Genomic DNA, 51,955 nt, shown 5'->3' with positions numbered 1-51,955 from the left:
GGGCCGGACGCGGGCGCACCTCCAGCACGCTGGCGCCGACGGCCAGCCGCGCGCCGGCGGGCACGGTGCGCCAGCGGCGCCCCAGCCGGCGCGCCGGGCGAAGCCGGCCCGGCGGGCGCCACCGGGTCCCGTTGGCCGAGCCGGCGTCCCGGACCTGCACCCCGCCGCGGCGGGTGCGGGCCTGCAGGTGGCGACGGGACACGGAGGGATCCGTCAGGGTCCCGCCGCCGCGCCCGATGGTCGTCGCGTCCGGTCCCAGCGGCAGGCACCACCCGGTGTCCGGGCCCCCGACGACGGCGAGGTGCCACGCGGCGCGCAGCGTCGCCGTGGCGAGACCCTCCCGGCCCGCCGCGTCACCGTCGCCACCGCGGGCATCGCTGCGCACACCGGCCAGCGTGCCGGACCCGCGCCGGGCCGTGCCGCGGCCCTGTGGACACGCCGGACGCCCGGGCGTGGACGTGTCCGCAGCGCCGGGCGCCCGGGCGTGGGCCTACTCCGCCGCCAGCGCGGCCACCGGCGGGGTGCGGACGGCCGAGCGGGCCGGCAGCACCGAGGCGAGTAGCCCGGCCAGCGCCGCGACGGCGCCGACGCCGAGGAGGGAGAGCCACGGGACCGCCAGGACCACGTCGCCGGTGCCGCCGAGGATCACCGCGGTGCCGGCCCAGCCGTACACCAGCCCGAGCAGGGCGCCGAGCAGCGCCCCGACGCCGGCGATGAGCAACCCCTCGGTGGCCAGCACGCCGCGCAGCTGGCCGCGGGTCAGACCGGTGGCGCGCAGCAGGGCGTGCTCGCGGCGTCGCTCGATCACCGACAGCGACAAGGTGTTGGCCACGCCGATGAGCGCGATGACCACCGCCACGCCGAGCAGCCCGACGACGATCGCCAGGAGCGTGTCGATGATCTGCTCGTACTGCTGGCGCTCGGCGGCGGCGCCCACGACGTGCGGCACCGGGTCGGCCGCTGTCGTCGCGGCGGCCAGGGCGTCCTGGACCGCGACCACCGTGGCCGCCGCGTCGCCGCCGTCCAGCCGCGCCCACACGCCGTTGACCGGCGGGGCCAGCCCCGCGCGGGTCAGCGTCGGGGGCTCCACGACGGCCAGGTAGCCGCCGTCGGCGATCACCCGCGCGGTGAGCGGTTCGCCCGTGGCGGGGCCCCCGGCGCCGGCCAGGTCACCTGCGGCGGGCTCGGTCGCGGCCGGGTCGCCCGCGGCGGGCTCGGTCGCGGCCGGGTCGCCGGCGCCCGCAGGCGGCTCGGCGGACAGGGTGACCGGCTCCCCGTCGGCGACGTCGAGCTGGTCCGCGAGGTGCTCGCCGAGAAGGATCACGCCGTCCCCGAGCGCGGCGAAGGCCGCGGGGTCGCGCACGACGGTCGCGGCGTCGTCCGCCCCCATCGCGACGACGGAGGCGTCGGTGAGCATCGCTCCCGAGGCCAGCCACGCCCTGGCGATGTGCGCGGGGACCGCCTCGGCCACGCCGGACGTGGCCGCGACCGCCTCCAGCTGCACCGCGGAGAGGGTGACGTCGGGGCCCTCGCCGGCCACGACCGCCACGTCCACCGGGAACTGCGCGGTGAGCGCGGCGCCGAGGCTGGCCCGGGCCCCGGCCGCGCCGGTGCTCATCATGGTCACCAGGGCCACGCCGATGAGCAGCGCCGACGCCGTCGCCGAGGTCCGCCGGGGGTTGCGGGTCGCGTTGACGGTGGCGAGGCGCACGGTGGGCCGCCAGGGCCGGGGCGTCAGGGCCGCCAGGGCGTGGCCGAGGGCGCGCAGCGCCCGCGGGACGAGGAACACCGCGCCCACCATGACCCCGGCGAAGGAGAGGATGCCGCCGAGCACGCCGACGAGCAGCGCCGGCCCGATCGTCGACACCTCGTCGAGCCCGGGGAGGTGGGGCACCGCGACGCCGGCGCCGAGCAGGACCGCGCCCACCGTGGTCAGCGCCACGGCCGTCCACAGCCGCCCGCGCCCCCCGCGGCGCACCGTCGGCGCGGCGGCCGGGCGCAGCGCCGCCAGCGGCCGCACCCGGGTGGCCGAACGGGCCGGGGCGAGCGCCGCCAGCACCGTGACCACCGTGCCGGTCAGGAGCGGGACCGCGACGACGGCGGGGGTCACCGTGATCGTGGGGGCGACCTCCAGGCCGAGGTCGGCCCGCTGCAGCACCCACAGGGCCCCCTGCCCCAGCGCCAGCCCGGCCACGAGGCCGACCACGCTGGCCACCACGCCCAGGGCGAGTGCCTCGAGCAGCACGGAGCGGTGCACCTGGCCGGTCGTGGCGCCCACGCAGCGCAGCAGCGCGAGGAAGCGGGTGCGCTGGGCGACGAGGACCTGGAAGGTGTTGGCGATGACCAGGCCCGCGACGAACATCGCCACCGCGGCGAAGCCGAGCACGAGGTAGGTCAGGGTCTGCGTGTCGCCGGTGAGCATGCGGGTCTGCTCCTCGGCCTCCTGCTGGGCGGTGCGCACCACGGGGCCGAGCGCGGCGATCTCCTGCGCCACGGTCTCCGGGTCCGCGTCGGTGGCGACGAGCACCCGGTCGTAGCCCGCCGTGTCGTCGGGGGCCCGCCAGCGCTCGAGGTTCGCCCGGCTCACCACCGCCGCGGACCCGGAGGCGGCGATCGCGGGCGGGTCGGCGAGGACGGCGCTGAGGACGAGGTCGGCGCCGGCGGTGGTCCAGGTCCCGCCGCCCTCGGCGGCCGGGTCGGAGGTGAAGACGTCCCACTCCGCCCGCACCGTGTCGCCCACCGCCACGCCGAGCCGCTCGGCGCTGGCCGCGGTGACCGCGACCTCGGTGTCGGTGGTGGGCATGTGGCCCTCGACGACCGTGAACGGGTCGAGCCGCGCCGTCGACGCCGTCGCGGTGAGCAGCGCGGCGTCCTGCCGGCCCGCCGCCCGCAGCTGCCCGAAAAGCTCGGTGACGCCGTCGGCGGCGGCGACGCCGTCGAGCGCGGCGATCGACGCGACGGTCTCCGGGGTCAGCGGCCCGTCCGCCGGGCGCACCACCACGTCGGCGTCGCCCAAGGAGGCGGTCACCGTGCGGTAGGTCGTGTCGCGGATGAGGGCCCCCGCCAGCAGGGTGGCGGCGACGAACGCCGTGCCGACCACGATGGCGACGCCGGCGGCGGCGAGCCGGCCGGCCGACCGGCGCATCTGCGCCAGGGTCAGGCGGAGCATCAGGCCACCCCGTCCAGGGTGCGCAGGGCGTCGAGCCCGGTGAGGACCGCCTCGGGGGTGGGGTCGGAGATCTCCCCGGCGATGCGCCCGTCGGCGATGAGCACCACCCGGTCGGCGTAGGCGGCGGCGCCGGCGTCGTGGGTGACCATGACGACCGTCTGGCCGAGCTCACGGACGCTGGTGCGCAGCAGGGAGAGCACCTCCGTCCCGGCCCGGGAGTCCAGGTTGCCCGTCGGCTCGTCGGCGAAGACCACGTCGGGGCGGGTGATGAGGGCGCGGGCGATGGCCACGCGCTGCTGCTGGCCGCCGGAGAGCTCGGCGGGCCGGTGGCCCAGCCGCTCGCCCAGGCCCAGCGTGGTCACCAGCGTCTCCAGCCAGGTCCGGTCGGGCTCGGTGCCCGCCAGCTCGCAGGGCAGGGTGATGTTCTGCTCGGCCGTGTACATCGGCAGCAGGTTGAAGGACTGGAAGACGAAGCCGACGCGCTCGCGGCGCAGCAGCGTCAGGGCCCGGTCGTCCAGGGCGGTCAGCTCGGTCGCGCCGAGGAAGACCTGCCCGGCGCTGGCCTCGTCCAGCCCGGCGAGCAGGTGCATGAGGGTGGACTTGCCCGAGCCGGAGGGGCCCATGATCGCGGTGAACCGGCCGGCCGCGAAGGCGACGTCGACGCCGTCGAGGGCGTGGACGGCGACGTCACCGGTGCCGTAGGTCTTGCGCAGCCCGACGGCGCGCACGGCGGCGCGGCCCTCGGCGGGGGCGGGTGGGGTCGGGGTCGTCATGGGGAAGCTCCTGGGTGGTGCGGGACGGCGCGGCCGGGGCGCGCGCCGTCGCCGGAGACGTGCCGGCCCACCCGACGTTACGGACGCCGGGTGGTGGCGTCGTCGGCCCAGGGACGGCCCCGGGGTCATCCCGTGGGGGGACACCGCCGCACGGCGGGCCGGGGAGGGGCACCGGGGTGCGGCTCTCACCCGACCGGGATGAGTTTCCCGGCGAGGGGCGGGGCGCAGCATGTGAGGACCCGGCAGAGGGGATCGCCAGCATGAGGGTGCGACCGGCCGCGCTCAACCGGGCCATCGCCTGGCTGTTCATCGTCGGAGCGGCGTGCTTCGCGCTGGGGGCGATGCCGGCCTACGCCGGCGCCGTGGGCACGGCGGCCGACTCCGTGACCTTCTTCGTCGGCTCGATCTTCTTCACCTCCGCCTCGTTCGCCCAGCTGCTCCAGGCGCAGACGCCGGCGATGACCGACGTCGACCTCACCAGCGAGCACGTGGCGCGGCCGCTGCGGTTCCGGGCCTGGCGGCCGCACGACCCGGGCTGGCTCGGCGCTGTCACCCAGTTCCTGGGGACCCTCTACTTCAACGTCAGCACCTTCGCCTCCCTCGCGCACAACGCCACCGTCGCCGAGGAGGACCGGCGCGTCTGGCGCCCGGACTTCGTGGGGTCGACGCTCTTCCTCGTGGCGAGCGGCTTCGCCATCTACGCCGTCAGCGCCCGGTTCCTGGGCGCCCGACCCGCTCTCGCGCCGCGGGGCATCGCGTGGCTGAACATGATCGGGTCCGTCTTCTTCATGGCGTCGGCGATCGCGAGCTACGTGCTGCCCAGCACGGCCGAGGACCTCGGCCCGAAGGTCTCCGGCGTCGGGACCCTGCTGGGAGCGCTGTGCTTCCTGGCCGGCGCGAGCCTCATGTTCACCGCCTGGCGGTCCGCCGTGCAGTCGCGGCAGCGCGCTGATTTCGCCGGCCCGCGGACCGACCCCGGGTGACACGTCACGGGATGGGGCATCACGCCGCCTCGCCCTCAACCGAAGGAGATGTCCATGAGCGTCCTGCCCCGCGCCGCCGACGCGGCCCTGTTCGGCAACCGCTTCGCCATCGAGGAGGTGCCCACCAAGGAGTTTCCCGTCGACGGCATGACCGCCGTGGACGCCATGCGGCTCGTCTCCGAGGACCTGGCGCTGGAGGGCGACCCGGCGCGCAACCTCGCGACCTTCGTGACCACGTGGATGGAGCCGGAGGCGCAGCGCGTCATCGCCGAGAACCTGCACCGGAACTTCATCGACCACGCCGAGTACCCGCGGACGGCGGAGATCGAGCAGCGCTGCATCCGCATGCTCGCCGACCTGTTCCACGCGCCCGGGGACACGACCGGCGCGCGCACCCAGGGCTCGTCCGAGGCGATCATGCTCGGCGCGCTGTCGCTGAAGTGGCGGTGGCGGAAGGCCCGCGAGGCCGCCGGGGGCTCGACGTCGAGCCCGAACCTGGTGTTCGGCGGCGACGTCCACGTCGTGTGGGAGAAGTTCTGCCGCTACTTCGACGTCGAGCCGCGGATCGTGCCGCTGCGGCCGGGGAAATACACGATCGGTCCCGAGGACGTCGCCCCGCACGTCGACGAGAACACGATCGGCGTGGCGGCCGTCCTCGGCACGACCTTCACCGGGCACAAGGACGACATCGTGGGCATCAACGACCTGCTCGTGCGCCTCAAGGGCGAGCGCGGCCTCGACGTCCCCCTGCACGTCGACGCCGCGAGCGGTGGCTTCGTCTGGCCGTTCCTCTACCCCGACACCCCCTGGGACTTCCGCCTCGAGCAGGTGCACTCCATCAACGTCTCCGGTCACAAGTTCGGGCTCGTCTATCCCGGCATCGGGTGGCTGATCTTCCGCGACCGGGCCGCCCTGGCGCCCGAGCTCGTGTTCGAGGAGAACTACCTCGGCAAGACCGACGCGACGTTCACGCTGAACTTCTCCACGGGTTCGGCGATGGTCCTGGCCCAGTACTACAACTTCGTGCGCTACGGCCGGGCCGGCTACGCCTACATCATGCGCAACATGCAGACCAACGCGCGGGTCCTGGCGGAGAAGCTGCAGGCCATGGGCCGCTTCGAGCTCATCGGCGCCGACGAGGAGCAGCTGCCGCTGGTGGCGTTCCGGCTCACGGGGGACCAGCCCTACGACGAGTTCGACATCGCCTGGCAGCTCGCGGCCGAGCGGGGCTGGATGGTCCCGGCCTACACCCTCCCGCCGGACGCGCAGGACGTGACGATCATGCGGGCGCTGGTCAAGCAGACCCTGAGCCGTGAGCACGTCGACACCCTGGCGCGTGACCTCGAGGAGGCGTGCGCGACCCTGGCCAAGAAGGGCGGCGCCCACGAGTCCGAGCGCCGGAAGATCGTCACCGGCAGCGGCCACTGAGCGCCGGCCCGGACCCTACGAGCCGGGGGTGACCAGGCCGGTCTCGTAGGCGAGCACCACCGCCTGGACCCGGTCGCGCGCGCCGAGCTTGGCCAGCACCCGCCCCACGTGGGTCTTCACCGTCGCCTCCGCCACGTACAGCTCGCCGGCGATCTCGGTGTTGGACCGCCCCCGCGCCATGAGCACGAGCACCTCGCGCTCGCGGTCGGTCAGGGCGTCGAGCACCGCCGGCGGGGCCTTCTCCGTCTCCGGCAGCACCTGGGCGAGGTGGCCGATGAGGCGCTTCGTCGACGACGGCGCGATGACGGCGTCGCCGGCGTGGACGGTCCGGATGGCCGCGAGCATCTCCTCGGGCGGGGCGTCCTTGAGGAGGAACCCGCTCGCCCCCGCCTTGATGGCCTTGAGCACGTACTCGTCGACGTCGAAGGTGGTCAGGATGATCACCCGCGGGCCCTCGCCGTCGCCGCCGCCCGTGACCTCGGCGGTCGCCGCGAGCCCGTCCATGGTGGGCATGCGCACGTCCATGAGGACGACGTCGGCGCGGTGGCTGCCGAGCAGGCGCACCGCCTGGGCGCCGTCGCCGGCCTCGAGGACCACCTCCATGTCGGGCTGGGAGCCGATGACCATGGCGAAGCCCGCGCGCACGAGCTGCTGGTCGTCGACCAGCGCCACGCGGATGGCGGCCGGGTCGGTGGTCGGGGCGGTCATCGGGCTCCTTGGGTCGGGGGTGAGAGCGGCGCGGGGACGGCGCTCGCGGCGCCGAGCTCGGGCAGGGGCAGCTGGACGCGCACGCGGTAGCCGCCGCCGGGGCGCGGGCCGGCCTGGACCGTGCCGCCGAACAGCGCAGCGCGCTCGCGCATGCCGACCAGGCCCTGCCCCTTGCCGTCGCTCGGGGCGGCGGCGCCGCGGCCGTCGTCGTCGACCTGGAGCGTCAGCGCGCCGGGCAGCCACTGCAGCAGCACGGTGATGCGCGCCCCGGGGCCGGCGTGCTTGAGGGCGTTGGTCAGCGCCTCCTGGCAGACGCGGTAGATCGTCAGGCCGGCGCCGGGCGGCAGCGGGCGCGCCTCGCCCATCCGCACCAGGGACACGGCGACGCCGGAGGTGCGGATCTGCCCGACCAGGGCGTCGAGGTCGGCGTCCACCGGCTGGGGGAGCAGGGCGGTGCCCGCCTGGGCGTCGCCGTCGCGCAGCACGCCGAGGATGCGGCGGATGTCGGCGAGGGCGTCGCGGCCCATCTCGGCGATCGTCGTCAGCGCCCGCTCGGCGGCCACCGGGTCCGTGCGCGCGGCGTAGCGCCCGCCGTCGGCCTGGGCGATGACGACGGAGAGGGTGTGCGCGACGACGTCGTGCATCTCCCGCGCGATGCGCGCCCGCTCGGCGGCGGTGGCGAGCTGGGCCTGCTGGTCGCGTTCGATCTCCAGGCGGCGCGCGCGCTCGAGCAGGCTCTCCAGCCGCTCGATGCGCCCGCGGCGGAACTGGGCGTACCCCCAGGTCGCCAGGACCATCCCGGCCACGCCGAGGAGCGTGGCCAGGAAGTTCCAGAGGCTCGCGCCGCCGAACCAGGTGGCCGTGACGACCGCGAGCAGCAAGGCGCCGAGGAGCGCGCCGGCCAGGGCGGCCCGGCGGGCCCAGGGTGGGCCGTAGACGGTGACCGAGTACAGCGCGACCAGGACGAGGACGTCGGTGGGGACGATGACCATCTGGTCCGACGAGAAGGCCACGACGCCGAGCACCAGGTGCAGCAGCGCGCACAGGTAGACGGTCACCGCCGAGGCGACCGGGTGGGTGCGGCGCCACGCGAGCGCGGCCGGCATGGCGATCACCACGGCCGCCACGACGACGGCCGAGGGGCCCGCCGCGGCCTGCAGCGCCACGCCGGCGGACATCAGCCCGACCACGAGGACGAGGCCGAGGGCGATCAGGGAATCGACGGTGGCCCGGCGCAGCGCGGGGTCGCGCAGGCGTGCGCGCAGCCCTGTCCGTCCCATATGGCTCAGCCTACGAGCGTGACGGCACCGTCCGGATCCACCGGGAGGGGGACGGCGCGGGTGGGCGGGTCAGCCCGGAGGACGACGGCGGGCGGGTCAGCCCGGGGGACGACGGCGGGCGGGTCGGCCCGGAGGACGACGGCGGGCGGCTCAGGCGGCGAGCGGGGCGACGAGCTCGGGGGAGTTGTTGCGCACCGCACCGACGGCCGGCGACACCTCGTGCCAGGTGAGCGCGGGCGGGGCGGCGAGCGCGGCGAGCGCGCCCGGGGGCGTGGTGACGCTCTTGGCGAGCCAGCGCCCGACGGCCGCGCGGTCGAGCACGACCGGCACGCGGTCGTGCAGCTCGGTCATCCGGCCCTGCGCGGCGGCGGTGAGCACGGTGCAGCTGAGCAGCCAGGGCCCGCGGGTGCCGTCCGGCGCCGGGGCGCGCCACCAGGAGTACAGGCCGGCGAGGGCGAGCGGGGCGGAGTCGGCCGGGTGGATGTAGAACGGCGTCTTCTTCGTCTCGCCGGGCCCGGGCTTGCGCCACTCGTAGTACCCGTCGGCGACGACGACGCAGCGCCGGGTGCGCAGGGAGGCGGCGAACGCGGGCTTGGTCGCGACCGACTCGACGCGGGCGTTGAACATCCGCGCGCCGCTGGCCGGGTCGGTGGCCCACTCCGGCACCAGGCCCCAGCGGGCCACGTGCATCTCCCGGCGCACCCGCGGCGCCGGCTCGTCCAGCGCGACGGCGAGGTCGGCACCCGCGCCCTGACCTGCCGGCTCCCGACCGGTCGGCTGCTCGGCGGGCAGCACCCGCTCGACGATCACCCAGGCGCCGTCGGTGGGCGCGACGTTCCACGACGGCGCCAGCTCGGCGGCGTCGTCGTCCACGAGCGCGACGTCGAAGTAGTCCGCCAGGTCCTGGGCCTGGCGGAAGGAGGCGTACCGGCCGCACATGCCCCCAGGGTGCCACCGCCCGGTGACACGGCGGGGAAGGCGTGCCCGGCGGCGCGCCCGCCGCGGTGCCGGCGCGTGCCGGCGTGCGTGCCGTCCCGCGGCCGGCGGTGGCGCGGCCGGTGTGGGTGCCGTGGGCCATGATGTGACGGTGAGCGAGACCAGCACCCCGACCCCCGACGACGCCGGCCCCGTCACCGAAGCCGCCGCGGCGGTGCCGGCCGCGGCCGCCGCGGACGTGCGCCAGCGCTGGGCCGAGCTGGCCGAGCAGGTGGAGGCGGCCCAGTTCGCCTACTACGTGCGCGACGCCCCGACCCTCTCGGACGCCGAGTACGACCGGCTGTTCCGCGCGCTCGAGGAGCTCGAGGCGGCGCACCCGGACCTGCGCGTGCCGGAGTCGCCGACCCAGCGCGTCGGCGGCACCTTCTCCACCGAGTTCGCCACGGTGACCCATCACGAGCCGATGATGAGCCTGGACGACGTCTTCTCCCTCGAGGAGCTGCGGGACTGGGCCGCGCGCGTCGACGCCGCCGCCGGGCGCGGCGACGTGGAGATGACCTGCGAGCTGAAGATCGACGGGCTCGCCGTCAACCTCCTGTACGAGGACGGCCGGCTCGTGCGCGCCGCCACCCGCGGCGACGGCCGCACCGGCGAGGACGTCACGCTCAACGTGCGCACCATCGCCGCGGTGCCCCACCAGCTCGACGGCGACGGCCACCCGGCCAGCATCGAGATCCGCGGCGAGGTCTTCTTCCCGGTCGAGAAGTTCGAGGAGCTCAACGCCTCGCTGGTCGCGGCCGGCAAGGCGCCGTTCGCCAACCCGCGCAACTCCGCGGCGGGGTCGCTGCGCCAGAAGGACCCGCGGGTGACGGCGGCGCGGCCGCTGGACATGATCGCCCACGGCGTCGGGGCCGTGGACTGGGGCCGCGTCACGGCGCCGGAGACGCGCACGCAGTGGGGCCTGTACGAGCAGCTGCGCGAGTGGGGCGTGCCGGTCTCCACCCACACCCGCCTGGTGCGCTCGCGCGCGGAGGCCGAGGAGATGATCGCCTACTACGGCGAGCACCGGCACACCGTCGAGCACGAGATCGACGGCATCGTCATCAAGGTCAACGACTTCGCGCTGCAGCGGCAGATGGGTGCCACCTCGCGGGCGCCGCGCTGGGCGGCGGCGTACAAGTACCCGCCCGAGGAGGTCAACACCAAGCTGCTGGACATCCGCGTCCACGTCGGTCGGACCGGGCGGGTCACCCCCTACGGCGTCATGGAGCCGGTGCTCGTGGCCGGGTCCACGGTGGGGATGGCCACCCTGCACAACGCCAACGAGGTCAAGCGCAAGGGTGTCCTCATCGGCGACACGGTGGTGCTGCGCAAGGCCGGGGACGTCATCCCGGAGATCGTCGCCCCCGTGGTGGACCTGCGCGACGGGCACGAGCGGGAGTTCGTCATGCCCGAGCGGTGCCCCTCCTGCGGCACCCCGCTCGCCCCGGCCAAGGAGGGCGACGTCGACCTGCGCTGCCCCAACTCCCGCTCCTGCCCCGCCCAGCTCACCGAGCGCGTGGCCCACATCGCCTCCCGCGGCGCCCTGGACATCGAGGCGCTCGGCGGCGAGGCCGCGCTCGCCCTGACCGATCCCGAGGCCAACCGTGAGCTGGCCGCCGCCGCCCTGGCGGTCCAGGCCGGGCACGGCCCCGTGCCCACCCCCGAGCAGCTCGCCGCGGCCGAGGCCGAGCTCCCGCCGCGCCAGCGCCCCGTCCTCACCACCGAGGCCGGGCTGTTCGACCTGACCGCCGAGGACCTGCGCGACGTGCGGGTGTGGCGCGAGATCAAGAAGGACGGCGCGGGCACCGGCCGGTGGGAGCAGCGCCTGTTCTTCTGGACCACCCCCACCTTCAAGCGCGACGGCACGGTGTCGAGGCCGTCCAAGCCCACCGCCACGACCGAGCTGATGATCGCCGAGCTGGACAAGGCGAAGGCCCAGCCGCTGTGGCGGGTGCTCGTGGCGCTGTCCATCCGGCACGTCGGCCCGACCGCGGCCCGGGCCCTGGCCACCCACTACGGCTCGCTCGACGACATCCGCGCGGCCAGCCTCGAGGAGCTCAGCGCCGTCGACGGCGTCGGCCCGGTCATCGCGGCGGCGCTGCAGGCGTGGTTCGAGGAGGACTGGCACCGCGAGATCGTCGAGAGCTGGGCGGCCGCGGGCGTGCGGACGGCCGACGAGCGCGACGAGTCCATCGAGCGCACCCTCGAGGGCCTGACCGTCGTGGTCACCGGATCGCTGGAGAACTTCAGCCGCGACTCCGCCAAGGAGGCGATCATCGTCCGCGGCGGGAAGGCCGCCGGGTCGGTGTCGAAGAAGACCGACTTCGTCGTCGTCGGCGCCAACGCCGGCTCGAAGGAGGACAAGGCCCGCGAGCTCGGCCGGCCCATCCTCGACGAGGCGGGCTTCGTCGCGCTGCTCGAGGGCGGTCCGGCGGCCGTGGCCGACCGGGTGGAGGCCGGCGCCGCCACCTGACGCCGGGCGGCGTCAGGTCGGTGGCGTCAGGCCGGTGGCGTCAGGCGGGCGGCGCCGCCGCGTGGCGCCGGGTCTCCGGCACGGCCGCCGCCGGCGCCCCCTCGAGGTCCTGCAGCAGGCGGGCGGCGACGCTGACGGCGATGACGGCCGGGTCCTTCCCGCCGAGGCCCGGCAGCCCGATGGGGCACACGATGCGGTCGACCGCGGCGTCGGCGTGCCCCTCGCCGCGCAGCCGGTGGCGGAACCGGGTCCACTTCGCCCGCGAGCCGATGAGACCCACCTCGAGGTCGCCGCGGCGCAGCGCGGCGTCGCACAGGAGGAAGTCCTCGGCGTGGTCGTGGCTCATGATGAGCACGTGCGCGCCGGTGGGCAGGGTGCGCAGCACCGCCTCGGGGGCGGGCGCGGGATGGACGTGCACCCGGGCCCGGCCGCCGCGGACGTCGGCCAGCGCGTCGTCGGTGAGCCGAGCGGGCCGGCTGTCGACGAGGTGGAGGTCGAGCGGGAGCCGGGACAGGATCCGGGCGAGCTCGCGGCCGACGTGCCCGACCCCGAAGACGGCCACCGTGGGCCGCGCCCGCAGCGGCTCGAGCAGGACGGTCACCTCCCCGCCGCAGCACTGCTGCCCGTGCCGGTTGGCCACGTGCTCGTTCAGCGCCAGCAGCAGCGTCTCGGGCGCGTCGTCGCCGTCGCGGAGCATCGCCCGCGCCCGGTCGATCGCCGTGGCCTCGAGGTTGCCGCCGCCGATGCTGTCCCACGTGGCGTCGGCGGCGACCACCATCTTCGCGCCGGCCTCCCGCGGGGCGTGCCCGCGCACGGTGGTGACGGTCACGAGCACGCCGGAGCGGCCCTGCTCGCGCAGGTGCTCCAGGGCCGCGAGCCAGTCCACCTCAGCTCCTCGACAGCGCCGGCGGGGTGGGCTCCGCGGCGCCGGGGGTGCCGTCGCCAATGGCGCCGTCACCGGCTGCGGGCACGGGCGCGGCGCCGGCCCGCCGGTCGTCGCCGGTCGTCGCCCGCACGCCGTCCCCCTCGGTCGCCTGCCGGGCGGCCTGGACCGCCCAGAAGACTGCCTCGGGCGTGGCCGGGCTCGCCAGCTCCACCGACCGGCCGGCGGGGCCGAAGGCGGCCGCCGCCTCGCGCAGGGCCTCGCGGACGCAGAAGGCGAGCATGAGCGGCGGCTCACCGACCGCCTTCGACCCGTACACCACCCCGCGCTCGGTGGCCTCCTCGAAGAGGTGGACGCGGAACTCCTCGGGCATCTCCGAGAAGCTGGGCAGCTTGTAGGTGCTCGCCGCCTGGGTGAGCAGCCGGCCGCGGCCCGGACCGTCGGAGACGTCCCAGCGCAGCTCCTCCAGCGTCAGCCAGCCCGCGCCCTGGACGAACCCGCCCTCGATCTGCCCGACGTCGATGAGCGGGGAGAGGGAGTCGCCGACGTCGTGGACGATGTCGGTGCGCAGGAACCGGTAGGCGCCGGTGAACCCGTCCACCTCGACCTCGGTGGCGGCGGCGCCGTAGGCGAAGTACTTGAACGGCTCGCCCTGCATGCGCGCCCCGTCCCAGTGCAGCCCCTCGGTGCGGTAGTAGCCGGCGGCGAAGAGCTGCACGCGCTGGAAGTAGGCGTCGTGCACGACGTCGGCCCAGGCGAGGTCGCGGTCGTGGAAGCCGATGCCGGTGACCTTGCCGTCGGCGAAGCGCACGTCGTCGGGGTGGATGCCCAGGCGCCGGGCCGCGACCTCGGCGAGACGCTCTCGGATCTGCTCGCAGGCGTTCTTCACCGCCCCGCCGTTGAGGTCCGCGCCCGAGCTGGCCGCGGTGGCGGAGGTGTTGGGCACCTTGTCGGTGCGGGTAGGAGCGAGCCGGACGTACGCCAGCGGCACCCCCAGCGCGGTGGCGGCCACCTGACGCATCTTCGTGTGCAGGCCCTGGCCCATCTCGGTGCCGCCGTGGTTGATGAGGACCGAGCCGTCCTTGTACACGTGCACGAGGGCGCCGGCCTGGTTGAAGGCGGTGAGGTTGAAGGAGATGCCGAACTTCACCGGGGTCAGCGCCAGGGCCCGCTTGGTGTGCGGGTGGGCGGCGTTGAACGCGGCGATCTCGGCGCGGCGCCGCTCCACCTCGGCGCGCTCGGTGAGCTGGGCCCAGATGGCGTGCAGCCGCTCCGGGTGGCGCACCGGCTGGCCGTACGGGGTGGCCTGGCCGGCCTCGTAGAAGTTGCGCCGGCGCAGGTCGGACGGGTCGAGGCCGAGCAGCGGGGCGCACCGGCCGAGGATGTCCTCGATGACGTGCATGCCCTGCGGGCCGCCGAAGCCGCGGAACGCGGTCTGGGAGGTCTTGTTGGTCTTGGCGATGCGGCCGTGGACCTCGATGTGCGGGACGAAGTAGGCGTTGTCGACGTGGCACAGCGCCCGGGCGAGCACCGGCTCGGACAGGTCCAGGCTCCAGCCGCCGTCGCTGGTCAGCGTGGCGCGCAGGGCGACCAGGCGGCCCTCGCCGTCGAAGCCGGCCTCCCAGCTGGCGTGGAAGGGGTGCCGCTTGCCGGTCATCGTCATGTCCTGGGTGCGGGTCAGCCGCAGCCGGACGGGCCGCCCGGTCAGCGTCGCGCCGAGCGCGGCGACGGCGGCCAGGCCGTGCGGCTGCATCTCCTTGCCGCCGAACCCGCCGCCCATGCGCAGGCACTGGACGGTGACCTCGTGGCTGTGCAGGCCCAGGACGTGGGCGACGATCTCCTGGGTCTCGGAGGGGTGCTGCGTGCTGGACTGGACGAAGACCTGCCCGGCCTCGTCCACCTGGGCCAGCGCCGCGTGGGTCTCGAGGTAGAAGTGCTCCTGCCCGCCGATGGTGGTCTCGCCCGTGAACCGGTGGACGGCGGCGTCCAGCCCGGCCTCGACGTCGCCGCGGCTGACGGTGGGCTGGTTGCCCTGGAAGCTCTCGGCGGCGATGGCCTCGGCGAGCGTGAGCAGCGAGGGCAGCGGCTCGTAGTCGACCTCGACCGCCGCGGCGCCGCGCCGGGCGGCCTCGAGGGTCTCGCCGAGCACCCAGCACACGGCGTGGCCGTAGTACATGACCTCGTCGGGGAAGAGCGGCTCGTCGTGCTTGATGCCGGCGTCGTTGACGCCCGGGACGTCGGCGGCGGTGAGCACCCGGACGACGCCGGGCACCTCGAGGGCCGGCGCGGTGCGCAGGGCGGTGACGCGGGCGTGGGCGTGCGGGGCCTGCACCGGCCAGGCGTGCAGGACGTCGCGGGTGCGCTCGACGAGGTCGTCGGTGTACAGGGCGGTGCCGGTGACGTGCAGGTCCGCGCTCTCGTGGGCGACGGGCAGCCCCACGACGGGGCTCTCGGGGCGGTCGGCCAGGGACCTCATCGGGACACCTCCATGGCGGGCTGGGTCTGGTCGAGGAAGCGCAGCAGGGACTGCTCGAGCATGGCGGTGCGGTACCGCGCGCTGGCGCGGTGGTCGTCCAGCGGGGTGCCCTCGCCGGCGAGGACGGCGGCGGCCGCGGTGGCCGTGTCCGCGTCCCACGGGCGGCCGGTCAGCGCGGCCTCGGTGGCGTGGGCGCGGACGGGGGTGGCGGCCACGCCGCCCAGGCCGATCCGCACCGAGGCGACCGTCCCGCCGTCGAGCTCCATGGCGATGGCCACGGCGACGGAGGAGATGTCGTCGAAGCGGCGCTTGGCGATCTTGTAGAACGCCGCGTGCGGCGCCACCGGCAGCGGCAGGCGCACCGCGCGGATGATCTCCTGGGCGGTGCGGACCGTGCGGCGGTAGCCGGTGAAGTACTCCGCCAGCGGGACCTCCCGCTCGCCGTCGACCGAGGCCAGCACGAGGGCGGCGTCGAGGGCGAGCAGCACGGGCGCGGCGTCGCCGATGGGGGAGGCCGTGCCGAGGTTGCCGCCGAGGGTGGCGCTGTTGCGGATCAGCCGGGAGGCGAACTGCGGGAAGAGCTCGGCCAGCAGCGGCACCCGCCCGGCCAGGCGGTGCTCGATCTCGGAGAGGGTGAGGGCCGCGCCGATCTCCACCCGCTCCGCGGTCACGTCGAGGGTGCGCAGCTCCTCGAGCCGGTCGATCGCCAGGACGAGCGGCGGGCGGGCCTGGCCGATGTTGACCTCCACGCCGACATCGGTCGCGCCGGCGACCAGGCGCGCCTCCGGCCGCTCCGCCACCAGGGCGAGCAGCTCCGCGAGCGTGGCGGGCCGGACGAGCTCGGCCCCGTCCGCGGCGAGGTGGGTGGCGCAGGCGGCGGGCGCGGGGCGCTCCTGCCGCACGGCGAGGGGGTCGGCCGGCTCGGGGGCGCCCAGGGCGTACGCGGCGTCGCGGATGGGCCGGTAGCCGGTGCAGCGGCACAGGTTGCCGCTCAGCGCGTGCAGGTCGAAGCCGTTGGGCCCGGTGGTGTGGTCGACGGCGTGCTCCGGGCCGGTGACGGCGGTGCCCGCGGCGTCGTCGGCGTCGGCGGGGGAGCGGTCGGGCCGGTAGTACTCGGCGGCCATGGCGCAGACGAAGCCTGGGGTGCAGTACCCGCACTGGGACCCGCCGCGCTCCGCCATCTCCCGCTGGACGGGGTGCAGCGCGGCGTCGGTGCCGACGCCCGGCGCGGTGCCGAGCCCCTCGGCGGTGACGATCTCCTGGCCGTCGAAGGTCGCCGCGGCGGGCAGGCAGGCGTTCACCGCCGTCCACCGGGTGCGCCCCCCGCCGTCGGGGCGGGCGACGAGCACCGCGCACGCGCCGCACTCTCCCTCGGCGCACCCCTCCTTGGCGCCGGTCAGTCCCTCGCCGCGCAGCCAGTCGAGCAGCCGCGTGTGGGGCGAGACGGACGTGGCCGAGCGGGTCTCGCCGTTGACCGTGACTCGGATGCCGCTCATGGCACTCACTCCTCATCTACTGTCCTCGCCTCGCCACGGCGGCGCCATTGCGCGCGGGCGTGCGGGGGCATGGTTGGGAGCCGGCCCGAACCCCTGGTTATCCATGCCGAACAGCGGCTCGGTGTGACACGGACCATACATGCCGAGCGCCCTCCAGCTCCACAACTTCGGAAGAGGTTTTCCGCGTGCCGGAGTTCGGGCGCCCCTCGGCCGGTATCGGCGCGGTCCGTCGTGCGGGTGTCGGCGTGGTCTCCGCAGCCGGTGTCGGTGCGGCCCCCGGGGCGCCGCCCGGTTCCCCAGCGGCGTCCGGGACGCGGCGTCCGCCGCGCGATAATGACGCCGTGCCGCAGACCGCCTCGATCACCGTCTCCACCGTCCGCCCCGAGGAGCTCGACCGCGTCGGGGAGCTGTGCGTGGCCGCCTACCGCGCGGGCGGCATGGCCGAGGAGGACGACGGGTACGCCGTCGCCCTGCGCGACGTGGCCCGCCGGGCGGCCGAGGCCATCGTCCTGGTCGCCCGCGCCGGGCGGGAGGTGCTCGGCACCCTCACGCTCGCCGCGGCCGGCACGGCCTACGCCGACCTGGCCCGCGACGACGAGCTGGAGGTGCGGATGCTCGCCGTCGACCCCGCCGCCCAGCGCCGCGGCGTCGCCGAGGTCCTGCTGCGCGCCGCCCAGGAGTGGGCGGCGGAGCAGGGCTACCCGCGGCTGGTGCTGTCGGTGCTCTCGGTGGACGGCCCGGCCGTCCCGCACCGCCTCTACGAGCGCGTGGGGTACCGGCGCGACCCGGGCCGCGACTACGTCGGCTCCTGGGACCCCTCGGCGGTCATGTGGTTCTACGCGCTGGAGGTCTGAGCCGGGCCGCTACAGCAGCGGGCCGAGCCGGCGCAGGATCCGCTCGCCGAGCTTCGACAGCAGCCCGCGCGACTCCCACTCGCGCAGGGTGAGCTGGCGGGAGTTGGTGAGGTCGGTGGCGAAGATCTTCTCCATCTGCTCGGCCAGGTCGTCGTCGTAGATCTCGAGGTTGACCTCGAAGTTCCCCGTCATCGACATGCGGTCGATGTTGGTCGTGCCCACCGTGGTCCAGCGCCCGTCGACCGTCATCGTCTTGGCGTGCACCATCGCGTCCTGGAACAGCCACAGCTGCACCCCGGACTCGAGCAGCTGGGTGTAGTAGGCGCGGGCGGCCCAGTCGGCCAGGACGTGGTTGGAGACCTCCGGGATGAGCACCTTGACCTCGACCCCGCGGTGGGCGGCGCTGACGAGGCCGCGCAGGATGTCCCGGTCGGGGATGAAGTACCCCTGGGTGATGTAGATGTGGTGCTCGGCCCGGTCGATCGCCTCGAGGTAGAGCCCGCGCACGGGGAAGCTCAGCCGGTTCGGGGCGTTCTGCGCGGCGCGGATGCGCGCCTCCCACGCCCGCGCGCCGCGGTCGGGGATCTCGGGGTGGCGGCGCCTGCGGTGGTCGTTCCAGAAGTCGACGAAGGCGTTCTCCAGCTCCCAGGCGCTGGGGCCCTCCACCCGCACGTGGGTGTCGCGCCACTGCGTGGCGTACAGCGAGCCGATGTTGTACCCGCCGACGAAGCCCACCTCGCCGTCGACGACGAGGATCTTGCGGTGGTCGCGGCCGGTCTTGCGCACGTTGAGGGTGAGCAGGCCCGGGCGGAACAGAGGGAAGCGCAGCACGTGCAGCGTCGGCAGGTTCGGGAAGGACTTGAACCCCGGGGGCACCACCAGGTTCGCCCAGCTGTCGAAGACGACGTACACCTCCACGCCCCGGCGTGCGGCGGCCAGGAGCGCGTTCTTGAACTGCTTGCCGACCTCGTCGGACTTCCAGATGAAGGTCTCGAAGTAGACGGTGCGGCGGGCGCCGCGGATGGCCGCGAGCATGTCGGCGTAGAGGTCCGCGCCGAAGGTGTAGGTCGTCACCTTCGAGTGGGCCACCGGCAGCGTCGCCGGCTCGGTGCGCGGGAACTCTCCGGTGGGCGGCTGGCGCCGCTTGCGCACCCGGTCCACGAGCACGACGGCGGAGGCCGCCGCGGCCTGGACCGCGACCGTCCCCGTCACGTACCACCGCATGGCGCGCCAGACGTCGCGGCCCTGGATGCGCTGCGCCCGGAGGAGGGCGTACCCCAGGCGTGATCTGATCGGCATGGCGCCAACCTAACGGCTGCGGAGCCGCCGGACCCGGCAGCCCGATCCCGTGCCGCCGGGCGGGCGGGCCCGTGATACTGGCCGGGTGATCTCCCTCGAGCTCGCCCGCGCGTTGCGTGGCGCCGGGCTGCGGTGGCGCCCCGCACCCGGCGACCGGTTCACCATCGACCAGCCCGAGCTGGTCGGGGAGGTGTTCACGGTGGCCGAGATGAGCATCGAGACCCACCGCTTCCCGACCGGCACCGTGCTGGGGTTCAACGGCACCGTCGAGTGGGCGCTGGACGCGGTCACCCTCGACCAGACGGTCTGGCTGCCGCGCGAGGACCAGCTGCGCGAGCTGCTCGGCGGCACGTTCCGCTCGCTGCGCCGCGAGGACGACGCCTTCCTCGTGACCACCACGGTGCCCGGCCGGGGCGCCGCCGAGCACCGCGCGCCGGGCGCGGCGGACGCCTACGCCCGGGCGCTGCTCGAGCTCATCGGGCCCGCGACCGGCTGAGGGAGGGGCCGCCGGGCGCCCGGACCGGCCCGCCGCCGCGAGGCGCCGGGCGTTTAGACTCGTGCGCATGTCCACCATCTCTTCCGACGAGGTCGCGCGCGTCGCGGCGCTCGCCCGCATCGAGCTGAAGCCCGAGGAGGTCGAGCGCCTGGCCGGCGAGCTCGACGTCATCGCCTCCGCGGTGGCTCGGGTCAACGAGGTCGCCACGCCCGACGTGCCCGCCACCTCCCACCCCCTGCCGCTGACCAACGTCATGCGCCCGGACGAGGTGGTGGCCACGCTCGACGCCGACGAGGTGCTGGCCGCGGCCCCCGCCGCCATCGAGGGCCGCTTCGCCGTCCCGCAGATCCTCGGGGAGGACGCATGAGCGACCTGACCCGCCGCACCGCCGCTGAGCTCGCCGCGCTGCTCGCCGCCAAGGAGGTCTCCTCGGTCGAGGTGACGCAGGCCCACCTGGACCGCATGGCCGCCGTCGACGGCGACGTCCACGCCTTCCTCCACGTCAACACGGACGAGGCGCTAGCCGCCGCGGCCGCCGTCGACGCCCGCCGCGCCGCCGGCGAGGAGCTCGCCGAGCTGGCCGGCGTGCCGATCGCCGTCAAGGACATCATCGTCACCAAGGGCCAGGTCACCACCGCCGCCTCGAAGATCCTCGAGAACTGGGTCCCGCCCTACGACGCGACCCTCGTGACGAAGCTGCGGGCCGCCGGCATGCCGATCCTCGGCAAGACCAACCTCGACGAGTTCGCCATGGGGTCGAGCACGGAGCACTCCGCGTACGGCGCCACCCGCAACCCGTGGGACCTGGAGCGCATCCCGGGCGGGTCCGGCGGCGGCTCCGCGGCCGCCGTCGCCGCCTTCGAGGCGCCGCTGGCGATCGGCACCGACACCGGCGGCTCGATCCGTCAGCCAGCGGCCGTCACCGGCACGGTCGGCACCAAGCCGACCTACGGCGGCGTCTCGCGCTACGGGCTCATCGCGCTGGCCTCGTCGCTGGACCAGGCCGGCCCCGTCTCGCGCACCGTGCTGGACTCCGCGTTGCTGCACGAGGTCATCGGCGGGCACGACCCGCTGGACTCGACCTCGCTGCCGGACCCGGCCACCGGGTACGTCGCGGCCGCCCGGTCCCGCGACCTCAAGGGCGTGCGGGTGGGCATCGTCAAGGAGCTCGGCGGCGAGGGGTACCAGGAGGGTGTCCGGCGCAGCTTTGAGCAGTCCGTCGCGCTGCTGCAGCAGGCGGGCGCCGAGGTCGTCGAGGTCTCATGCCCCAGCTTCGAGTACGCGCTCGCGGCCTACTACCTGATCCTGCCGGCGGAGGCGTCCTCCAACCTCGCCAAGTTCGACGGCATGCGCTTCGGTCTGCGCGTGGAGCCGACGGACGGCCCCGTCACCGCCGAGCGCGTCATGGCCGCCACCCGCGGCGCCGGGTTCGGCGACGAGGTCAAGCGCCGCATCATCCTGGGCACGTACGCCCTCTCCGCCGGGTACTACGACGCCTACTACGGCTCGGCGCAGAAGGTCCGCACCCTCATCCAGCGCGACTTCGCCGCCGCCTTCGCCCGGGCCGACGTGCTCGTCTCGCCCACGGCGCCGACCACGGCGTTCAAGTTCGGCGAGAAGCTGGACGACCCCATGGCGATGTACCTCAACGACGTCGCGACCATCCCGGCGAACCTGGCCGGGATCCCCGGGCTCTCGCTGCCCTCGGGCCTGAGCGACGACGGCCTGCCGGTCGGCTTCCAGGTCCTCGCGCCCGCTCGCGAGGACGCCCGTCTGTACCGGGTGGGCGGCGTGCTCGAGCGCCTGCTCACCGAGAAGTGGGGCGGCCCGTTGCTGGCCCAGGCCCCCGAGCTGGAGGTGGCCTCCCGATGAGCACGCAGACCGTTGATCTCGTCGACTTCGACGACGCCGTCGCCCGGTACGACCCCGTCCTGGGCATCGAGGTCCACGTCGAGCTGGGCACGAAGTCCAAGATGTTCGACGGCGCCCCGCAGACCTTCGGCGCCGAGCCCAACACGGCCGTCACACCCGTCTCCCTCGGCCTGCCCGGCGCGCTGCCCGTGGTCAACGCCACCGCCGTCGAGTACGCCGTGAAGATCGGCCTGGCGCTGAACTGCTCCATCGCAGAGAGCTGCCGGTTCGCCCGGAAGAACTACTTCTACCCGGACGTGCCGAAGAACTTCCAGACCTCCCAGTACGACGAGCCGATCGCCCACGACGGCCACCTTGACGTCGAGCTCGAGGACGGCACGGTCTTCCGCGTGGAGATCGAGCGCGCCCACATGGAGGAGGACGCCGGGAAGAACACCCACGTCGGCGGCGCCGCGGGCCGCATCCAGGGCGCGGAGTACTCCCTGGTCGACTACAACCGGGCGGGCATCCCGCTGGTGGAGATCGTCACCCGCCCCATCGAGGGTGCCGGTGCCCGGGCGCCGGAGGTCGCCCGCGCCTACGTCAACACCCTGCGCGACATCTTCCGGGCCCTCGGCGTCTCCGAGGCCCGCATGGAGCGCGGCAACGTGCGCGCCGACGTCAACGTCTCCCTGCGCCCCACGCCGACCTCGCCGCTGGGCACCCGCACGGAGACGAAGAACGTCAACTCCTTCCGCTCGGTCGAGCGGGCGGTGCGCTACGAGATCTCCCGCCAGGCCGCCGTGCTCGACGCCGGCGAGCAGGTGGTCCAGGAGACCCGGCACTGGCACGAGGACGACGGCACCACCTCGCCCGGGCGCGTGAAGTCCGACGCGGAGGACTACCGCTACTTCCCCGAGCCGGACCTCGTCCCGCTCGCCCCGCCGCGCGAGTGGGTCGAGGAGCTGCGGGCGACCCTGCCCGAGCTGCCGGCCGTACGGCGCCGCCGCCTCCAGGCCGAGTGGGGCTACTCCGACGCGGAGATGCGCGACCTGGTCAACGCCGGCGCCGGGGACCTCGTCGAGGCCACCGTCGCCGCGGGCGCCAGCCCGGCCGCCGCCCGCAAGTGGTGGATGGGCGAGCTGGCCCGCACCGCCAAGGCCGACGGCGTGGCGCTGGAGGAGCTGGCGATCACGCCCCAGCAGGTCGCCGAGCTCGCCGGGCTCGTCGACGCCGGCCGGATTACCGACAAGCTGGCCCGGCAGGTGCTGGAGGGCGTGCTCGCGGGGGAGGGCTCCCCGGAGCAGGTCGTCGTCGCCCGCGGCCTCGAGGTGGTCTCCGACGACGGCGCGCTCGAGGCGGCCATCGACGAGGCGCTGGCCGCCAACCCCGACGTGGTGGAGAAGATCCGCGGCGGCAAGGTCCAGGCCGCCGGCGCCATCGTCGGCGCGGTCATGAAGGCCACCCGCGGCAAGGCCGACGCGGCCCGCGTGCGCGAGCTGCTCATGCAGCGCATCGGCTGACCCGCCCTCCGCGCCGAGACGCCAGCTTCTCGGCGCGGTGGCCCGGCAGACGGCCCCCTTCCCACCGGAGGGGGCCGTTCGGCGTCCCCGGCCCGGCCTGGACCGGCCTGGTCGGGGCCGGGGTGTGCGGGGGGTTACGATTCATGCCGCTCAACGTGATTCGTCCCACCTTTGAAAGGCCCGCTCCCATGGCCATGCCCAGTCCCAGCTACACCATCACGATGCGCGTGGAGGTCCCGGCCTCCCAGCGCGCCACGAGCATGCTCGTCGCGGCCGTGGCCGAGGCCGGCGGGGCGGTCATGGGCGTCGACATCGCCCACTCGACCACGACGAAGCTCGTCGTGGACGTCACGTGCGACACGGTCGACGCCGAGCACGGCGAGCGCATCGTCGAGGCCCTGAACGCCCTGGAGGGTGTGCGGGTGCTGAAGATGAGCGACTCGACGTTCCTGCTGCACCTGGGCGGGAAGATCGAGGTGAACGCGAAGGTGCCGCTGAAGACGCGGCGGGACCTGTCGCGGGCGTACACGCCGGGGGTGGCGCGGGTGTGCCTGGCGATCGCGGAGAAGCCGGAGGATGCGCGGCGGCTGACGATCAAGCGGAACACGGTGGCGGTGGTCACCGACGGCACGGCGGTGCTGGGGCTGGGGGACATCGGCCCGGCGGCGGCGTTGCCGGTGATGGAGGGCAAGGCGGCGTTGTTCAAGCAGTTCGCCAACGTCGATGCGTGGCCGGTGTGCCTGGACACCAAGGACACCGAGGAGATCATCTCCATCGTCAAGGCGCTGGCGCCGGTGTACGGGGGTGTGAACCTGGAGGACATCTCGGCGCCGCGGTGCTTCGAGATCGAGGCGCGGTTGCGTGAGGAGCTGGACATCCCGGTGTTCCACGACGATCAGCACGGCACGGCGATCGTGGTGCTGGCGGCGTTGCTGAACGCGCTGAAGGTGGTGGACAAGAAGATGGAGGACGTGCGCATCGTCGTCTCGGGCGTGGGGGCGGCGGGGTCGGCGATCATCAAGCTGCTCAAGGCCCAGGGCGCCCGCAACATCATCGGCTTCGACCGGCACGGCGCGCTGCACCGCGGGGTCGGCAACGGCGACCCGCACCGCAGCTGGATCATCGAGCACACCAACCCCGACCAGCTCACCGGCTCCCTCCGCGAGGGCCTGGTGGGGGCGGACGTGTTCATCGGGGTCTCCGCGGGCAACATCCTGACCGGGGCGGACGTGGCGAGGATGGCCGAGGGGGCGATCGTGTTCGCGCTGGCCAACCCCACCCCGGAGGTCGACCCGATCGAGGCGGGGCAGACGGCGGCGGTGGTGGCCACCGGGCGCAGCGACTACCCGAACCAGATCAACAACGTCCTGGCCTTCCCGGGGCTGTTCCGCGGGCTGCTGGACGCCGGGGCCTCGCACATCTCCGACGAGATGCTGCGCGTGGCCGCGGTCGCGATCGCCGAGGTGGTCAGCCCCGAGGAGCTCAACAGCGCCTTCGTCATCCCCGGCGTCTTCGACCACCGCGTCGCCGAGGCCGTCGCCGAGGCGGTGCGCGCGGAGGCCGAGAAGTACCTCGCCGAGCAGGCCGGCGCCGCCGAGGAGGCGGTCACGGCCTGACGCCGGCACCGGCGGCCACCGGCCGCACGCCGTCGACGGGGACGTGCGGACGGCGCACCACCGGCACCACAGAGGCCCTGGTCCGAGTGGACCAGGGCCTCTGTGGTCGTGACGGGCGGCGGGTGCGCCGCGCCCGTCGGTTCGCTCAGCGCAGCCAGGTGTTCTTGCCGATCACGCCGGCCCACCACTTGCCCACGCCCCAGGTGTCACCCGAGAGGGTCACCGCGGAGATGATGAGCAGCATCGCCTCGATCCAGTGGGAGTCGACGATCGGGTTGGTGCCGCCCAGCGCCAGGGGCAGCTCGGCGAGGTACATGAACAGCATGAGCAGCGTGCCGGTCACGGCCGCGATGCGCAGGCCGGCGCCGAGCATCATCGCGACGCCGATGCCGAGCAGGCCGAGCATGAAGAGCGCGTCGCCGAACGGGTTGACGAAGACCTGGAAGACGCTGTGGAACGGGCCCTCGATGCCCTTGATGAAGCCCTGGGCGGGAGTTCCGCCGTTGATCCAGGCCTTGTCGGCCGTGGTCATGAAGCCCAGGCCGAACAGCTTGTCGATGAAGGCCCAGAGGAAGACCCAGCCGATGATGATGCGGCCGGCGGCGAGCACCTTGCGCGCCGCAGGGGTGGTGACCAGCTCTTCCTGGTACCGGGGCGCCGGGCGAGGGGTGGTGCCGGCGGTGCGGTTCTCGAATGACGTGGCCATCATGCTCTCCTTGTGAGCAGTGGTGGAGCTACCTCGCTCCGCTCGAGCTCTGGTTGAGCTCCTTGGGCACCAGCATGGCCGCCCGCAATGTCCGGTTCCTGGGGCTAACGTCCCGACCGTCGAGCCTCTTTTCGGCGGGTTCGCGTCGGTTCGGGGCGGCGCTGGGGCGAAGGTCCCACGCGTGACGTCCGCGGAGCCCCGGCGCCTCCCGGGACCCTTGACGGGGGGCGCGGAGCCGGTTACGTTGACGCCGCTCCCTCGGAAGTTGTGTTCCACATCACGGAAGTCTCCGGCAGAGGTGTCGGGCGTGACGCGGGCCCTCCCGAGGCGGACCAGGCAGCGGGGGCATCGGCCTTCCTGCGGCGCGGCAGTCGCGCATCGATACGGCCACACGGCCGGTTGACGAGGAGGTCAACGGATGGCAAGAGGAACCACCACCACGGCGGCGCGCCCGGAGGACGAGCGGCTGCCCGTGGCCCGCTCCTTCGTGTACGGGCTCCAGCACGTGCTGACCATGTACGGCGGGATCATCGCCGTGCCGCTCATCGTCGGGACGGCGGCCGGCCTCCAGGGCCCCGACATCGCCGTCCTCATCGCCTCGGCGCTGTTCGTGGGCGGTGCCGCGACGATCCTGCAGAGCTGGGGCGTGCCGTTCTTCGGCTCCCAGCTGCCGCTCGTCCAGGGCGTCTCCTTCGCCGGGGTGGCGACCATGCTCGCCATCCTCTCGAGCGGCGGCGGGCTGCCGGCGGTCTTCGGCGCCGTGCTCGTCGCCGGCCTCATCGGCCTCGTGCTCGCCCCCTTCTTCGCCAAGGTCATCCGGTTCTTCCCGCCGGTGGTCACCGGCGTCGTCATCACCACCATCGGCCTGACGCTCATGCCGGTCGCGGCCAACTGGACCCTGGGCGGCAACCCGGAGGCCGAGGGGTACGGCAGCCCCGCGAACATCGGGCTGGCCGCCCTGACGTTCCTCGTCGTCCTCGTGCTGAGCAAGGTCGGCATCGCGGCCGTCTCGCGGCTGTCGATCCTCCTGGCCATCGTCATCGGCACCCTGGTGGCGGCGGCGCTCGGCATGGCCGACTTCTCCGGCGTCGGCGACGGCGCGGTGGTGGCCCTGCCCACGCCCTTCGCCTTCGGCATGCCGCACTTCGAGATCGCCGCGATCATCTCGATGACCATCGTCGTGCTCGTGACGATGACCGAGACGACCGCCGACATCCTCGCCGTCGGCGAGATCGTGCGCAGCAAGGTCGGCTCCCGCCGTATCGCCGACGGCCTGCGGGCGGACATGCTCTCCAGCGCCGTGGCGCCGGTGTTCAACTCCTTCACCCAGACGGCGTTCGCCCAGAACGTCGGCCTGGTCGCCATCACCGGGATCCGCAGCCGCTTCGTCGTCAGCGCCGGCGGCGTGATCATGGTCGTCCTCGGCCTGCTGCCGGTCCTCGGCCGGCTGGTGGCGGCGGTCCCCACGCCGGTGCTCGGCGGCGCCGGGATCGTCCTGTTCGGCACGGTGGCCGCCAGCGGGATCCGGACGCTGGCCAAGGTCGACTACGAGGGCAACATGAACCTCGTCATCGTCGCCAGCTCGCTCGCCTTCGGCATGATCCCGATCGTCGCCCCGAACTTCTACGACGGCTTCCCGGCGTGGTTCGTGACGATCTTCCACTCCGGCATCAGCTCCGCGGCGATCATGGCGGTCCTGCTCAACCTCGTGTTCAACGTGTTCCGCACCGGCAACGCCCCACAGTCCTCGGTCTTCGTCGCGCGCGGGACGCGCTACGTCAGCCCCGAGCTGCTCGAGGCGCTCGAGGACGGGGACCGCGTCGAGGGCGGCCGCCTCGTCGACGCCCAGGGCCGCGAGGTCCCGCTGGCGCCCGCCGGCGGGACGGGCCGGGTGGCCGCGCCCGAGCAGGTCTAACCCCGCCGGCGCGCCGGATCGCGCGGGCGTCGCCCCGGGTCTCGACCCGCGGGCGGCGCCCGTCGCCATGCCTGTGGCCGTGCCGCCGCCGTGCCCGCCGCTTGGGCGGCGGGCGCACCCGCGCCGGCCGCCGCGAATGTCGCCGAAGCGTCTTGACAGCCTCCGCGGCGCAGGGTCTACTTTTCTAGAACGGAAATCCACTTCCACAATATGGAACAGCGACGAAGGAGTCGAGAATGACGCTCACCGGCCTGGCGCGGCTCAACGAAGCCGACGCCCGGGAGGCCCGGGCGCTGCTGCTCGCCTGCGCCGCGGTGCCGCGCTGGGCGGAGCAGATCGTCCAGGGCCGACCCTACGCCGACGTCGAGACCGCCCTGACCGCCGCCCGCGCCGCCGCCCGCCCTTGGAGCGAGGAGGAGGTCGACGCCGCCCTGGCGCGCCACCCCCGCATCGGCGAGCGCCCGCAGGGCGCGGACGCCGACGCCGCGCACTCCCGCCGCGAGCAGGCCGCCGTCGACGGCGTCGACCCGGAGACCGCCCGCCGGCTGCGCGAGGGCAACGCCGCCTACGAGGAGCGGTTCGGCCACGTCTTCCTCATCCGCGCCGCCGGCCGCAGCGCCGCGGAGATCCTCGCCGCGCTCGAGGAGCGCCTCACCCACGACCCCGCGACCGAGCGGCGCATCGCCGCCGAGCAGCTGCGGGAGATCGCCGTCCTCCGCCTGCAGAAGGAGCTCGCATGACCTCGCACATCACCACCCACGTCCTCGACGCCGTCGCCGGGGTCCCGGCCGCCGGCGTGGGGCTGACGCTGTCCCGCCACGCCGGTGACGGGCTGGCGGAGGTGGCCACCGGCCGCACCGACGCCGACGGCCGCAACCGCGAGCTCGGCCCCGCCGTCCTCGAGCCGGGCACCTACCGCCTCGTCTTCGCCACCGGCGAGTACTTCGCGGCCGCCGGCCGCCCGACGTTCTACCCCGAGGTCACCATCGACTTCCGCGTGGAGGAGGGGCAGGGCCACTACCACGTCCCCATCCTGCTCAGCCCGTTCGCCTACTCCACCTATCGGGGCAGCTGACCGGCACCTCACACCCAGCCCACCGACCCCTGCACCGTCGCACGACCTATCGAAGGAGCTAGACAATGAGCGACACCATCGCCACCCCCGCCCACGCCGCCGCGGCGGGCCAGGACGGCACGATCGTCCTGGGCGACAACCAGTACGGCAAGGCCGAGGTCCGGGTCGTCAAGGTCGACCGGGACAAGCCCCGCCACTGCATCACCGACCTGTCGGTGACCTCCCAGCTGCGCGGGGACTTCACCGTCGCCCACACCCAGGGCGACAACTCCCCGGTGGTGGCCACGGACACGCAGAAGAACACGATCTTCGCGTTCGCCAAGGACGGCATCGGCTCCCCGGAGCTGTTCGCGATGCGCCTGGCCGAGCACTTCACCTCCTCCTTCGACTGGGTCACCGGCGGGCGCTGGGAGGTCAAGGAGTACACCTGGGAGCACATCCCGACCTCGCTGGCCAACAACGCCTCCGACGGCGAGCACAACCACGCCTTCGTCAAGGCCGGCACCGAGACCCGCACCGCCGTCGTCCAGCGCGACGGCGACGAGGTCTTCGTCGTCGCCGGGCTCGAGGACCTGTCGGTGCTGAAGTCCACCGGCTCGGAGTTCCACGGCTTCCCGCGCGACCGCTACACCACCCTGGTGGAGACGGACGACCGGATCCTCGCCACCTCCGTCACCGCCCGCTGGCGCTACACCACCACGGACATCGACTTCAACGCCGCCTACGACGACGTGCGCCGGGTGATGCTCGAGACCTTCGCGGACGTGCACTCCCTGGCGCTGCAGCAGACGCTGTACCAGATGGGCAAGCGGGTCCTGGAGACCCACCCGGAGATCGGCGAGATCAAGTTCTCCATGCCGAACCTGCACCACTTCCTCGTCGACTTCACGCCGTTCGGGCTGGAGAACCCGAACGAGGTCTTCTACGCCGCGGACCGGCCGTACGGGCTCATCGAGGCGGAGGTGAAGCGTTCCGACGTCACCCCCGAGCCGCGGGCCTGGGCGACCGTGACGGGCTTCTGCTGACCGGAGCCACCCCACCAAGGAGCACGACATGACCACCATCGCGGCTCCCGTCCTCGCGAAGGGCCACCGGCCCGAGGACGAGAAGTACTCCGTCGGGCGAACGTTCCTCTACGGCCTCCAGCACATCATGACGATGTACGGCGGCGTCATCGCGCCGCCGCTCATCATCGGCCAGGCGGCCGGGCTCCACGGGGCCCAGGTCGGCATCCTCGTCTCCGCCGCCCTCCTGGTCAGCGGCGCGGCCACGCTCCTGCAGACGGTCGGGATCCCCTTCTTCGGCTCCCAGCTGCCGCTCATCCAGGGCACCTCGTTCGCCTCGGTCTCGACGATGGTCGCCATCGTGACGAACAACGGCGGCCTGCCGGCCGTCTTCGGCTCGATCATCGTCGCCGGGGCGATCGGGCTGATCATCAGCCCGTTCTTCGCCCAGATCATCCGGTTCTTCCCGCCGGTGGTCACCGGCACCATCATCACGGTCATCGGCCTGTCGCTGCTGCCGGTGGCGGTGAACTGGATGATGGGCGGCGCCGCCCAGGCGCCCGGCTACGGCTCGGTGGCCAACATCGCCCTCGCGATCGTCACGCTGGTCGTCGTCCTGCTCCTCAGCCGGTTCCTGCAGGGCACGATCTCCCGGCTGTCGATCCTGCTGGGCATCGTGGCCGGGACGGTGCTCGCCGCGGCGCTGGGCATGGCGGACTTCTCCGCCGTGGGCAACGGCCCCGTCGCGGCGCTGCCCACGCCGTTCGCCTTCGGGACCCCGGTGTTCCAGGCCGGCGCGATCATCTCGATGACGATCGTCGTCGTCGTCATCATGACCGAGACGACCGCCGACATCATCGCCGTCGGCGAGATCGTCGGCACCAAGGTCGACCCCCGGCGGGTGGGCGACGGCGTGCGGGCGGACATGGCCGCGACCACCCTCGCGCCGCTGCTCAATTCCTTCCCCGCCTCGGCCTTCGCCCAGAACGTCGGGCTGGTGGCGATCACCGGCATCAAGTCCCGGTGGGCCGTGGCGGCCGGCGGGTCGGTGCTCTTCGTCCTGGGCCTGCTGCCGGTCCTGGGCCGCGTCGTCGCCGCCATCCCGCCGCCGGTCCTGGGTGGGGCGGGGATCGTCCTGTTCGGCTCGGTCGCCGCCTCGGGCATCCGCACCCTGTCGAAGGTCGAGTACGACAACACCCTCAACCTCGTGCTGGTCGCCGTCGCGGTCTCCTTCGGGATCATCCCGATCGTCGCCCCGACGTTCTACGACGGCTTCCCGCAGTGGGTGGGCATGGTCTTCCACTCGGGCATCTCGGCTGCCGCGGTCGTCGCCGTCGTGCTCAACCTGCTGTTCAACGAGCTGCGGTGGGGGCGGAGCAGGCAACCGTCGGTCTTCACCGCCGGCTCCTCCGCCCGCCTGGTCGTGGCCGAGGAGCAGGAGCGCCGGCGCGCGGACTACTTCGCCCGCCTCGACGAGCGGCTGCGGGCGGAGCAGGAGGCCCGCCGCAGCGCCGAGCGGCGCGCCCGCGTCCGCTCCGGGCACGGCCGGCGGTCGGGGTCTCTCGAGGCGCTCGACCTCCACGGCGACGGCGTGGCGGACGTCCTCCCGGTTCGCCCGGGCACCGTGCCCGCTGACGCCCCGGGGGCGCCGGCCACGGGGTCCGACCTCAGCCCCGCGGGCGCGACGGAGAACCGTCCCGGCCGGCGGGCGTCATGAGCCCGGCGGCGCGGGCGGCGGTCCCCGGTGCCCGCGCCGCCTCAGCGGGCGGTGATCAGCTCCTCGGAGATCTTGCCGGCGATCTCGTGCAGCAGCGGCAGGGCCTGCTCGCCGAACTCGAAGGACACCCGGGCCGCCGGCCCGGAGATGGACAGCGCCGACGGCGTCGGGGCGTGGGGGACGGGCACCGCGAAGCACCGCACGCCGATCTCCTGCTCGCCGTCGTCGACGGCGTACCCCTGGTCCCGCACCTTCGCCATCTCCTCCAGGAGCGCGTCGACGCTGGTGATGGACCGGTCGGTGGCCGCCGGCATGCCGGTGCGCCCGACGATCTCGCGCACGGTGGTGTCGGGCAGCTGGGCGAGCACCGCCTTGCCGACGCCCGTGCAGCTGCAGTAGACCCGCCGCCCGACCTCGGTGAACGTGCGCATCGAGTGCTGCGAGGATGCCTGGGCGACGTAGACGGCCATGTCGCGGTCGATCATCGCCAGGTTCGCGGACTCGCCGAGCTCGCGGACCAGGCGCTCGAGGTGGGGGCGGGCCCCGGCGCCGAGCTGGCGGCCGGCGCTCTCGCCCAGCCGGATGAGCCGGGGGCCCAGGGTGTAGCGGCGCGAGGGGAGCTGGCGGGCGTAGCCGCGCATGACCAGCGTCCGCATGAGGCGGTGGATCGTCGGCAGCGGCAGGCCCGAGCTGGTCGCCAGCTCGCTGAGCGCCGCGTCGCCGCCGAGGTCGGTCATGATCTCGAGCAGGTCGATCGCCCGGTCCACGGACTGCACGCCATCCGCCATGCTTCGCCTCCCTCGTGCCGGGTGCGCCCGGCGGGCCTGCACGCCGTTCGAGGCGCGCAGAAATATTCTTCCACATAACGAAAGTCGCTGTCAGCCGAAAGGACGGCCCGTCATGGCCATGCCCAGTCCCAGCTACACCATCACCCTCCGCGTGGAGGTGCCCGCCTCTCAGCGCGCCACGAGCATGCTCGTCGCGGCCGTGGCCGAGGCCGGCGCGGCGGTGACCGGGGTGGACATCGCCCACTCCGCCACCAGCCAGCTCGTCGTGGACGTCACGTGCGACACGGTCGACGCCGAGCACGGCGACCAGGTGGTCGCCGCCCTCAACGCCCTGGAGGGTGTGCGGGTGCTGAAGATGAGCGACTCGACGTTCCTGCTGCACCTGGGCGGGAAGATCGAGGTCAACGCCAAGGTGCCGCTGAAGACGCGGCGGGACCTGTCGCGGGCGTACACGCCGGGGGTGGCGCGGGTGTGCCTGGCGATCGCGGAGAAGCCGGAGGACGCGCGGCGGCTGACGATCAAGCGGAACACGGTGGCGGTGGTCACCGACGGCACGGCGGTGCTGGGGCTGGGGGACATCGGCCCGGCGGCGGCGTTGCCGGTGATGGAGGGCAAGGCGGCGTTGTTCAAGCAGTTCGCCAACGTCGATGCGTGGCCGGTGTGCCTGGACACCAAGGACACCGAGGAGATCATCTCCATCGTCAAGGCGCTGGCGCCGGTGTACGGGGGTGTGAACCTGGAGGACATCTCGGCGCCGCGGTGCTTCGAGATCGAGGCGCGGTTGCGTGAGGAGCTGGACATCCCGGTGTTCCACGACGATCAGCACGGCACGGCGATCGTGGTGCTGGCGGCGTTGCTGAACGCGCTGAAGGTGGTGGACAAGAAGATGGAGGACGTGCGCATCGTCGTCTCGGGCGTGGGGGCGGCGGGGTCGGCGATCATCAAGCTGCTCAAGGCCCAGGGCGCCCGCAACATCATCGGCTTCGACCGGCACGGCGCGCTGCACCGCGGGGTCGGCAACGGCGACCCGCACCGCAGCTGGATCATCGAGCACACCAACCCCGACCAGCTCACCGGCTCCCTCCGCGAGGGCCTGGTGGGGGCGGACGTGTTCATCGGGGTCTCCGCGGGCAACATCCTGACCGGGGCGGACGTGGCGAGGATGGCCGAGGGGGCGATCGTGTTCGCGCTGGCCAACCCCACCCCGGAGGTCGACCCGATCGAGGCGGGGCAGACGGCGGCGGTGGTGGCCACCGGGCGCAGCGACTACCCGAACCAGATCAACAACGTCCTGGCCTTCCCGGGGCTGTTCCGCGGGCTGCTGGACGCCGGGGCCTCGCACATCTCCGACGAGATGCTGCGCGTGGCCGCGGTCGCGATCGCGGAGGTGGTCAGCCCGGAGGAGCTCAACAGCGCCTTCGTCATCCCCGGCGTCTTCGACCACCGCGTCGCCGAGGCCGTCGCCGAGGCGGTGCGCCAGCAGGCCCAGCGCGACGGCGAGCGCCGTGCCGCCGACGCCGCGCCGCCCGCCGTCCGCGGTGAGGCCGGCGTCGTCGGAGCCGGGCGATGAGGGCCGGGCTGGACGAGGCCACGCGCCGCGCGGTCGAGGACGCCCTCGCTCCCGTCGACGCGCGCCTCGAGCGCGACTACCCCGGGGAGGACACCTCCCGCCAGCCGGTGCACACCGTCTACGTCCCCGCCGACCGCTACCGGGCCGGGCTGGCCCGGGAGTGGGGCGCGCAGGCTCGCGCCGCGGTCGAGGCTGTCGGCGGCATCGAGGCGGTCCTCGACGCCGCCGCCGTGCCGGCCCCGCTCCGGGCGGCCGTCGGCGAACGCGTGCTGGCCAAGCTCGACCGGGAGCCGATCGAGGACCTGCGCATCGACCTCGAGGACGGCTACGGCGACCACGGCGACGCCGAGGACGACGTCGCCGTGGCCGCCGCCCGGGCGCTGCGCGAGGAGCTGGTCACCGGGGTGGCCACCCCGTTCGCCGGCATCCGCTTCAAGAGCCTGGAGGCGGCGACCCGCGCCCGGGGCCTGCGCACCCTCGACCTCTTCCTCGCCGCGCTCCTCGACGGCGGCGACGTGCCCGACGGGCTGCAGCTGACCCTGCCCAAGGTCACCGCCGTCGAGCAGGTCGCCGCGATGGCCTCAGTGTGCGGCGCGCTCGAGCGCGCCCACGGCCTGCCGGCCGGCCGGCTGCGCTTCGAGGTGCAGGTCGAGACGCCCCAGGCCATCGTCGGCCCCGACGGCACCGCCGGGGTCGCCCGCATGATCCGGGCGGGGGAGGGGCGGGTCAGCGCGCTGCACTACGGCACGTACGACTACTCCGCCTCCCTCGGCATCGCCGCCGCCTATCAGAGCATGGAGCACCCGGCCGCCGACCACGCCAAGGCCGTCATGCAGGTCGCCGCGGCCGGCACCGGCGTGCGGCTGTCGGACGGGTCCACCAACGTCCTGCCCGTCGGCGCGCCGGAGCAGGTGCGCTCCGCCTGGGCACTGCACGCCCGCCTGGTGCGTCGCTCCCTCGAGCGCGGCTTCTACCAGGGCTGGGACCTCCACCCGGCCCAGCTGCCCACCCGCTTCGCCGCGACGTACGCCTTCTACCGTCAGGGCCTGGCGGAGGCGACCGGCCGGCTGCGGAACTACCTCGGCCGGGTCGAGGGTGCCGTCCTGGACGAGCCGGCCACGGCCCGGGCGCTGGCCTGGTTCCTCAGCCGGGGCCTGGACTGCGGGGCCGTGGACGACGCCGAGCTCGACGCGGCCGGCGTGGACCCCGCCGCGCTGGGCGACCTGCTGCGCCGTCCCGGGGCGGTGGTCTGAGTGCCCGTCCTGTTCGTCAACGGCGAGGGCATGCGCGGCGGGGCCGTGCACCACAACATCGCCGCGCACCCCTTCCTCGGCGAAGTGCGCACCGCCGCCCGCTACCGGCTGTACTCGGTGCGCGACGAGTTCCCCGGCATGGTCGAGGCCGACGCCGTCGGCGCCCCCGGCGCCCAGGTGCCCGGAGAGCTGTACGACGTGCCGCTGACGACGCTGCTGCGCTGGTTCCTGCCGGACGAGCCGGGCGAGCTCGAGCTCAGCGTGGTCGAGCTCGAGGACGGCTCGGCCGCGCTGGCCATGGCCCTGCGCCCGGCGGAGCGGGACCGCCACCGCGACATCACCGACCACGGCGGCTGGCGCGCCTACCGGGCGACGCGGCCGGACGCGGCCGTGACCCCGTAGGCGGCGCGGAGAGCGCCCCTCCGCACGCAGCGAAACCAGAGCCCGGCCGGGGGTTGACCCCGGCCGGGCTCTTCTCTAATCTTTCAGTACAAGGAAGTAAGATTCCGAATGGTGAAAGCGAGACGCCGATGTCCGTGCCGTACGCGGTGAACTGCTCCATCCTGCTGACCCACCTGCCGCTGCTCGAGCGGCCGGCCGCCGCCGCGGCCGCCGGCTTCGCGGGCGTGGAGTTCTGGTGGCCCTTCCCCTCCGCCACGCCTGACGCCGGCGAGGTGGACGCCTTCGTCGGCGCCCTGGAGGCCGCGGGCGTGCAGCTGACCGGGCTGAACTTCGCCGCCGGCGACATGCCGGCCGGCGACCGGGGCCTGGTGTCCTGGCCGGAGCGCTCCGAGGAGCTGCGCGCCAACCTCGACGTCGTCACCGCCATCGGGGAGCGCACCGGGTGCCGGGCCTTCAACGCCCTGTACGGCAACCGCGTCGACGGCGTCGACCCGGCCGCCCAGGACGAGCTCGGCGCGGAGAACCTCGCCCGCGCCGCGCGCGCCGTCGCCCGCATCGGCGGCACCGTCCTGCTCGAGCCGGTCTCCGGCACCCCGGCCTACCCGCTGAAGACCTCCGCCGACGTCGTGGCCGTGCTCGACCGCGTCGCGGCCGAGCACGGCGAGACGAACCTCGGCCTGCTGCTCGACGTCTACCACCTCGCCGTCAACGGCGCCGACGTCCCGGCCGAGATCGCCGCCTACCGCGAGCGCGTGGCCCACGTCCAGATCGCCGACGCGCCCGGGCGCGGCGCGCCGGGCAGCGGCGAGCTGCCCCTCCAGGCCTGGATCGACGACCTGCGCGGCGGCGGCTACGGCGGGCCCGTGGCGCTGGAGTACAAGACCGACGACGCCGACCCCTTCGCCTGGCTGCCGCTCGAGCAGCGCTCCGGCGTCCCCACCCGCTGACCGCACCCGGCTCGCGGGCCCGGGCACCGCGCGCCCCGCGCCCGCAACGCCGGACGCCGCGCGACCCGCGCCCGCCGCACCGCCCTACGGAAGGACTGACATGAGCACCATCGCGTTCATCGGCCTCGGGATCATGGGCAGCCCCATGGCCGTCCACCTGCAGAACGCCGGCCACCGCGTCATCGGCTACAACCGCAGCCCCGAGAAGACCCAGCCGCTGGTCGCCGCGGGCGGCAGCGCGGCCGGCTCGGTGGCCGAGGCCGTCGCCGAGGCCGACGTCGTCGCCACCATGGTCCCGGACTCCCCGGACGTCGTGGACGTCCTCGCCGGCGAGGACGGCGTCTTCGCGCACGCCCGGCCCGGCACGCTCGTCATCGACTTCTCGACCATCCGCCCCGACGTCACCACCGAGCTCGCCGGGCAGGCCACGGAGCGCGGCTTCCGCCTCCTGGACGCCCCCGTCTCGGGCGGGGAGGCCGGCGCGAAGAACGCCGCCCTGTCGATCATGGTCGGCGGCAGCGCGGAGGACTTCGAGGCCGCCACCCCCTACCTCGAGGCCGTGGGGAAGACCATCGTGCATGTGGGCCCCTCCGGCTCCGGCCAGACGGTCAAGGCGGCCAACCAGCTCATCGTGGCCGGCAACATCGGCCTGCTCGCCGAGGCGATCCTCTTCCTCGAGGCCTACGGCGTCGACACCGCCGCCGCGGTGCGGGTGCTCGGCGGCGGGCTGGCCGGCTCGGCGGTCCTGGACCAGAAGGCGCAGAAGATGCTCGACCGCTCCTTCGAGCCGGGCTTCCGCATCGACCTGCACCACAAGGATCTCGGCATCGTCACCTCGGCCGCCCGCGAGGCCGGTGTGACCATCCCGCTGGGCGCCACCGTCGCCCAGCTCATGGGCGCCGCCCGCGCGAACGGCGACGGTTCCCTGGACCACTCCGCGCTCTTCCGCACCCTCGCGCGGCTCTCCGGCCGCGCCTCCTGACCACCCTGGAGGCCACCATGCCCCGAATGCGCGCGGTCGACGCCGCGGTCGCCATCCTCGAGATGGAGGGCGCCACCCAGGCCTTCGGCCTGCCCGGCGCCGCCATCAACCCCCTCTACGACGCCATGCGCAAGCACGGCGGCATCCGTCACGTTCTCGCCCGCCACGTCGAGGGCGCCTCGCACATGGCCGACGGGTACACCCGGGCCGCGCCGGGCAACATCGGCGTCTGCATCGGCACCTCCGGGCCCGCCGGCACCGACATGATCACCGGCCTGTACGCCGCCCAGGCGGACTCCGTGCCGATCCTGTGCATCACCGGCCAGGCGCCGGTGGCCAAGCTCGACAAGGAGGACTTCCAGGCCGTCGACATCGCCGCCATCGCCGCGCCGGTGACGAAGATGGCGAAGACGGTCCTCGAGGCTGCCCAGGTCCCCGGCGTCTTCCAGAAGGCGTTCCAGCTCATGCGCTCGGGACGCCCCGGCCCGGTCCTCATCGACCTGCCGATCGACGTCCAGCTCACCGAGATCGAGTTCGACCCCGACACCTACGCCCCGCTGCCGGTGGTCAACCCCGCCGCCACCCGGGCGCAGGTGGAGAAGGCCCTCGACATGCTCGCCGCCGCCGAGCGGCCGCTGATCATCGCCGGCGGCGGGGTGGTGAACGCCGGCGCGGAGGACCTGCTCGTCACCCTCGTCGAGACCCTCCAGGTGCCGGTCGTGCCCACCCTCATGGGCTGGGGCGCCATCCCCGACGACCACCCGCTGACCGCCGGCATGGTGGGCATTCAGACATCCCAGCGCTACGGCAACGCCAGCTTCCTCGAGTCCGACGCCGTCCTCGGCGTGGGCAACCGGTGGGCCAACCGGCACACCGGCGGCCTGGAGACCTACCGGCGGGGCCGCACCTTCGTCCACGTCGACGTCGAGCCCACCCAGATCGGCCGCGTCTTCGCCCCCGACTACGGCATCGTCTCCGACGCCAGGGCCTTCCTCGCCCTGGCCGTCGAGGTCGCCCAGGAGCGCCGCGCGGCCGGACGCGTCCCCGACCGCCGGGAGTGGGTGGCCGCCTGCGCCGAGCGCAAGGGCAAGCTGCTCCGCAAGACCCACTTCACCGACGTGCCGATCAAGCCGCACCGGGTGTACGAGGAGATGAACCGTGCCTTCGGCCGGGACACCGTCTACGTCACGACCATCGGCCTGTCCCAGATCGCCGGCGCCCAGCTGCTCCACGTCTACCGGCCGCGGCACTGGATCAACGCCGGCCAGGCCGGCCCGCTGGGCTGGACCGGCCCGGCCGCGCTCGGCGTGGCCACCGCCCGGCCCGAGGCGGAGGTCGTCGCCCTCTCGGGCGACTACGACTTCCAGTTCATGCTCGAGGAGCTGGCCGTGGGCGCCCAGCACCACCTGCCCTACATCCACGTCGTGGTCAACAACGCCTACCTGGGCCTGATCCGCCAGTCCCAGCGCGCCTTCGACATGGACTACCAGGTCTCGCTCGCCTTCGAGAACATCAACTCGGCCGAGACCGAGGGGTACGGCGTCGACCACGTCAAGGTCGCCGAGGCCCTGGGCTGCAAGGCGCTGCGCGTCAAGGACCCCGAGGACCTCCCCGCCGCCTTCGGCAAGGCCCGCGCGCTGGCCGCCGAGCACCAGGTGCCCGTCGTCGTCGAGGTCATCCTCGAGCGCGTCACGAACATCGCCATGGGCGTCGAGCTCGACGGCGTCAACGAGTTCGAGGACCTCGCGCTCAGCCCGGAGGATTCCCCCACGGCCCTGGCGCTGCTGGACTGAGCGCATGATGGTCCTCCTCGCCCCCGACAAGTTCAAGGGGTCCCTGCCCGCCGCCGACGTCGCCGCCCACCTCGCCGCCGGCCTGCGCGCCGCCGCGCCCGCGGTCGAGGTGGACCAGCTGCCCGTGGCGGACGGCGGGGAGGGCACCGTGGCGGCGGCGCTGGCCGCCGGGTTCACCGAGGTCCGCCTCCGCGCCACCGGCCCGCTGGGCGCGCCGGTCGCCACCCGCTACGCCGTGCGGGGGACGACGGCGGTGGTGGAGATGGCCGCGGTGTCGGGGCTGGAGATGCTCACCCCCGACCCCGGCACCGCCCGGCGCGCCACCTCCCGCGGCGTGGGCGAGCTCGTCGCCCACGCCCTGGACGGCGGCGCCACCACGGTCGTGGTCGGCGTGGGCGGGTCGGCCAGCACCGACGGCGGGGCGGGCATGCTCGCCGCTCTGGGTGCCCGCCTGGTGGGGGAGGGCGGGGACCTGCCCGACGGCGGGGCCGCCCTGCGCGACCTCCTCGCCGTGGACCTCGCCGGCCTGCACCCGGGCCTGGCCGCCGCCCGCCTCGTGCTGGCCAGCGACGTCGACAACCCGCTGCTCGGCCCGCGCGGCGCCGCCGCGGTCTACGGCCCGCAGAAGGGCGCCGACCCGGCCACCGTGGCGCTGCTCGAGGACGGGCTGACGACCTGGGTGGCCGCCCTGGCCCACACGCCCGTCCCCGCCGCCCGCCCCGCGGCCGGCAGCGCCCCAGCGGCGGGCACCGCGGGCACCGGCACCGCGGGCACCGGCACCGCCACGGCCGCCGCGGCCCGCGAGCTCGCCGGCCGCCCCGGGGCCGGCGCCGCCGGGGGAGTGGGCTTCGCCTGCCTGCTCCTCGGCGCCCAGCGCCGCCCCGGGATCGACGTCGTCCTCGAGCTCGCCGGCTTCGCCCGCCGGGCCGCCGGCGCCGACCTGGTCGTCACCGGCGAGGGCAGCCTGGACGCGCAGTCCCTGCACGGCAAGGCCCCCGTCGGCGTCGCCGCCGCCGCGGCCGCGCTGGGCGTGGGCACCGTCGCGGTGTGCGGACGCACCACCCTCGCCCCCGAGCGGGCGCGCGCCGCCGGCCTGCTCGCCGTGCACGCCCTGACCGACCTCGAGCCCGACCCCGCCCGGTGCATCGCCGAGGCCGGCCCCCTCCTCGAGCAGCTCGCCCCCCGCATCGTCGCGGATCTCGCCCCGAGAGGACACCGATGACCAGTCCCGCCCCCGCCCACGCCACCGCCAAGCCCGGGCCGCGCCACGACCTCGTCCTGCGCGGCGAGCGCGTCCTCCTCCCCGACGGGTTCGCGCCCGCCGAGGTCGCCGTCGCCGACGGCGTCATCGCCCAGGTCGCCCCCCTCGGGGCGGGCCTTCCGGGCGCGCGCACCGTCGACCTGGACCCCGACGAGGTGCTCCTGCCCGGCCTGGTCGACTCCCACGTGCACGTCAACGAGCCCGGCCGCACCGACTGGGAGGGGTTCGCCTCGGCCACCCGCGCCGCCGCCGCGGGCGGGGTGACCACCATCGTCGACATGCCGCTCAACTCCGTCCCGCCGACCACCGACGTCGCCGCGCTCGAGGTCAAGCAGGAGCGGGCCCGCGCCGCCGCCTACGTCGACGTCGGCTTCTGGGGCGGCGCCGTCCCCGGCAACACCGGGCAGCTCCGGCCCCTGCACGAGGCCGGCGTGTTCGGCTTCAAGTGCTTCCTCATCGACTCCGGGGTGCCGGAGTTCGGCCACCTCGAGCCCGAGGAGCTCGAGCGCGACCTGCGCGAGCTCGCCGCCCTGGACGCCCTCATGATCGTCCACGCCGAGGACCCCCGGGTCGTCGCCGGCGCCCCCCATCCCCACGGACCCCGGTACGCCGACTTCCTCGCCTCCCGCCCCGCGGGGGCCGAGGCGGCGGCCATCGCCACCGTCATCGAGGCCGCCCGCCGCACCGGCGCCCGGGCGCACATCCTGCACCTCTCCGACGCCGGCGCCCTGCCGCTGATCGCCGCTGCCCGCGCCGAGGGCGTCCGGCTCACCGTCGAGACCTGCCCGCACTACCTCACCCTCGCCGCCGAGCAGGTCCCCGACGGCGCCACCGCCTTCAAGTGCTGCCCGCCCATCCGGGACGAGGGCAACCGCGACCGGCTGTGGCAGGGGCTGGCCGAGGGCACCATCGACATCGTCGTCACCGACCACTCGCCCTCCACCGTCGACCTCAAGGCCCTGGACACCGGCGACTTCGGCGAGGCCTGGGGCGGGGTCGCCTCCCTCCAGCTCGGCCTGGCCGCCGTGTGGTCCGAGGCCCGCCGGCGGGGCGTGCCCCTCGCCGACGTCGTGCGCTGGATGTCCACGGGACCGGCCGCGCTGGTCGGCCTGGAGCGCAAGGGCGCCATCGCCGTCGGGCGGCACGCCGACCTGGCGGTGTTCGCGCCCGAGGAGGAGTTCGTCGTCGACCCCACCCGCCTGCACCACAAGAACCCGATCACCCCCTACGCCGGCCGCCGCCTCAACGGCGTCGTCAGGAGCACCCTCCTGCGCGGCCGCGCGATCACCGACGTCCCGCACGGGACGCTGCTGCGACGAGGAGAGGCATGAGCACCCACGTAGACCCGGCCACCCCCACCACCGGCGCGACCGGCGCGCCCGCCGCCACCGCGGACGGCGCGACCGCGAGCACCGCCGCGGCCGGCGCCGCCTTCACCACCCTGACCGACCTGGCCTCCCGCGCCCTGGGCGCCTCGGTGGTCTCGGCCAGCGACGAGCTGTTCGCCCAGCGGGAGAACCTCATCACCGTCGGCGAGCCGGCCTTCGACCCCGCCGACTTCGGCCACAAGGGCAAGGTGTACGACGGCTGGGAGACCCGCCGCCGGCGCGAGCCCGGCCACGACTGGGCGATCGTGCGCCTGGGCGCGCCGGGGATCGTCCGCGGCGTGGTCGTCGACACCGCCTGGTTCCGGGGGAACTACCCGCCCTTCGTCTCCGTCGAGGCCGCCCACGTGCCCGACTACCCCTCGGCGGCCCAGCTGGCCGACGCCGAGTGGACGACCCTGGTGGCCAAGGCCGACTGCGCCGGGGACACGAAGAACTACTACACCGTCATCGACGAGCGCTGCTGGACGCACGTGCGCCTGTCCATCTACCCCGACGGCGGCGTCGCCCGGCTGCGGGTGCACGGCGAGGTCGTGGCCGACCCGCGCTTCCTGGACGGCACCGTCGACCTCGTCGCCGCCGAGAACGGCGGCCGGCTCGAGCGCACCTCCGACGCGTTCTACTCCTCGCCCGCCCACGTCATCCTGCCCGGGCGCGCCCGGAACATGGGGGAGGGCTGGGAGAACGCCCGCCGGCGCGGAGAGGGCAACGACTTCGCCGTCTTCGCGCTCGCCCTGCCCGGCACCGTGCGCCACGTCGAGGTCGACACCGGCTACTACGTGGGCAACGCGCCGGGCTGGGTGCGCCTGTCCGTGGCCGACGCCCGCACCGCCGACCTCGACGACCCCGCCGCGTGGACCGACATCGTCGCGCGCCGCCCGGTGGTGCCCGACACCCGTCACCGCCTCCTCGTCGAGCGGGCCGTGGAGGCCACCCACGTGCGTCTCGACGTCTACCCCGACGGCGGGCTGAGCCGGCTGCGGCTGTGGGGCGAGGCCAGCGCGTCCGGCCGCGCGCTCGCGGAGGAGCGGTGGCAGCGCGCGCTGCCGTGACGCCGTCGTCCCCGGATCCCCGTCGTGCCGTCCCCGGCGGCACGAGCCAGCGAAAGGAGAACCCCATGGCCGCCCTGACCCCCGGGCACCCGGCCCCGGACTTCACCCTGACCACCGCCGACGGCGGGTCGGTGTCCCTCGCCGACCTGCGCGCCGCCAGCCCGGCCGGCGTGATCGTGTACTTCTACCCCCAGGCGGGCACCCCCGGGTGCACGACGGAGGCCTGCGACTTCCGGGACAACCTGGCCTCCCTGCAGGGCGCCGGCTACGCCGTCGTCGGGGTCTCGCCCGACCCCGTGGAGGACCTCGCGTCCTTCGCCGCCGAGCAGCACCTCACCTACCCGCTCGGTTCCGACGCCGACCACGCCGTGGCCGACGCCTACGGCGCGTGGGGGCCGAAGACCCGGGACGGGCGCACGTTCGACGGCGTCCGCCGCTCCACGGTGGTCGTCGCGCCCGACGGCACCGTCCGCCTGGCCCGCTACGACGTCGAGGCGCGCGGGCACGTCGCGGAGCTGCGCGAGGCGCTCGTGGGCGCCTGACGCCACGACGCTCGCCTCGCCGAAGACCTCGTCCGGCCGTGCCGGGCGAGGTCCTCGGCGTGCTGGGGAGCCGGCGCGGGCTCCGCCGGGGCGGCAGGAGGGCCGAGGCAGGGGCGACGAGGTTCGGCGGACGGGCTGACAACGGCCCGGGCATGAGCGACCCTGAGATACCGGCAGAGGTTGGTGCCGGGGGCGCCGGCGGCCCCTCCGCGAGGCCCGCCGGAGCCCTCGTCAGGCGCCGTCGCGCGCCGTTGACCGTCGTGAAGCGCGTCACGTAGGGTTTTCGCATAGAAGATCTGCAATTCCGCATCACGAAATCGAGGGAGACTATCGTGCAGACTCCGGACGGGCTCAGCATCACCGGCGAGCTGGGCGAGCGCTACGAGGAGGTCCTCACCCCCCGCGCGCTCGACCTCATCGCCCGCCTCCACCGCGAGCTCAACGGCCGCCGCCTGGAGCTGCTGGAGGCCCGGCGGCGCCGGGTGGAGGACCTCGCCAACGGCGGCACCCTCGACTTCCTGCCCGAGACGGCGCACATCCGGGAGGACGACTCCTGGCAGGTCGCCCCGCCGGCGCCCGGCCTGGTGGACCGGCGCGTGGAGATCACCGGCCCCACCGACAAGAAGATGACCATCAACGCGCTGAACTCCGGCGCGAAGGCGTGGCTGGCCGACCACGAGGACGCCAACACCCCGCAGTGGACCTCGGTCGTGGGCGGGCAGCTGAACCTGCTCGACGCCATCAACCGCACCATCGACTTCACCGCCGAGAACGGCAAGACCTACGCGCTCAAGCCGGACGAGGAGCTGGCCACGATCATCGTGCGCCCCCGCGGCTGGCACCTGCCCGAGAAGCACATCCTCGTCGACGGCGAGGAGACCTCCGGCTCCCTGGTCGACTTCGCGCTCTACCTCGCCACCGCCGGGCTGCGCCAGATCGAGAAGGGCCTGGGCCCGTACTTCTACCTGCCCAAGATGGAGTCTCACCTCGAGGCGCGGCTGTGGAACGACGCGTTCGTCCTCGCCCAGGACTTCCTCGGCATCCCGCGCGGCACCATCCGGGCCACCGTGCTCATCGAGACCTACCCGGCCGCCTTCGAGATGGAGGAGATCCTCTACGAGCTGCGCGAGCACTCCTCGGGGCTGAACGCCGGGCGCTGGGACTACATGTTCTCCGTCATCAAGTCCTTCCGGACCCGCGGCAAGGACTTCCTCCTGCCCGACCGCAACTCCGTGACGATGACCGTGCCGTTCATGCGCGCCTACACCGAGCTGCTCGTGCGCACCTGCCACAAGCGCGGCGCGCACGCCATCGGCGGCATGGCCGCGTTCATCCCCAGCCGGGACGAGGCCGTCAACGAGGTGGCCTTCGCCAAGGTCCGCGACGACAAGACCCGCGAGGCCAACGACGGCTTCGACGGCTCCTGGGTGGCCCACCCCGGCATGGTCGAGGTGTGCAAGGAGGTCTTCACCTCCGTCCTCGGCGACCGGCCCAACCAGATCGAGAACAAGCGCGAGGACGTCCACGTCACGGCCGCCCAGCTCCTCGACGTCGCCTCCACCCCCGGCGAGGTCACCGAGGCCGGGCTGCGCAACAACGTCTCGGTCGGCATCCAGTACCTCAAGGCCTGGCTCGGCGGGCTCGGCGCGGTGGCGATCTTCAACCTCATGGAGGACGCCGCGACGGCGGAGATCTCCCGCTCGCAGGTCTGGCAGTGGCTGCACAACGATGTCACGCTTGCTGACACGGGCCACCGGGTCACGCGTGAGCTGGTCGAGCGCATCGCCGACGAGGAGATCGCCAAGCTGCCCGGCGATCCGGCCGACTACGAGGAGGCGCGCCAGACGTTCCTCGAGGTCGCCGTCGCCGACGACTACGCCGACTTCCTCACGCTCCCGGCGTACCAGCGCATGTCCTGACACGAACCGGGGCCCGGACCTCCGGGCCCCGGCCGCCGGCGTCGTCAACGAGGAGGTTGCCGTCGTGTCACCGCTCTCCCGCGTCACCGAGACCCTGCTCGCGGCCCTGGGGCCCGAGCAGGTGATCACCGACCGCCACCGCCTGCGCACGTACGAGTGCGACGGTCTCGCCCAGTACAAGGTGGTGCCCGGGCTCGTCGTGCTCGCCCGGGACGCCGACGACGTCGCCACGGCGGTGGCTGCGTGCGCCGCGGGGCAGGTGCCCTTCGTGGCGCGCGGCTCGGGCACCGGCCTGTCCGGCGGCGCCCTGCCCCGGGCCGAGGGCGTGCTCATCGTGATGTCGCAGATGCGCCAGATCCGCGAGATCGACGCCGCCAACCAGCGCGCGGTCGTGGACCCGGGCGTCATCAACCTCGCGCTCACCCGCGCCACGACGCCCGACGGCTACTACTTCGCCCCCGACCCCTCCAGCCAGTCCGTGTGCTCCATCGGCGGCAACGTCGCGGAGAACTCCGGCGGCGCGCACTGCCTGAAGTACGGCTTCACCACCAACCACGTCGTCGGCCTCGACGTCGTCACCCCGGCCGGGGAGCGGGTGGAGATCGGGGGCAAGGCGCCCGACCCGCCCGGCTACGACCTGCTCGGCGCCCTGGTCGGCTCCGAGGGCACGCTCGGGATCGTCACGGCCGTGACCGTGCGCCTGACCCGGCTGCCGCAGGAGGTCCAGACCGTGCTCGCCGGGTTCCGCTCCACCGACGACGCCGGGGCGGCGACCTCGGCGATCATCGCCGCCGGGGTCATCCCCGCCGCCATCGAGATGATGGACGCGCTGGCCATCGAGGCCGCCGAGAAGGCGGTGGCGTGCGGGTACCCCGCCGGCGCAGGCGCGGTGCTCGTCGTCGAGCTCGACGGCGCCGCGGCGGACGTCGCCGGGGAGCTCGCCGAGGTGCTGCGCCACTGCGAGGCCAACGGGGCGTTCGAGACGCGCATCGCGGCCGACGACGTCGAGCGGGCCCTGATCTGGAAGGGCCGCAAGTCCGCCTTCGCCGCCGTCGGGCGGATCAGCCCCGACTACCTCGTCCAGGACGGGGTCATCCCGCGCACCGCCCTGCCCCAGGTGCTGCGCCAGATCGCCGACCTCGCCGCCGAGCGGGACGTGCGGGTGGCCAACGTCTTCCACGCCGGGGACGGCAACCTCCACCCGCTGGTGCTCTTCGACGACGCCGAGGAGGGGGCGGCCGAGCGCGCCGAGGACGTCGCCGGCGGCATCCTCGAGCTGTGCATCGCCAACGGCGGCTCGATCACCGGCGAGCACGGCGTGGGCGCGGACAAGGCCCGGTACATGCCCAAGATGTTCACCGCCGCGGACCTCGAGACCATGCAGGCGGTCCGGTGCGCGTTCGACCCCGACAACATCTCCAACCCGGGCAAGGTCTTCCCCACGCCGCGGCTGTGCGGCGAGCGGCCCGGGCGGCGGCAGGGCGCCCACCCGCTGCAGGAGGCCGGACTGGCGGAGGTGTTCTGATGTCGTCGGTCACCGCACCCGATCTGAGCGCGCTGGTCCGTAGCCTCGACGGTGCCGGCGAGGTCCGCGAGGCCGGCCCCGAGGACACGGTCGACGGCGTCCCCGCCGCCGTGGTGGCCCGCCCGACCACGGTCGAGGCGGTCTCGGCCCTGCTGCGCACCGCCACCGGGCAGGGGCTGGTCACCGTCGCCCGCGGCGCGGGCACCGCCCTGGGCTGGGGCTGCCCGCCCGAACGGGTCGACCTGCTGCTCGACACCCGCGGGCTCGACCGGCTCGTCGAGCACGAGTCCGGCGACCTCGTCGTCGTCGCCGAGGCCGGGCTGGCGCTGCGGGACCTGCAGGCCCACGTCGGCCGCGCCGAGCAGGAGCTGGTCGCCGACGTCCCGCGCCAGCGCCTGGAGGGCGGGTCGACGGTCGGCGGCGCCCTGGCCACCGGGGCCAGCGGGGTGCGCCGGCTCCAGCGCCTGGCGCTGCGCGACCTCGTCCTGGGCACCACCGTGGTGCTCGCCGACGGCACGGTCGCCTCCTCGGGCGGCAAGGTCGTCAAGAACGTCGCCGGGTACGACCTGGCCAAGCTCATGACCGGCGCCTACGGCACCCTCGGCGTGATCGTGCGCGCCGCGTTCCGGCTGCACCCGATGCGCCCGGCCCGGGCGTACGTGCTCTGGACCGGCCCGCTGGCGGAGGTGGCCGAGCGCGCCCGGGCGGTGGTCGCCTCCCAGCTGGCCCCGGCCGCGGTCGAGATCGACCGGCCCGCCGGCGCCGACGAGGCGACCCTCGCCGTCCTGCTCGAGGGCACCGACGACGCCGTCGCCGCCCGGGCCGCGGACGCCGCGACGCTGGTCGGCGGCACGGTGGGGGAGGAACCCGCCTGGTGGGCCCGCCTGCCCGACGGCGACGTCCTCGCCAAGGCCACCGCCACCCTGACGGGCGTGGCGGACCTGCTGGCCGCGGCGCGCGCGGCCGAGCAGGCGCACGGGGCCGGCGTGGCGCTGCGCGGCACGGCGGCCGGGGTGCTGCACGCCGGGATCACCGCGCCGGACGCGGCCGCCCTCGCCGGCGTCGTCGCCGGTCTGCGCGCCGCCGCCCCGAGCCCCCGGGAGGGCACCGTCACCGTGCTCTCCGCGCCCGCCGCGCTGCGGGAGGGGCTCGACGTGTGGGGCCCGGTGGGCGGGCTGGAGCTCATGCGGGCGGTCAAGCAGCGGCTGGATCCCGGACGCCACCTCGCGCCCGGGCGCTTCGTGGGAGGGATCTGATGCGCGGAGACATCGGGAACGGGTCGACCGGCGCACGCTCGGGGAACGGGGCGACCGGCGGGCGCTCCGCCGGGGACGGGCGCCCCGAGGGCACGAGGGGCACGCCGCGGGACGCGGCCACCACCGGCGCGGGCGACATGGGCGCCGTCGCCAGCCCGAAGGGCCAGATGGGTGAGGCGGCGCCCGCACAGGCGACCACCACCCTGCCCGACGTGCTCGGCATGGCCGCGTTCGACGACCACCACCCGCCCTCGCGTGACCTCATCGACGACTGCGTGCACTGCGGGTTCTGCCTGCCCGCCTGCCCGACGTACAACCTGTGGGGCGAGGAGATGGACTCCCCGCGCGGCCGCATCTACCTCATGAAGGAGGGGCTCGAGGGCGAGCCGATGAGCCCGTCCCTGGTGCAGCACATCGACCGGTGCCTGGGCTGCATGGCGTGCGTGACGGCGTGCCCCTCGGGCGTGCAGTACGACAAGCTCATCGAGGCCACCCGCCAGCAGGTCGAGCGGCGCGGGGCGCAGCACCGGTCGCTCGGCGACCGGGCCCTGCGCGAGGCCATCTTCGCCCTCTTCCCGCACCCGGAGCGGCTGCGGCTCATGCGCGGCCCGCTGGCGCTGTACCAGCGCAGCGGGCTCAGCCGGGCGGTGCGCCGCACGCGGGTCCTCGAGAAGATCTCCCCGAGCCTGGCCACGATGGCGGCCATCGCCCCGCCCATCGAGCGGCAGGTCCGCATTCCGCCGCTCTCGCCCGCCAAGGGCCCGCGGCGGATGACGGTCGGGCTGCTCCTGGGCTGCGTGCAGCGGGAGTTCTACCCCGGCGTCAACGCCGCCACCGTCCGCGTCCTCAACATGGAGGGCTGCGACGTCGTCACCCCGCCCGCGCAGGGCTGCTGCGGCGCGCTGTCGGTGCACGCCGGGCGGGAGGAGGAGGGGCTGCGGTACGCGCGGGCCCTGATCGACGCGTTCACCGAGGCGGGGGTGGAGCGCATCGTCGTCAACTCCGCCGGCTGTGGCTCGACGATGAAGGACTACGCCCACCTGCTCGCCGACGACCCCGAGTACGCCGACCGGGCCCGCGACTTCGCCGCCAGGGTGCGGGACATCGCCGAGGTCCTCGTCGAGCTGGGCCCCGTGGCCACGCGGCACCCGTTGCCGGTGACGGTCGCCTACCACGACGCCTGTCACCTCGCGCACGCCCAGGGGGTCCGGTCGCAACCGCGCCAGCTGCTGGGCGCCATCCCGGGCCTGACCATCAAGGAGATCGCCGAGGGGGACCTGTGCTGCGGCTCTGCGGGGATCTACAACCTCGTCAAGCCGGAGCCGGCGCGTGAGCTCGGCGACCGCAAGGCGGCCAACGTGGCGGCCACGGGGGCCCAGCTGCTGGTGACGTCCAACCCGGGCTGCCTGCTGCAGATCACCGACGCCCTCGGCCGGCGCGGCCTGCACATGTCGACGGCGCACATGGTCCGCGTCCTCGACGCCTCGCTGCTGGGCAAGAGCGTCGACACCCTGCTGCAGGAGGCGCCGCAGGCGACCCGCTCCGCCGCCCCGGTGGCTGCGGCGGCGGCAGCGGCGACCGCGGTGAGCCTGGCGAAGGGCACCTGCGCCTGTGGGCAGCCGGGCGGCTGCGGCGGCTGACGGGCACGCACCCGCCTGACGGGCACGCACCCGCCTGACGGGCGACCGGCACGTAGCCACAGGCGGACCACCGGCGCCCGCCCACCTGGCCCGCGGTGCACCCGCCGCCCACCTGGCCCGCGGTGCACCCGCCGCCCACCTGGCCCGCGGTGCACCCGCCGCCCACCTGGCCCGCGGTGGTGCACCCATCCGCCTGGCGCCCGCTGCGCGAGAGCGGCGCCGGTCGGGGGCCCCGTCCCGCGGGCAGGGCCCCGACCGTCACGTCAGATCTTCGCGAGCTCCAGCTCGGGGTTGACGGCGTCCCTCTTCGTGGTGATCTGCCAGGCCGTGACCGCCAGGGCGGCGAGCACGAGCACGAACACGATGGTTCCCACGTTCAGCCCGATCCCGAAGATCCACATGTACCCGATGGAGCCGGCCGCCAGGCAGTAGTAGGTCATCGGGATGACCGTCTTGCGGATGAGGTCGCCCTCCCGCCCGAGCAGACCCACGGTGGCCGCCGCAGCCACGACGTTGTGCACCGCCACCATGTTGCCCGCCGCGCCGCCGACAGCCTGGATGGCCACGACCGTCTCGGGGCTGGTGGCGCCGATGCCCTCACCGGTGGAGTACTGGAAGAGGGCGAACATCATGTTCGAGACCGTGTTGGAGCCGGCGACGAACGCCCCGAGCGCCCCGATGAACGGAGCCAGGACCGGCCAGCCCTCGCCGGTCACGTTGGCCGCGGCCTCGGCGAGGGTGATGGGCATGGAGTCGAGCCCGGCGGCGTTGTTGGCGCCGCCCGAGTTGATGAAGATCCGCACCAGCGGCAGCGCGCACAGCAGCGCGAACGCCGCACCCGCGAGCTGACCGCTCGCCACCTTCCACGAGGCGCCGATCTGCCGGCCGGTCATCCGGTGCAGGACGTAGGTGGCCAGGCACGCCAGGAGGAAGATCGCGCCGGGGGAGTAGAGCAGGTCCATGTTCTGGGAGATCTCGGACCCGAAGATGTTGTTGACCTTGATGACCGCCGGGCCCGTGAGGAACGTCTTGAGGGCGGGGACATTGCGCGTCAGGAGCAGCAGTGCCGCGACGATGACGTAGGGGCTCCAGGCGAGGGCGAGCGGCATCCTGGCCCCCGGCGCCATCTCGGCGTCGGGATTGACCGAACCGGACCAGCGGTGGCTCCAGCGTTCCCGTGGCGGAAAGTCCCAGACGTCCTTGGGCATGAGGAAGCCCCTGGAGGACGTGTACATGACGACGACGAGCCCGACGAAACCGCCGATCATCGACGGGAACTCGGGGCCGAGCAGGTAGGCAACCGCCAGGTAGGGAACGATCATCGCCAGGGCCGCGTACAGCGCGAACGGGGCAACGGCGAGCCCGGCACGGAAGCTGCGCCGTTCCCCGAAGAATCCGGTCATGAGGCACACGAGGAACAGCGGCACGAGGACGCCGACGAGGGCGTGGACGGTGGCCACCTGGGTCGCGGTGTGCGCGATGAAGCCGGCGCGGTCCAGGTCCAGCGCGTCCGCCCGGGCCTGAACGCTCGGGACGAAGCTCCCGTCCGTGCCCGAGAGGCCGGTGCCGACGCCGGTGATCATCGGCGTGCCGACGGCGCCGAAGCTCACGGGTGTGGACTGGATGATCAGGCCTGCCATGACCGCCGCCATGGCAGGGAAGCCGAGCGCCAGCAGCAGGGGCGCCACGACGGCCGCCGGCGTGCCGAACCCCGCCGCTCCCTCGATGAAGGAACCGAAGAGCCAGGCGACGATGACGACCTGGACGCGGCGGTCGGGGCTGATGGTGGTGAACCCCGCGCGGATCGACTGCAGCGCGCCGCTCTTGGTGATCGTCTCGAGAAGCAGGAGAGCGCCGAAGACGATCCACAACAGCCCGACGGCGATGAGCAGGCCTTGGACCACCGAGGCCGCGATCGTGTTCCAGCTCATCTGCCACACGGCGGTGGCGACGGCAACCACCACGGCCAGACCGACTGGCATGGCGTACTTGGCCGGCCAACGCAGCCAGAGAAGAAGTGCACCCACCACGAGGATGGGCAGCAGGGCGAAAAATGCGAGTACGGCGAGGTTGTCCATGGGCCCCCCTGGTGCCGGCGTCGTTGCCGGGTCGAACGGATTTTCACGTCACGGAATAATCAGTCCACGCCTATCGGGACAGCACCGTACTGGTATTCGGACATATGGGACAGGCCTTCTATCTGGCGACCCCCAATGTCTGGGAGGCGCCTGCCGGCGGGCGCCGACACACGAATCCCTTGACGGCGTCTCCCAGACGAACTCCTCCCGGACCCAGCCGGCGTCCCGGGACCAGCGCGAGCCGCTGGCTCTCCCCGAGAGCCGCTCCTCCGTCGTACGCCGCCGGTGCCCACGACGTTCTCTCGGGCGGTGCGGAGCCCGACCGCGGCTCGGCGAGGGTGCGGGCGATGCGTCCGCCGGGCGGTCCCGCCCTCACCGGCACCGCCGCCGTCGGTGCCCTGGGACGGCGCCAGGTGGGGTGTGGAGGTTGTGGCGCCTGGAGCTGGTCCGGGTCACCGCCGCGCCGGTGGGGGTGGCCGTGGTGTGGCGCAGGCCATGTGCCGGTGGTTTGACCGTCGGTTCGGGGTCTGCCTAATATTTCGGAGTCCCGCCAGGGAGGCACGGACACCGAGATGGTGGCCGGTCCCGCGGGAAGCCCCCGGATCTAGTGGTCATGGCGTTGCCGTGTCTGCTGGTGGGGTGGCCAGTTCGGAACCAGTGCGTGATGGTTCGCCACTCAGAGTGGCGGGTTGACAGGCCGGGCCGGGTTGGTTAAGATTGAGAGGTTGCCCCGGAGGGGTTGGGAACTGGGTTCCTGGCTGCTGATGGTGTGTGTCTGTTCTTTGAGAACTCAACAGTGTGCCAAGTTTTTGATGCCATATGGATTCGTGGGCGTCGTCGTGCCGGCCGGTCTGGTTTG

41 protein-coding genes are annotated in these 51,955 nt (G+C 74.2%); 28 read left to right on the top strand and 13 right to left on the bottom strand.

Annotation, left to right across the window (positions count from 1 at the left end):
* The 3 genes from GD970_RS15420 to GD970_RS15410 form a co-directional block, all read right to left on the bottom strand.
* Nucleotides 1–385, bottom strand: a 385-nt coding sequence (locus GD970_RS15420) for an FHA domain-containing protein (protein WP_152203787.1), incomplete at its 3' end; no start/stop codon positions are given.
* 105 nt (nucleotides 386–490) lie between these two features.
* On the bottom strand, nucleotides 491–3,169 hold the full coding sequence (locus GD970_RS15415) for an ABC transporter permease (RefSeq protein WP_170297272.1): 2,679 nt from the start codon (nucleotides 3,167–3,169) through the stop codon (nucleotides 491–493).
* Nucleotides 3,169–3,942: an ABC transporter ATP-binding protein gene (locus tag GD970_RS15410; protein ID WP_152203786.1), complete on the bottom strand. Its 774-nt coding sequence runs from the start codon at nucleotides 3,940–3,942 to the stop codon at nucleotides 3,169–3,171. Before GD970_RS15410 ends, GD970_RS15415 begins: the two co-directional genes overlap by 1 nt.
* Nucleotides 3,943–4,202: 260 nt before the next feature.
* Here GD970_RS15410 and GD970_RS15405 point away from each other — a divergent pair, with 260 nt between their 5' ends.
* The gene (locus GD970_RS15405) at nucleotides 4,203–4,925 is read left to right on the top strand and encodes a hypothetical protein (RefSeq protein WP_152203785.1); all 723 of its coding nucleotides are present in this window, start codon (nucleotides 4,203–4,205) and stop codon (nucleotides 4,923–4,925) included.
* 54 nt (nucleotides 4,926–4,979) lie between these two features.
* Complete coding sequence (locus GD970_RS15400) at nucleotides 4,980–6,353, top strand: glutamate decarboxylase (RefSeq protein ID WP_226925378.1); 1,374 nt, start codon at nucleotides 4,980–4,982, stop codon at nucleotides 6,351–6,353.
* A 15-nt stretch (nucleotides 6,354–6,368) separates the two neighbouring features.
* Here GD970_RS15400 and GD970_RS15395 read toward each other — a convergent pair whose 3' ends face one another.
* The 3 genes from GD970_RS15395 to GD970_RS15385 form a co-directional block, all read right to left on the bottom strand.
* Nucleotides 6,369–7,061 carry a response regulator gene (locus tag GD970_RS15395; RefSeq protein WP_152203783.1) on the bottom strand — a complete coding sequence of 231 codons (693 nt, stop codon included), beginning with the start codon at nucleotides 7,059–7,061 and terminating at the stop codon, nucleotides 6,369–6,371.
* Nucleotides 7,058–8,341: a sensor histidine kinase gene (locus GD970_RS15390; RefSeq protein ID WP_152203782.1), complete on the bottom strand. Its 1,284-nt coding sequence runs from the start codon at nucleotides 8,339–8,341 to the stop codon at nucleotides 7,058–7,060. The genes GD970_RS15395 and GD970_RS15390 overlap by 4 nt, the downstream gene beginning before the upstream one ends.
* A 150-nt stretch (nucleotides 8,342–8,491) precedes the next feature.
* On the bottom strand, nucleotides 8,492–9,280 hold the full coding sequence (locus tag GD970_RS15385) for an SOS response-associated peptidase (protein WP_152203781.1): 789 nt from the start codon (nucleotides 9,278–9,280) through the stop codon (nucleotides 8,492–8,494).
* Between the two features lie 211 nt (nucleotides 9,281–9,491).
* Here GD970_RS15385 and ligA point away from each other — a divergent pair, with 211 nt between their 5' ends.
* A complete protein-coding gene (gene ligA, locus GD970_RS15380) occupies nucleotides 9,492–11,792 on the top strand; it encodes an NAD-dependent DNA ligase LigA (protein WP_226925380.1) in 2,301 nt (766 codons plus the stop codon).
* 40 nt (nucleotides 11,793–11,832) lie between these two features.
* On the opposite strand, the gene xdhC is transcribed toward ligA, so the two are convergent.
* Genes xdhC through GD970_RS15365 form a run of 3 tightly spaced genes read right to left on the bottom strand, consistent with a single transcriptional unit; the run spans nucleotide 11,833 to nucleotide 16,647 of the window.
* A complete protein-coding gene (xdhC, locus tag GD970_RS15375; protein ID WP_152203779.1) occupies nucleotides 11,833–12,678 on the bottom strand; it encodes a xanthine dehydrogenase accessory protein XdhC in 846 nt (281 codons plus the stop codon).
* A gap of 1 nt (nucleotide 12,679) precedes the next feature.
* Complete coding sequence (xdhB, locus tag GD970_RS15370; RefSeq protein WP_152203778.1) at nucleotides 12,680–15,151, bottom strand: xanthine dehydrogenase molybdopterin binding subunit; 2,472 nt, start codon at nucleotides 15,149–15,151, stop codon at nucleotides 12,680–12,682.
* Nucleotides 15,148–16,647 (bottom strand): xanthine dehydrogenase small subunit, encoded by a 1,500-nt coding sequence (locus GD970_RS15365; protein ID WP_152203777.1) that lies wholly within the window; start codon nucleotides 16,645–16,647, stop codon nucleotides 15,148–15,150. The genes xdhB and GD970_RS15365 overlap by 4 nt, the downstream gene beginning before the upstream one ends.
* 341 nt (nucleotides 16,648–16,988) lie before the next feature.
* Between GD970_RS15365 and GD970_RS15360 the strand changes: the two genes are divergently transcribed.
* The gene (locus tag GD970_RS15360) at nucleotides 16,989–17,501 is read left to right on the top strand and encodes a GNAT family N-acetyltransferase (RefSeq protein WP_211489843.1); all 513 of its coding nucleotides are present in this window, start codon (nucleotides 16,989–16,991) and stop codon (nucleotides 17,499–17,501) included.
* A 9-nt stretch (nucleotides 17,502–17,510) separates the two neighbouring features.
* On the opposite strand, the gene GD970_RS15355 is transcribed toward GD970_RS15360, so the two are convergent.
* Nucleotides 17,511–18,800, bottom strand: coding sequence for a phospholipase D-like domain-containing protein (locus GD970_RS15355; protein WP_319593469.1), 1,290 nt, complete (start codon nucleotides 18,798–18,800; stop codon nucleotides 17,511–17,513).
* Between the two features lie 85 nt (nucleotides 18,801–18,885).
* Here GD970_RS15355 and GD970_RS15350 point away from each other — a divergent pair, with 85 nt between their 5' ends.
* The 5 genes from GD970_RS15350 to GD970_RS15330 all read left to right on the top strand — a co-directional run bounded on the left by GD970_RS15350 (nucleotide 18,886) and on the right by GD970_RS15330 (nucleotide 24,286).
* A complete protein-coding gene (locus GD970_RS15350; protein WP_152203776.1) occupies nucleotides 18,886–19,296 on the top strand; it encodes a pilus assembly protein CpaE in 411 nt (136 codons plus the stop codon).
* A 67-nt stretch (nucleotides 19,297–19,363) separates the two neighbouring features.
* Complete coding sequence (gene gatC / locus GD970_RS15345) at nucleotides 19,364–19,663, top strand: Asp-tRNA(Asn)/Glu-tRNA(Gln) amidotransferase subunit GatC (protein WP_152203775.1); 300 nt, start codon at nucleotides 19,364–19,366, stop codon at nucleotides 19,661–19,663.
* On the top strand, nucleotides 19,660–21,168 hold the full coding sequence (gene gatA, locus GD970_RS15340; RefSeq protein ID WP_152203774.1) for an Asp-tRNA(Asn)/Glu-tRNA(Gln) amidotransferase subunit GatA: 1,509 nt from the start codon (nucleotides 19,660–19,662) through the stop codon (nucleotides 21,166–21,168). Before gatC ends, gatA begins: the two co-directional genes overlap by 4 nt.
* Nucleotides 21,165–22,670 carry an Asp-tRNA(Asn)/Glu-tRNA(Gln) amidotransferase subunit GatB gene (gatB, locus tag GD970_RS15335; RefSeq protein WP_152203773.1) on the top strand — a complete coding sequence of 502 codons (1,506 nt, stop codon included), beginning with the start codon at nucleotides 21,165–21,167 and terminating at the stop codon, nucleotides 22,668–22,670. Before gatA ends, gatB begins: the two co-directional genes overlap by 4 nt.
* A gap of 188 nt (nucleotides 22,671–22,858) precedes the next feature.
* Nucleotides 22,859–24,286, top strand: a complete 1,428-nt coding sequence (locus tag GD970_RS15330) for an NAD-dependent malic enzyme (RefSeq protein ID WP_152203772.1) — start codon at nucleotides 22,859–22,861, stop codon at nucleotides 24,284–24,286.
* A 145-nt stretch (nucleotides 24,287–24,431) separates the two neighbouring features.
* Here GD970_RS15330 and GD970_RS15325 read toward each other — a convergent pair whose 3' ends face one another.
* Entirely contained in the window at nucleotides 24,432–24,992 is a 561-nt protein-coding gene (locus GD970_RS15325; RefSeq protein WP_211489938.1) for a DoxX family protein, read from the bottom strand.
* Between the two features lie 418 nt (nucleotides 24,993–25,410).
* On the opposite strand from GD970_RS15325, the gene GD970_RS15320 reads away from it, so the two are divergent.
* The 5 genes from GD970_RS15320 (at nucleotide 25,411) to GD970_RS15300 (ending at nucleotide 30,703) form a co-directional block, all read left to right on the top strand.
* Nucleotides 25,411–26,907: a nucleobase:cation symporter-2 family protein gene (locus tag GD970_RS15320; protein WP_152203771.1), complete on the top strand. Its 1,497-nt coding sequence runs from the start codon at nucleotides 25,411–25,413 to the stop codon at nucleotides 26,905–26,907.
* A gap of 236 nt (nucleotides 26,908–27,143) precedes the next feature.
* On the top strand, nucleotides 27,144–27,647 hold the full coding sequence (gene uraD, locus GD970_RS15315) for a 2-oxo-4-hydroxy-4-carboxy-5-ureidoimidazoline decarboxylase (protein ID WP_152203770.1): 504 nt from the start codon (nucleotides 27,144–27,146) through the stop codon (nucleotides 27,645–27,647).
* Entirely contained in the window at nucleotides 27,644–27,982 is a 339-nt protein-coding gene (gene uraH, locus GD970_RS15310; RefSeq protein WP_152203769.1) for a hydroxyisourate hydrolase, read from the top strand. The genes uraD and uraH overlap by 4 nt, the downstream gene beginning before the upstream one ends.
* A gap of 65 nt (nucleotides 27,983–28,047) precedes the next feature.
* Complete coding sequence (gene pucL, locus GD970_RS15305) at nucleotides 28,048–29,007, top strand: factor-independent urate hydroxylase (protein ID WP_152203768.1); 960 nt, start codon at nucleotides 28,048–28,050, stop codon at nucleotides 29,005–29,007.
* 28 nt (nucleotides 29,008–29,035) lie between these two features.
* Nucleotides 29,036–30,703, top strand: a complete 1,668-nt coding sequence (locus GD970_RS15300) for a nucleobase:cation symporter-2 family protein (RefSeq protein WP_211489937.1) — start codon at nucleotides 29,036–29,038, stop codon at nucleotides 30,701–30,703.
* A gap of 41 nt (nucleotides 30,704–30,744) precedes the next feature.
* On the opposite strand, the gene GD970_RS15295 is transcribed toward GD970_RS15300, so the two are convergent.
* Nucleotides 30,745–31,491 (bottom strand): IclR family transcriptional regulator, encoded by a 747-nt coding sequence (locus GD970_RS15295; RefSeq protein ID WP_152203767.1) that lies wholly within the window; start codon nucleotides 31,489–31,491, stop codon nucleotides 30,745–30,747.
* Between the two features lie 112 nt (nucleotides 31,492–31,603).
* Between GD970_RS15295 and GD970_RS15290 the strand changes: the two genes are divergently transcribed.
* The 14 genes from GD970_RS15290 (at nucleotide 31,604) to glcF (ending at nucleotide 49,018) form a co-directional block, all read left to right on the top strand.
* On the top strand, nucleotides 31,604–33,061 hold the full coding sequence (locus tag GD970_RS15290; RefSeq protein WP_152203766.1) for an NAD-dependent malic enzyme: 1,458 nt from the start codon (nucleotides 31,604–31,606) through the stop codon (nucleotides 33,059–33,061).
* The gene (locus GD970_RS15285; protein WP_152203765.1) at nucleotides 33,058–34,314 is read left to right on the top strand and encodes a DUF6986 family protein; all 1,257 of its coding nucleotides are present in this window, start codon (nucleotides 33,058–33,060) and stop codon (nucleotides 34,312–34,314) included. Before GD970_RS15290 ends, GD970_RS15285 begins: the two co-directional genes overlap by 4 nt.
* The gene (locus tag GD970_RS15280) at nucleotides 34,315–34,716 is read left to right on the top strand and encodes an allophanate hydrolase-related protein (RefSeq protein ID WP_152203764.1); all 402 of its coding nucleotides are present in this window, start codon (nucleotides 34,315–34,317) and stop codon (nucleotides 34,714–34,716) included. It abuts the gene before it with no gap.
* 128 nt (nucleotides 34,717–34,844) lie between these two features.
* A complete protein-coding gene (locus GD970_RS15275; RefSeq protein ID WP_152203763.1) occupies nucleotides 34,845–35,663 on the top strand; it encodes a hydroxypyruvate isomerase family protein in 819 nt (272 codons plus the stop codon).
* Nucleotides 35,664–35,763: 100 nt separating this feature from the next.
* On the top strand, nucleotides 35,764–36,645 hold the full coding sequence (locus GD970_RS15270; RefSeq protein WP_152203762.1) for a 2-hydroxy-3-oxopropionate reductase: 882 nt from the start codon (nucleotides 35,764–35,766) through the stop codon (nucleotides 36,643–36,645).
* Between the two features lie 17 nt (nucleotides 36,646–36,662).
* On the top strand, nucleotides 36,663–38,438 hold the full coding sequence (gcl, locus tag GD970_RS15265) for a glyoxylate carboligase (protein ID WP_152203761.1): 1,776 nt from the start codon (nucleotides 36,663–36,665) through the stop codon (nucleotides 38,436–38,438).
* A 4-nt stretch (nucleotides 38,439–38,442) separates the two neighbouring features.
* Nucleotides 38,443–39,660, top strand: a complete 1,218-nt coding sequence (locus tag GD970_RS15260; RefSeq protein ID WP_152203760.1) for a glycerate kinase — start codon at nucleotides 38,443–38,445, stop codon at nucleotides 39,658–39,660.
* On the top strand, nucleotides 39,657–41,030 hold the full coding sequence (gene allB, locus GD970_RS15255) for an allantoinase AllB (RefSeq protein ID WP_152203759.1): 1,374 nt from the start codon (nucleotides 39,657–39,659) through the stop codon (nucleotides 41,028–41,030). The genes GD970_RS15260 and allB overlap by 4 nt, the downstream gene beginning before the upstream one ends.
* Entirely contained in the window at nucleotides 41,027–42,136 is a 1,110-nt protein-coding gene (gene alc / locus GD970_RS15250; protein WP_152203758.1) for an allantoicase, read from the top strand. The genes allB and alc overlap by 4 nt, the downstream gene beginning before the upstream one ends.
* A gap of 65 nt (nucleotides 42,137–42,201) precedes the next feature.
* Nucleotides 42,202–42,678 (top strand): peroxiredoxin, encoded by a 477-nt coding sequence (locus GD970_RS15245; protein ID WP_152203757.1) that lies wholly within the window; start codon nucleotides 42,202–42,204, stop codon nucleotides 42,676–42,678.
* A gap of 332 nt (nucleotides 42,679–43,010) precedes the next feature.
* Nucleotides 43,011–44,597 carry a malate synthase A gene (aceB, locus tag GD970_RS15240; RefSeq protein ID WP_152203756.1) on the top strand — a complete coding sequence of 529 codons (1,587 nt, stop codon included), beginning with the start codon at nucleotides 43,011–43,013 and terminating at the stop codon, nucleotides 44,595–44,597.
* Between the two features lie 64 nt (nucleotides 44,598–44,661).
* A complete protein-coding gene (locus GD970_RS15235) occupies nucleotides 44,662–46,122 on the top strand; it encodes an FAD-linked oxidase C-terminal domain-containing protein (RefSeq protein WP_152203755.1) in 1,461 nt (486 codons plus the stop codon).
* On the top strand, nucleotides 46,122–47,378 hold the full coding sequence (locus GD970_RS15230; protein ID WP_152203754.1) for an FAD-binding oxidoreductase: 1,257 nt from the start codon (nucleotides 46,122–46,124) through the stop codon (nucleotides 47,376–47,378). Before GD970_RS15235 ends, GD970_RS15230 begins: the two co-directional genes overlap by 1 nt.
* Nucleotides 47,379–47,545: 167 nt before the next feature.
* On the top strand, nucleotides 47,546–49,018 hold the full coding sequence (gene glcF, locus GD970_RS15225; RefSeq protein WP_152203788.1) for a glycolate oxidase subunit GlcF: 1,473 nt from the start codon (nucleotides 47,546–47,548) through the stop codon (nucleotides 49,016–49,018).
* Nucleotides 49,019–49,281: 263 nt separating this feature from the next.
* Here glcF and GD970_RS15220 read toward each other — a convergent pair whose 3' ends face one another.
* A complete protein-coding gene (locus GD970_RS15220) occupies nucleotides 49,282–51,096 on the bottom strand; it encodes an L-lactate permease (RefSeq protein ID WP_152203753.1) in 1,815 nt (604 codons plus the stop codon).
* Nucleotides 51,097–51,955 lie beyond the last annotated feature (859 nt).

Origin of the sequence: Georgenia thermotolerans, from assembly GCF_009193185.1 — a bacterium.
Taxonomy (GTDB): Bacteria; Actinomycetota; Actinomycetes; order Actinomycetales; family Actinomycetaceae; genus Georgenia; species Georgenia thermotolerans.
The sequence above is the reverse complement of the archived record's forward strand: the minus strand, read 5'-3'. Positions and strand labels throughout refer to the sequence as shown.

Coding starts and splice junctions, on each gene's coding strand:
- GD970_RS15415 (WP_170297272.1), bottom strand. CDS start 3,169: ATGCTCCGCCTGACCCTGGCGCAGATGCGCCGGTCGGCCGGCCGGCTC.
- GD970_RS15410 (WP_152203786.1), bottom strand. CDS start 3,942: ATGACGACCCCGACCCCACCCGCCCCCGCCGAGGGCCGCGCCGCCGTG.
- GD970_RS15405 (WP_152203785.1), top strand. CDS start 4,203: ATGAGGGTGCGACCGGCCGCGCTCAACCGGGCCATCGCCTGGCTGTTC.
- GD970_RS15400 (WP_226925378.1), top strand. CDS start 4,980: ATGAGCGTCCTGCCCCGCGCCGCCGACGCGGCCCTGTTCGGCAACCGC.
- GD970_RS15395 (WP_152203783.1), bottom strand. CDS start 7,061: ATGACCGCCCCGACCACCGACCCGGCCGCCATCCGCGTGGCGCTGGTC.
- GD970_RS15390 (WP_152203782.1), bottom strand. CDS start 8,341: ATGGGACGGACAGGGCTGCGCGCACGCCTGCGCGACCCCGCGCTGCGC.
- GD970_RS15385 (WP_152203781.1), bottom strand. CDS start 9,280: ATGTGCGGCCGGTACGCCTCCTTCCGCCAGGCCCAGGACCTGGCGGAC.
- xdhB (WP_152203778.1), bottom strand. CDS start 15,151: ATGAGGTCCCTGGCCGACCGCCCCGAGAGCCCCGTCGTGGGGCTGCCC.
- GD970_RS15365 (WP_152203777.1), bottom strand. CDS start 16,647: ATGAGCGGCATCCGAGTCACGGTCAACGGCGAGACCCGCTCGGCCACG.
- GD970_RS15355 (WP_319593469.1), bottom strand. CDS start 18,800: ATGCCGATCAGATCACGCCTGGGGTACGCCCTCCTCCGGGCGCAGCGC.
- gatC (WP_152203775.1), top strand. CDS start 19,364: ATGTCCACCATCTCTTCCGACGAGGTCGCGCGCGTCGCGGCGCTCGCC.
- gatA (WP_152203774.1), top strand. CDS start 19,660: ATGAGCGACCTGACCCGCCGCACCGCCGCTGAGCTCGCCGCGCTGCTC.
- gatB (WP_152203773.1), top strand. CDS start 21,165: ATGAGCACGCAGACCGTTGATCTCGTCGACTTCGACGACGCCGTCGCC.
- GD970_RS15330 (WP_152203772.1), top strand. CDS start 22,859: ATGGCCATGCCCAGTCCCAGCTACACCATCACGATGCGCGTGGAGGTC.
- GD970_RS15325 (WP_211489938.1), bottom strand. CDS start 24,992: ATGGCCACGTCATTCGAGAACCGCACCGCCGGCACCACCCCTCGCCCG.
- GD970_RS15320 (WP_152203771.1), top strand. CDS start 25,411: ATGGCAAGAGGAACCACCACCACGGCGGCGCGCCCGGAGGACGAGCGG.
- uraD (WP_152203770.1), top strand. CDS start 27,144: ATGACGCTCACCGGCCTGGCGCGGCTCAACGAAGCCGACGCCCGGGAG.
- uraH (WP_152203769.1), top strand. CDS start 27,644: ATGACCTCGCACATCACCACCCACGTCCTCGACGCCGTCGCCGGGGTC.
- pucL (WP_152203768.1), top strand. CDS start 28,048: ATGAGCGACACCATCGCCACCCCCGCCCACGCCGCCGCGGCGGGCCAG.
- GD970_RS15300 (WP_211489937.1), top strand. CDS start 29,036: ATGACCACCATCGCGGCTCCCGTCCTCGCGAAGGGCCACCGGCCCGAG.
- GD970_RS15295 (WP_152203767.1), bottom strand. CDS start 31,491: ATGGCGGATGGCGTGCAGTCCGTGGACCGGGCGATCGACCTGCTCGAG.
- GD970_RS15290 (WP_152203766.1), top strand. CDS start 31,604: ATGGCCATGCCCAGTCCCAGCTACACCATCACCCTCCGCGTGGAGGTG.
- GD970_RS15285 (WP_152203765.1), top strand. CDS start 33,058: ATGAGGGCCGGGCTGGACGAGGCCACGCGCCGCGCGGTCGAGGACGCC.
- GD970_RS15275 (WP_152203763.1), top strand. CDS start 34,845: ATGTCCGTGCCGTACGCGGTGAACTGCTCCATCCTGCTGACCCACCTG.
- GD970_RS15270 (WP_152203762.1), top strand. CDS start 35,764: ATGAGCACCATCGCGTTCATCGGCCTCGGGATCATGGGCAGCCCCATG.
- gcl (WP_152203761.1), top strand. CDS start 36,663: ATGCCCCGAATGCGCGCGGTCGACGCCGCGGTCGCCATCCTCGAGATG.
- GD970_RS15260 (WP_152203760.1), top strand. CDS start 38,443: ATGATGGTCCTCCTCGCCCCCGACAAGTTCAAGGGGTCCCTGCCCGCC.
- allB (WP_152203759.1), top strand. CDS start 39,657: ATGACCAGTCCCGCCCCCGCCCACGCCACCGCCAAGCCCGGGCCGCGC.
- alc (WP_152203758.1), top strand. CDS start 41,027: ATGAGCACCCACGTAGACCCGGCCACCCCCACCACCGGCGCGACCGGC.
- GD970_RS15245 (WP_152203757.1), top strand. CDS start 42,202: ATGGCCGCCCTGACCCCCGGGCACCCGGCCCCGGACTTCACCCTGACC.
- GD970_RS15230 (WP_152203754.1), top strand. CDS start 46,122: ATGTCGTCGGTCACCGCACCCGATCTGAGCGCGCTGGTCCGTAGCCTC.
- glcF (WP_152203788.1), top strand. CDS start 47,546: ATGGGTGAGGCGGCGCCCGCACAGGCGACCACCACCCTGCCCGACGTG.
- GD970_RS15220 (WP_152203753.1), bottom strand. CDS start 51,096: ATGGACAACCTCGCCGTACTCGCATTTTTCGCCCTGCTGCCCATCCTC.